The following is a 56,005-nucleotide window of genomic DNA, read 5'->3' as shown; positions in this document are numbered from 1 at the left end:
CTGATGCTGATCAAGGGTTCCTCAATCGGTCGGGCCGCCCCACCGAGAGTTCCGCAAGCCTTCGCGTACGACACCTCGGCACGGCAGCGCTCGGTGTCGCACACGGAGGGTGTACGCGGGCACTGCTTGCCGAAGGTCTCGCTGGCCGCCCACCACGTGGGCTGCCTCCGGGCGCCGGCTCAGACGAGCTGAGCAGTATGTCGACGGTCCGGCGAAGAGCTACTCCCCTTCTGCTCCGATCATCTTACGCGACCCGCGTAAGGCCCCCGCCAGGGACTTTCGACCCGACCGACGGGCCGGTGGGCCGGTGGGCGTGACCGGCGGACGTGACCGGGGCCACAGCGACCCTCCGCGCGCACCCGGACGATCCCCCGCGAACCGGAGCACCCTCACACCGGACATTTCCCCAGAATCGCCAACTTCCGCCCCGGCGCGCCTCCATGACGACACGCCAGAACCCTTGATGTTTACAGGTGATTGACGCGACCCTGTCACCCGGTGCACACCTCGGGGCAACCCGGGAGCGCCAGCATGGCCGCCCCACCGGTCAACGTCCCCCCACATCAAGGGAGTTCACATGCCCGCAGTCTACGCGCGTCGCTTCGCCGCCCTCGGCGCCGTCACCGCCCTCGCCTCCGCCGCGACCCTGCTCTCCGGCTCCCCCGCCCAGGCCGCCCCGCCCACCCCGGTCAGCGCCGCCACCGCCCGCACCTACCTCGGCCAGCTCGCCGTGCGCGCCGAGGGCTCGTCGGACGGCTACAGCCGCGACAAGTTCCCGCACTGGATCACGCAGTCCGGCGCCTGCAACACCCGCGAGGTCGTCCTCAAGCGCGACGGCGAGAACGTCCAGCAGGACGGCAGCTGTGCCGCCGTCTCCGGAACCTGGAAGTCCGCGTACGACAACGCCACCTGGACGCAGGCCTCCGACCTCGACATCGACCACGTCGTCCCGCTCTCCGAGGCCTGGAAGTCCGGCGCCAACACCTGGACCACCGCCCAGCGCCAGAGCTTCGCCAACGACCTCGGCCAGCCGCAGCTCATCGCCGTCACCGACAACGTCAACCAGGCCAAGGGCGACAAGGACCCGGCCGAATGGCTGCCGTCGGTCACCTCGTACCACTGCTTCTACGCCCGGATGTGGGTGGACGTGAAGCAGCACTACGGCCTCAGCGTCGACTCCGCCGAGAAGAGCGCGCTCGCCTCGATCCTGAACGGCTGCTGATCCCGGACCGTCTGTACGACTGCTGATCCCGGACCGGTGAACGACTGCTGATCTCAGGTTCGGCGGAACCACCCCGCCCGCCTCCGTCGTTCCGTACCGTACGGGGCGACGGAGGAGGGTGATCACTGTGGCGCGGCTGCGTCTGGGTCCACTGCTGAGGTATGTCGACGGCGCGAGCGCGACCGTCTGGGTGGAGGCCGACCGGCCCTGCACGGCCGAGGTGCGGTGCGCGGACGGCGCGGGCGGCTCGGCCCGGACGTTCCAGATCGCGGGACATCACTACGCCCTGGTCCCGGTCACGGGCCTGCGTCCGGGCACGGACACGGCGTACGAGGTCACGCTCGACGACGCGCCCGTGTGGCCGCTGCCCGACTCGCGGTTTCCGGCGAGCACGATCCGTACGCCGGCAGGTGACGGCGCGGGCGGCCCGGACGGGGACGCCGTGCGGGTCACCTTCGGCTCCTGCCGCTGGGCCGCGCCGCCCGCCGGGGAGCACGACCCCGTGGGCCCGGACGCCCTGGACACCCTCGCCGCCCGCATCGCCGCCGATCCCGCGGCCCCGCGCCCGGACGTGCTGCTGCTCCTCGGCGACCAGGTGTACGCGGACGAGGTCTCCAAGCCCACCCGCCGCTGGCTCGCCGCCCGCCGCGACCTCTCCGAGCCCCCGGGCGACCAGGTCGCGGACTACGAGGAGTACACGCACCTCTACTACGAGTCCTGGCTCGACCCCGAGGTGCGCTGGCTGCTCTCCAACGTCCCCAGCTGCATGATCTTCGACGACCACGACGTCATCGACGACTGGAACACCAGCGCGTCCTGGCTCGCGGAGATGCGGGCCACGCCCTGGTGGTGCGAGCGCATCCTCAGCGGCCTGATGTCGTACTGGGTGTATCAGCACCTGGGCAATCTGCCGCCGGCGGAGCTGGCGCGGAACGAACTGTTCGCGGAGGTGCGGGCCACGCCCGACGGCACCGACGCGCTGCGCGCCTTCGCCGCGGCGGCCGACGCGGACCCCCGGGCGACGCGCTGGAGCTACCGGCGCGACTTCGGCCGCGTACGCCTGCTGATGGTCGACACCCGCGCCGCCCGCGTCCTGGAGGAGGACAAGCGCGCGATGCTCGACCCGGAGGAGGCGCGCTGGCTGCGCGAGCAGGCCCTGGAGGGCGGCTGCGACCACCTCCTTATCGGTACGTCACTGCCGTGGCTGCTGCCCCACCTCATCCACGACGCCGAGGGCTGGAACGCGGCGCTGTGCCGGGGCGAACGCGGGGCGCGCTGGGCGCGGTTCGGCGAGGATCTGCGGCGCAGGGCCGATCTGGAGCACTGGGCGGCGTTCCCGTCGTCGTTCGACGCCCTTGCCGCGATGATCGCCGAGGCGGGGTCCGGCGAGGACGCGCCCGCGACGGTGTGCGTGCTGTCCGGCGACGTCCATCACGCGTACGTCGCCGAGCCCACGTGGCCGGGTGGCGGCGCCCCCGACGCCCGCGTCCTCCAGCTGACCTGCTCGCCGGTGCACAACTCCATCCCCGCCTCGATAAGGGTCGGCTTCCGCTTCGGCTGGAGCCGGGTGGGCCGGGGCCTCGGGCGACGCTTCGCACGCCACGGCCGGCTGCCGCGCCCGACCCTGTCCTGGCGCCGGACGGGCGGCCCGTGGTTCGGCAACCACCTCATGACCCTGACGCTGCGGGGCCGCACAGCCGACCTCCAACTCGACCGGGCGCAGCGGTCACGCATGGGCGTGACGAACATGGAAACGGTGGATTCCCGCTCCCTGACGGGCTGATTCTCAGCCCGTCCGGCGTTTGAGGACGAGGCCGTTCAGGCCGATAGCGGGGGTCCAGGGGGCGGCAGCCCCCTCCACGCGGCGGAGCCGCAAATTGTCACAGCCGGGAAGGGGCGGGACTGGGGAAAGCCCCGCAGGGCATGATGAAGCGCATCGTCCGCTTCCTGCGCCCCACCCGTACCGGGAGTCACGCTCTTGTCTGCTGCTGCGCCCGCCGACCACTCCATAGCCGTCGTAGGAGCCGGCCCTCGCGGCACGAGCGTCCTGGAACGCCTGTGCGCCTCGGCCACCGAGCTGCTGCCCCCGGGCGTCCGCCTGACGGTCCACATGGTCGACCCGGCGCCACCGGGGCCGGGCCGGGTCTGGCGCACCGCCCAGTCCCCCGAGCTCCTGATGAACACCGTCGCCTCCCAGGTGACCCTGTTCACCGACCCGAGCGTCGACTGCGCGGGCCCGATCCACCCGGGCCCGAGCCTGTACGAGTGGGCCGCGCGCGGCCACATACCCGGGCTCGGCCCGGACGACTACCCGACGCGCGCCGACTACGGCCGCTACCTGGAGTGGTTCTTCGCCGAGACCGTACGGGCCGCCCCGGTGGCCGTCCGCGTCGAGACACACGCCGCCCGCGCCGTCCGCCTCGACGACACGGCCGACGGCACCCAGACCCTCGTACTCGACGACAACTCCCGTGAGGTGTCCGGGCTTTCGGCCGTAGTCCTCGCCCAGGGCCACCTCCCCGCGACCGGCGACCGGCCGCAGCGGGACCTGAGCGCGTACGCCGCCCGCCACGGCCTGCGCCACCTCCCGCCCGCCAACCCCGCCGACGTCGACCTCACCGCCCTCGCCCCGGGCGAACCGGTCCTCCTCCGCGGCCTCGGCCTGAACTTCTTCGACCACATGGCGCTCCTGACGCAGGGGCGCGGCGGACGTTACGTACCGGACGAGCGCGGCGGACTGCGCTACCTCCCCTCCGGCAACGAGCCCCGGCTGTACGCCGGTTCACGCCGAGGCGTCCCGTACCAGGCGCGCGGCGACAACGCGAAGGGCCCCTACGGCCGCCACCACCCGGCCGTCCTCACCCCGGAGGCGATCGCCCGCTTCCGCAAACGCGCGGACAGCGGGGACGCGCCCGACTTCCTGGCGGAGATCTGGCCGCTGGTCGCCAAGGAGGTGGAGACGGTCTACTACACAACGCTCCTAAGGGCCTCCACCGCGACAGAGCGGGCGCACGCCTTCCGCGACCGCTTCCTCGACACCGCCCACGGCAGCCCCCAAGAGGCCCTGGTCCTGGACGAGTTCGGGTTCGGGTTCGGGTTCGGGTTCGGGGTCGGGTCAGCCGCCGACGACCGCTGGTCCTGGGAGCGCCTTGAGCGCCCGTACGAAGGACAGACCTTCCGCTCGCCGCGCGACTTCCGCTCCTGGCTGCTCGGCCACTTGCGCGAGGACGCCGCGCAGGCCGCGCTCGGCAATGTGGCGGGCCCGCTCAAGGCGGCCCTCGACGTGCTCCGTGACCTGCGCAACGAACTGCGGCTCGCCGTCGACCACGGCGGTCTCGCGGGCGCCTCGCGGCGGGCCCATCTGGACGGCTGGTACACGCCGTTCAACGCGTTCCTGTCGATCGGTCCGCCCCGCCGCCGCATCGAGGAGCTGACGGCGCTCGTCGAGGCGGGCGTGGTGGAGGTCCTGGGGCCGCGGCTCGACGTACGCGGCGAGGACGGCGTGTTCGTCGCGCACTCGCCGGACGTGCCGGGCTCCGAGGTGCGGGTGACCACCCTGATCGAGGCACGGCTGCCCGAGCCGGACCTGCGGCACACCGGCGACGCGTTGCTCGCGGGGCTGCTGCGGTCCGGGGCGTGCCGCCCGCACACCGTCGACGGCCACGAGACGGGCGGCCTCGACGTCACCCCCCGCCCCTACCACCTGATCGACCGTCAAGGCCGGGCCCACGCGCGGAGGTTCGCGTTCGGGGTGCCGACGGAGGGGGTGCACTGGGTGACGGCCGCGGGGGCCAGGCCGGGGGTGGACTCGGTGACGCTGTCGGACGCGGACGCGGTGGCGCGGGCGGCGCTGCGGGCGGCGACGGTTTCCGCCATGGTGCCGAGCCCCCGGGGCGCACGGGACGGCCGGATACAGCAGATTCTCACGAAACACTCAGATGTTGAAGTTGCAAGTACTAATTAGGCGGACCTAATGTGGGTCTCCGATCGGTTCCCGTCCCCAACCGACCCAAGACCGAAGGAGTCCCCCACCATGACTGGACGTCTCAACAGCGCCCAGCCCTATGCCCTCGGCCTGTTCCGCATCGTCGTCGGCCTGCTCTTCGCCTGCCACGGCGCCTCCTCGCTGTTCGGCGTCCTCGGCGGCACCGACGGCGGTGGCGGCACCGTCGACGCGGGCACCTGGCCGGGCTGGTACGCGGCCGTCATCCAGCTCGTCGGCGGCACCCTGGTGCTGCTCGGCCTCGGCACCCGCGCCGCGGCGCTCGTGTCGTCCGGCTCGATGGCCTACGCGTACTTCAAGGTCCACCAGCCGGAGTCCCTGTGGCCGATACAGAACGGCGGCGAGGCCTCCGCGATGTTCTGCTGGGCCCTGCTGCTGCTCGTCTTCACCGGCTCCGGCGCGTTCGGCCTCGACCGCTTCATCGCGGCGGCCCGCGGCGAGCGGGAGCCGAAGGCGGCGGCAGACGGGGAGCGCACCCCGATCGCGGCCTGATCCGCACGAGCGCAGCACACGAGCGCACGAGCGGCGCCCCCTTCTCCGTACGTGGTTCCCGGTACGGAGAAGGGGGCGCCTTCGCGTGCGACGGCCTACGAGTCGGCGTCACGCGTGGACGTCACGAGTGGGCGCGCGGCTCGAACGGCACCGTGAAGCACGCCACCCGGTCCCCGGCCCCGCCCTGCTCGCGGTGCAGCACCACCGCGCCCGCCTCGCCGGGCCTGAAGCCCCAGGGGTGGACCGCGGAGGCCTTCCCCGAGCCATCCGGCTGTGCGGTGAAGTCCAGCCACACTTCGTTGTCCGGATTGACGTAGGCCGGATTCTTCGACGGCTGCACGGGGTCCGGGCGGTGCTGGTAGTGGCCGCCCGCCGCGGCCGGGTCGACGCCGCACGACTTGCGGTGCACATGCGCGCCGAACGCGAAGCCCGGCTTGACTCCGCGCACGCGCAGGGTGACGCGGGTGCCGCCCTTGTCGTGACGCTGCGTGACCTCGATGCGGGCGCCGGGCGGCACGAGGTTCCGGTCGTAAGTGAGCGCGGGCGAGGGCGTCTTCGTCGGCGTGAACCGGCCCTCGGCGCGCACGCAGTCGGCGCCCTCGCCCGGTGCGGCGCCGCTCGCGGCGAGCACGGCCGCGGTCACGGCCGCGGTGAGTATTCCTGCCACCATCGTCGAGTTCTCCTTTTCTCGTCGTCCCCGTAGTCCGTCGCCCCACCACCCGGCGCCCGTTGTGTGCGCCTCTGCTTCGTTCGTACGGGACTTCGCGGACGTACGCCGCACCGGGGGCGGCAGCCGGGTGAACGTGACGTGGCGAACATCTGAGCCCCCAGTGGATCTACGGCCGAGTGCGCGGCGTACGCTGTACCGCTGTCACAAGGCCGCCACCCGCCGCTCCCCGCGCATCGCGGCGACGAGTTGCCGACCGGGGGAGCGAAACGGGGAGATTTCGGTGTTGGAGAGTGTGGGGGCGCTGACCGGCAGCCCATGGATCTACGCGGTCGTGGCGCTCTCCGTCTTGTTCGACGTGTTCCTGCCGCTGCTGCCGAGCGGGGTGCTCGTCATCACCGCGGCGACGGCCGCCGCGGCCGCCGGCTCGGGCACGGGGCGGGTCCCGAACGACGTGCCGGACATCCTGCTGCTCATGCTGTGCGCGGCGACGGCGTCCGTGCTCGGTGACCTGGTCGCCTACCGCCTTGCGTGGCGCGGCGGCGAACGCCTGGACCGGGCCATCGCCCGCTCACGCCGCCTGACCAGCGCGCAGGAACGCCTCGGTACGGCGCTCGCCCGTGGCGGGGGCGTGCTCTTCGTCATCGCCCGCTTCGCCCCGGCGGGGCGGTCGATCGTGTCCCTCGGCGCGGGGGCCGCGCACCGGCGAGTGCGGGATTTCCTCCCCTGGTCCGCCCTGGCGGGCGTGGCGTGGGCCGGGTACAGCGTGGGGCTCGGCTACTTCGGCGGGCAGTGGCTGGGCGCCACTTGGCTCGCGACCGGTGTCTCAGTCCTCGCCCTCGTCGCCGCAGGCGCAGCAGCAGCCTTCTTGGTCCGCCGCCCCGCCTGATGGGGCTACGCCCCTCTCCCCCTTGTCGGGCCTCCGGCCCTCGTCCTCAAACGCCGGACGGGCTTTCCCCCACCCACCCGCCCTTCCTGGGCCTCCGCCCCAGACCCCGCTCCGCGACCCACTAGCCCGTCCGGCGATTGAGGACGAGCCGCGAAGCGGCGATCAGCGGGACTGGGGCGCACCCGCGAGGGCTAGCCGGGCGACGGTGCCGCCCGGGTGCCCCGGACCTCCAAGTCGTCAAGGAGCGCAGCCGTGGCCTCGGCGACCGCCGCGACGGCGCGGTCGAAGACCTCGCGGTTGTGGGCGGCCGGGGCGCGGAACCCGGACACCTTGCGCACGTACTGAAGCGCGGCGGCCCGAATCTCGTCGTCGGTGGCCTTCTCGGGGATGACGGGCGGACGAAGGGTCTTGATGCTGCGGCACATACGTACAGCCTCGCGCAGCGCGACACCCCCGTCGAGCCACTCGCCCCTCGAATTCGAACAGGAGTAGCATTACGGCCGTGCCAGCAACCCCCGCGACCCCCGCGCAAGAGTTCCCGAGCGACCTCCTCGCCGGCCAGGAGGAGCTGCACCAGGTCAGATCGGAGCTGCAGACGCTCCTGAAGCGGCTGCCCTGGTCCGTCGAGCCCCTGGACGGCTTCAGCGACAACCACGGCTGGCGCAAGGTGGAGCGCCCGGCCTCCCCGGGCTGGACGCCCGACGAGCAGGCGGAGGTCGAGAAGCTGCGCGACCGGGAGCGGGAGCTGGCGGTCTTCGTGAGCTGCCACCGCTTCTGGGACCAGGTTTCGCCCCCGGACACGGTGGATACCCGGATGAGGCTCAAGCACGTGCACAAGACCCCGCCCGAGCCCCCGGCGACGACCACCTCCGAGGAGCATTGACAGGCGGAGGCGGCGGGCGTTGACTCCGCCTCATCAAGGGCGAACGAGCCCTCGTACGACCCCGCGACGCGAGGCCCGCGCTCCGGAGCCGCCCCCGCTCCACGCACGCGGACCCCGCGCTCTCCTGTCCACCGAAGAATCGGCCCCCGCGTTCCAGCGTGCGGAGGTGCGGCCATGACCGTACTCGTCATCGCCCTGTTGGCGATCCTGATCGCCCTGGGCTTCAACCAGCCCCTGCTGTGGCTCGTCGCCGCGGCGCTCGTCTACTTCCTCGTCCGCCGTCACGACGGCGGCCCGGCACGGCAAGGCCCCGCGGGCGGCGGGGCTTCGGCCAGGGCGGGCGGCCCCGGCGGCGCGGGCGCGGGACCGGGCGGGGCGCCCGGCGGCGGAGGTAGCGGCGGAGGTGGCGGTGGGGGCATCCCCGCCACGTACCGCGACTACCGCATCCGGCGTTCCCGCCAGGAACGCTGGGACCGCAGATACCGCCGTACGCACCCGTCGACGCAGCAGCGCCGCCACTAGCGTCGGGGCCGCCGTCCCACCGACGCCGCAGGTGCCGGCGTCCACGCCTGGAACCGGGCGGCCGACCCGGCACCCCACCAGGTACGACAACTCACCGTTCCGGGTGAAGTCCGGGCCGGAACGCGATTGGCCGGGCGGCCCCTGGGGAGTGTGCGCATGCACTGTGCGCCGAACCAGTCCCAGGAGCCGCCCGCATGCGCCACGAAGCCGCCCCACGCGAAGCCGGGGCGCGAGCCGGGCAAAGCCACGACCCGCGCGACCCGCACCCCGGCCCCGCCCCGCGCCGCCCCCTGGGGCTCTTCGCCGTCCCCCTCCTCACCGTCCTGGCCGCCCTGGCCCCCCTCGCCGTCGGCTGCTCCGCCGCGCCGTCCCGTACGAGCGCGCTGCCGCCGAACGACATCATCAAGACGGCGCAGCAGAAGCTCACCGACACCTGTCTGACCCGGCAGGGCCTGACCCCGCCGCGCCCCGGCGACCGCGGCCGCCCGCCGTCCCCCGCCGAGCAACAGCGGGTCACGCACGCCCTGTTCGGCGCCGGTCACACCGAGCTTTCGCTGACCCTGCCCACCGGCTACTCGGTCCGCGCCCACACCGACGGCTGTCTCGCCTCGGCCCAGCGCACGCTCTACGGCGACCAGCGCCGCTGGTTCCGCGTGTCGACGGTGATCAACAACCTCAAGCCGGAGGCCGCGTTCCGCAAGGAGCCGCTCTCCGAGGTCCGCACCCGGCACCGCGGCGACCTCGCCGAGTGGCGCCGCCTGCGGGCCCGCGCGCTGATCAACGCGAAGGCCCACCTTCAGGCGGGCCCGCCCCGGGCCGCGCGGTAGCGGCGGGAGCGACGGGAGCAGCGGGAGCAGCGGGAGCGACGGCCGCGCGATAGTCCCGTGGCGTCATGCCGGTCGCCTGCCGGAAGTGTCGGCGGAAGCTCGCCGACGACCCGAACCCCACGCGTACGGCGATGTCTTCGATCGTGGCGTCCTGGTCGTGCTCCAGGAGCCGGCGGGCCCGGTCGAGGCGGGCGCGCAGCAGGTACTGGAGCGGGCTGAGGCCGGTGTGCGCGCGGAAGCGACGGTTCAGGGTGCGGACGCTGAGGCGGGCGTGCGCGGCGATGTCGGCGAGCGTGAGCGGCCGGTGCAGGCCTGCCTCCAGCCATTGGACGGTCGGTTCGAGGCCGCCGGTCTCGGCGAGCACCCGGTCGAGTTCGTCCCGCGCGGCACCGGCCTCGTCGTACACGGGCAGGACGAGCCGGCGCGCGGTCGCGGCGGCCGCGGCCGGGCCGTGGTCCTCCTCGACGAGCCGCAGACAGACGTCGAGGCCGCCGAGGAACCCGGCCGACGTGCGGAACGGCCCGTCGGCGACGAGGGTCCCCGCCGGGTCGACGTCCACCCGGGGGTGGCGCGCGGCCAGTTCGGGCACATGGCTCCACACGGTGGTGGCGCGGCGGCCGTCGAGGAGCCCGGCCGCCGCGAGCGTGAACGTGCCGGTGCCCACGGCGGCGACCCGGCAGCCCCGGCCGACGGCGTCCCGAAGGGCCTCGGCCACGCCCGCCGGCGGCTCGTCCAGGAACCCGCCGTGCCCGGCCACCACCACGGTGTCGGCACTCTCCAGCCCCTCCACGCCCCAGTCCGCCGTGACCGTCAGGGCCGCGGGCTCGGCGGTGGTGACGGTGCGCGGGACGGCGCAGACCCGCAGTTCGTACGCGTCCCCGGAGGCACCGCGGGCGACGGCGTCCAGGACCAGGCCGGGGGTGGTGAGCTGGTGGGCCGGGACGCCGTCGAGGACGAGCAGCGCGATGACTGACATGGTCGGAGTATGCAGCGCCGTACGTGACCGTCAGTGCCGCGAGCGCTTCGGCGGGCGGGTCAGCGATGCGCGGCGATCGTCTTGTCGATCCAGCCCTTGTACGCGGCGACGGAGGTGTAGATCCCCGGACCGCCCGCGCACTTCGGGTCGACGGCCGCGTCGCCGTCGCCGGACGTGGTCCCGACGAGCTGCCAGCGCCCGCCGACGCGCTGGATCTGCGGGCCGCCGGAGTCGCCGTTGCACGCCATGGCGCCGGGCACCCTGCTCTGCGTGCACAGCTCGCTGCTGCCCTTGATGTTGAGGCACTTGGACGCCGGGGCCCGGCGGGTGTCGAGCTGCTGCAGCCGCTCGGAGAACTTCCAGTCCTTGGGCTGGGCGCCGTCGACGGTGGTGCCGAAGCCGAGGAGCCGGGTGTGCGCGCCGATCCGCGGGGCGCGGTCGGCCATGCGGATCGGGGCCTTGCCGGTGACGGGGCGGTCGAGGCGGAGCAGGGCGATGTCGTCGTGCGAGCGCTGGTCGCCGCCGATGTCGTAGCGGGGGTTGACGACCTTCTTGACGATGGTGCGTACGGTGCCGCCGGAGTGCATGCGGTCGCTGCCGACGCGCACCGTGCCGTCCGGCGTGGCCTGGAAGTCGTCCTGCGCGCAGTGCGCGGCGGTGACCACCCACTGCGGGTCGATCAGGGCGCCGCCGCAGACGCCCCGCACCTTGGTCCCGTCCTCCTGCTCCAGGGTCATCGGGATCGACACCATGAAGGGGTACGCCCCCTTGGAGTCCTTGCCGCCCACGATGGCCTGGGCGCTGCCGCTCATGCCCGCGGTGCACAGGACGGTGGCGGCGCCGACGGCTCCGGCGCCGACGAGCAGGCGCCTTACGGGACGGAAGGAAGCGGTCCGGCGAGCTCGGACATCAGACTGAGACATGGAGGTGCCCTTCGGGTGGTGCGTGAGGAATGGGGTACGCGCGTTTCGTGCCCTTGGGGCGGCGCGTGCCCTCATCCTCCGCGGCCCCCGCAGGTCGGAAAAAGCGCCCTGATGCCACCCTGGGCTAAATTCTGGCCATGCCAGTGGTCGCGCTGCTCGCGCTCGACGGGGCCCCGGCCCACCAACTCTCCACCCCGGCGATGCTGTTCGGCGCGGCCTCGCGCACGTTCTACCGGCGCCCGCCGTACGAGGTGCGGGTGTGCGCGGGCGGGGGCACGGTCGGGGCGGCGGACGCGGTGGCCGGGACGGCGCATCCCGCGGTCCGAACAGCCGCCCCGGGGGCCATGACCGTGACCGCCGACCACGGTCTCGACGGCCTGCTCGACGCGGCCACCGTCATCGTGACGGGATACGCGTCCTGCCCCGCCCCACCCCCGCCCGACGTGCTCGACGCACTGCGCGCGGCCGCCGCCCGGGGCAGCCGCGTGGCCGCGATCGGCACCGGCACCTTCGCCCTCGCGGCAGCCGGACTCCTCGACGGCCGCCGCGCCACGACGTCCTGGCCCGACGCGGCCGAACTCGCCCGCCGCCACCCCCGCGTCGAGGTCGAACTCGGCGACTGGCCCGTCGCGGACGGCCCCTTCCTCACCTCTTCAGGACTGCTCGGCGGCAAGGACCTCTGCGTACGGATCATCGAGGAGGACCACGACGAACAGACCGCCAGAGAGGCGGACCGCCATCTCTTCCTGACCCTCCCGAACCCCTCGGAGGCACTACGCGCCGACACAGCCCCCCGGCCGACCCCCGATACGGGCCCCGCCCCCGACACAGCCCCTCACCCCGACTTCACCACCGACCCCACCGCGACCTGGCTGGAGGCCAACCTCCACCGCCCGCTGACGCTTTCGGACATCGCGGCCCACGCGGGCACCAGCGTCCGCACCCTCACCCGCCACTTCCGCGCGCACACGGGCCTCACCCCGCTCCAGTACCTCCTGCGCGCCCGCGTACGACGGGCCCAGTGGCTCCTGGAACACACGGACACCCCCGTGGAACAGATCCCCACCACCACGGGCCTGGGCACCCCCGCCAACCTCCGCCACCACTTCCACCGCTTCAACGGCACCACACCCACGATCTACCGCGCGGCGTTCCGCAACCTGGTCGGCATCTTCGCCCCGGAGGACGCCACGCGTGGGGATGTGGACTCTTAGTGGACTCCGGGCATGACAGTGGCCCTCCGGGTACTCCCCCAGAGGGCCACTGACTTGCTGCTCGAACCGGTGGGCGCGGACGGTTTCGAACCGCCGACATTCGCCTTGTAAGGGCGACGCTCTACCCCTGAGCTACGCGCCCGGAATGTGCGGACAGCCTACCTTGCCGGTGGCCCGGCCTCGCAAACGCGTATCGGGGGCGGAGGCGGAGACCCCCGGGGACGTGGGGGGATAGCCCCACCGTGGATCCGGTGGCCGCCCGGATCCCCTGGAGGGCGGGCAGTTCGTACGGTCGTCATGTGCTCGTGGCAGCGGCCGCGGGGAGGGCAGAACAAGGGGAGAACGTCATGACCGTCCGCAGCCGGCGTCCGCGTGCGCGGGGGATGCGTGTCCTGGTCGGGGTGGGGACGATGGGGGTCGTCGTCGGGATGGTCGCGGCGTGCGGGGCCAGTGCCGAGGACGACTCCGACCCGGACCAGCGGTCCTTCGCACTGCCGGGGCGCACGCTCACCGTGGACTCGGACGACTCGGCGCTGGAAGTGGTCGTCTCGGACGACGTGAAGGACCGGAACGTGCGCGTGACGCGGTGGTTCGACGGGCGGACCGTCATGGGCGAGAGCCCCAAGGTCACGTGGAACATGGACAAGGACCGGCTCACGTTCCGCGTGAAGTGCAGCGGCGTCATCAGCAACTGCTCCGCCAAGCACCGCGTCGTCGTGCCGCGCGACGTCGCCCTGACCATCCTCAACAAGGACGGCAAGGTCACGGCCACCGGCCTCCGCGAGCCGCTCAAGGTGCGTACGGCGGACGGGTCCGTGACCGTGCAGGACGCCCGCGGGCCGCTCGACCTGAGCAGCGTCGACGGATCCGTGCGGGCCGTCGACGTCACCTCGAAGCGGATCAGCGCCACCTCCCGCGACGGCTCCGTACGCCTCGAACTCGCCGCCGCGCCCGACCGCGTCGAGGTCCGCAGCAAGGACGGTTCCGTGAACGTCGCGCTGCCGGTCACCAAGAGTGGCGGCGACGGGGGCGCGGCCTCGTACCGCGTGGACAGCGAGACCGTCGACGGCGGCTCGGACATCTCCGTGCCGCGCGACACCCGCAGCCCCCACCACGTCTCCGTGCGGAGCGTCGACGGCAGCGTCACAGTGCGCAGCGCGAACTGACCGGCCCGTGTGTTCGTCCTCAACCGGTGGGAGAATGACACCGGGCAGGGCGAACAGCACGGGAGAGGGATAGTGACGGCGACACCTCCGCGGCCGTACACAAGGGACAGATGGACGTCGTCGGCGGTGTCCGCCGCGGATGCCGTCGGTGCGGTTCATGCCGTCCAAGCCGTCCAAGCCGTCGATGCCGTCGCCTCGCGCCGTGACGCCGTGGCCCGGGGCGGCCCGAGGAGACGGCGTGGGGGCCTTCGCCGCGCCGGGCAGCCCCTCCGCGACGCCCTCGCCCTCGTCCTCCTGCCCCTCCCCGTACTTCCGCTGCTCGCCGCCGCCCTCCCCGCCTCCTTCGCCGGAGGCGGCACGCGGCGCTGGTTCGGCGGGCGCGGCGAGAGCGTGCGGGCCGAGGCGCAGGCCGCGAAGGACGCCGCCGCGGCCGCGTTCTACGAGCTGGACAGCGCGCAGCGCGACCTGCGGATCTCCATCGAGACCATCGCCGCCGTGGACTCCTCCCCGGCCGCGCAGAAGGCCGCGTCCGACTTCGAGGCGTTCGGGCGGCGCATCGACGAGGTGAGTCACCAGTACATCACCGCCGTGGACGCGCACGACCTGGACCGCGACGACCTGGAGACGTCCGCCGCCGCGCGCGCCCGCGCCGAGCTGACCCAGGCCAAGGACGCACTCGGCACCGCCAAGCAGGACCTCGACCGGTTCTCGCAGGGGCTCACACCGCTGCTCGACAAGGCCGAGACCCAACTCGCGCGCCTGGCCCCGGCCGTGGAGCGCGCCCGGCAGACCCTGCTCGCCGCGAGCAACGCGCTCGACGCGGTGCGCGCCGCAGGGCTGAAGGCCGACGACCTCGCCGGGCGGCTCGCCGCGCTCGCGCCCGAGCTGACCAAGCTCAACCAGGGCGCGGGGCGGCACGGCGTCGCCGACACCCTGCAGCGCGCCGACCGGGTCGTACGGGACGCCGAAGCCGTCCGCGCCGAGGCGGACCGGCTGCCGGAGCGGGCCCGCGAGATCGACCGGCGGCTCGTGTCGCTGCGTACGCGCGCGCAGGCCCTGACCACCCGCAGCGGGCAGGTGCAGCCGATCCTCAGCGAGCTGCGGCGCCGCTTCACCGCGGCCTGCTGGCAGGACCTCCAGCAGGTGCCGCAGCAGGCCGAGGAGAACGTGCGGCAGGCCGAGACCAAACTGAAGGAGGCCCAGCGCGCCCGCGAGGACCAGCGCTGGCCGGACGCCACGGCGCTGCTCTCCACGGTGCGGGCACTCCTCAACTCCACCGACGAGGCCGTCTCCGCCGCCGGCGACCGGCTGCGCCGCCTGAACGCCGTCGCGAAGGACCCCCAGGCCGAGATCGAGCGCACCCGCTTCGCCCTCCGCGACGCCCAGCGCCTGGCCATGTCCGGCCGCCAGAAGCCCGAGCCGCAGCACGCCCGCCCCCTCGACGACTCGGTGGCCCGCCTGGACCGCGCCGTCGCCGCGCTGGAGGGCCGCCACCCCGACTACTGGCACTTCCTGACCGAGACGGAGGGCGTGCGCACGACGGTGGCGCGGGTGGTGGCGCGGATCCGCGAGGAGCGGGGCCAGGGCGCCTAGCCTCTTGTTGGCGGTCGGGGCTTCCCGGGCGGATCCTGGAGATACGTCTGTACGTGCGTCGTACGTCACCTACGTCACGTACATATCTGTACGTCGTCTCAGCGGGCCTCCGCGCGCACGAAGGAGGCGGACATGGCCACGCATGTGCTTCACCCCGGCCCCAGGTCCGAGAAGAGCCACAAGAGCCACAAGCGGCACGTCAGGCTCGACGAGCATCTGCCCGTCGACCACCGGCTGAGCCGGGTCTACCGCTTCGGCGCGGGCCTGATGGGCCTGGTCCTGCTCGCCTTCGGCATCCTCGGCCTGATCGACAAGGTCGGCTTCTTCGACACCGGCGGCGACAAGGTCGCGGGCCTGAACACCAACGGCGCCCTGAGCGTCCTGTCGATCTGCGTCGGGCTGCTGCTGTTCGCCGGAATGGTGATCGGCGGCAACTTCGCGTCGACCCTGAACATGGTGCTCGGCATCGCCTTCATCCTCAGCGGCTTCGTCAACCTCGCCCTGCTGGAGTCCAGCTTCAACCCGCTCGCCTTCCGCATCCAGAACGTCCTGTTCAGCTTCGTGGTCGGGGTGATGCTGATGTTCTTCGGGATGTACGGGAGGGTGAGCGCGACGCTGCCGCACGACAACCCGTACTGGAAGGCGCGGCACCCGGACGCCGAGCCCGCGACGGCGCGGGCGGGGAGGCGGCGGGCTCTGCGGAGCGGGGGCAGCGGTAGCGGCTGAGGGCCGCCGGGGCGCGGCCGGGGCGCTGTGCGAGCCTGGGGGCATGGTCGACTTCATGCAGGAGCTGCGGGCCCGGCGCCTCGTGGCCATCGTGCGCGGCACGGACGCGGAGGCTTCGTTCCGTACGGTCATGACGCTCGTCGAGTCCGGTGTACCGCTGGTCGAGGTGTCGCTGAGCGGCGCCGACGCGCTGGGCGTGCTGCGGCGGGCTCGGGCCGAGCTCGGGCCGGACGCGTGGCTGGGCGCGGGCACGGTCCTGACGGTGGAGGACGCGGCGCGGGCGGCCGAGGCGGGCGCGAACCTCGTGGTGACACCGGGGCTCGGCCCAGCCGTCGAGGCGGCACTGGGCAGCGGGCTCCCCGTCCTGGCCGGCGTCCTCACCCCCACAGACGTGATCGCGGCCGACGCGGCGGGAGCGACCGCCCTGAAACTGTTCCCGGCCGCGCCTCTCGGCGGCCCCACCTACCTCAAGGCACTCCTCGGCCCCTTCCCCGACCTCCCCTTCGTACCGGTCGGCGGCGTGGACGCACCGGCCGCGGCGGAGTACTTGGCGCTGGGCGCGGTCGCGGTGGGCGTGGGCTCCCCGTTGATCGGGGACGCGGCGGACGGCGGGGATCTGGGCGGGCTGCGGGGGCGGGCGGGGCGGTTCGTGGAGGTATGCGGGTGAGCGCCCTCGGGAGGGCGGACTCATCTGCGGGGGCTGGTGGTCGGGCCGCCAGTGGCCCGGTGGCGGGGGCTGGTGCCCCGGCGGAGACCGGCGGTCCGGCCGGGGAGGCCGGTGGCCCCGGGGGAGCTGGTGGCTCGGCGGCGGAGGCTGGTGGCTCGGCGGCGAGGGCTGGTGGCTCGGCGGAAACCGGTGGCCCGACGGCGGGCGGTGGCTCTGGCTCAGTCAGGGCCGCTGGCCCGGCAGAGGCCGCTGGCCCGGCAGAGGCCGCTGGCCCGGCAGAGGCCGCTGGCCCGGACGCGACGGTTGGTGACTCGGCTGCGACCGGCGGTCCGACGGCGGGTGGTGGCCCTGGCCGGGCCAGGGCCGGTGACCCGGCAAGGGTCGGTATGCCTGCGGTGGAGGTCAGTGACTTGGCGGCAGCCTGTAGCCCGACGTGGGCTGGCGCCGGCCAGGAGGCCGGCGGTCCGGCGCGCGTGGACGTTCTCACCTTCGGCGAGAGCATGGTCGCCCTGCGCGGTGACGGGCCGCTGAAGCTCGGCGGGACGATGGCCGTGTCCGTCGCGGGCGCCGAGTCGAACGTGGCCATCGGGCTCGCCCGGCTCGGGCACGCCGTCCGCTGGGCGGGGGCCGTCGGGGACGACGAGGCCGGTGAGCTGGTGCTGCGTACGCTGCGGGCGGAGGGCGTGGACGTGTCCGGCGTGAGCCGTGACGCGGGGGCGCCGACCGGGCTGCTGCTGTTCGAGCCGCGGCTGCCCGAGGTGACGCGGGTGCACTACTACCGGGCCGGGTCGGCCGGTTCACGGCTCGGTGTGGACGCCGTCGAGCGGGCGTTCGCGGGCGGGGCGCCGCCGCGCGTGCTGCATCTGACCGGGATCACCCCGGCGCTCGGCGCCTCGGCGCGGGCCGCCTGCGAGCGCGCCCTGCGCCTCGCGCGCGAACTCGACGTACAGATCTGCCTGGACGTCAACTTCCGCTCCCGGCTGTGGAGTCAGGAGGAGGCGGGCGCCGTCCTGCGCGCATGGGTGCCGTACGTCGACGTCCTGGTCGCGTCCGACGACGAGCTGCCACTGTGCCTCCCGGCCGACGGGACCTTCACCGAACTCCCCGATCAGGTCCGGGCATTGCTCGACCTCGGGGTGCGCGAAGTCGTCGTCAAGCTCGGCTCGCGCGGGGCCACCGCGTACACGGAGTCGGGCGAACTCCACTGCCCCGCACGGGCGGTACGTGCCGTGGACGCCGTGGGCGCCGGGGACGCCTTCGCCGCCGGATACCTGTCCGCGCTGCTCGACGGTGCGGGAGTCGCGGAGCGACTGGAGCGGGGCGTGACCACGGGGGCCTTCGCGGTGGCCTCGCGGGGGGACTGGGAAGGGGCGCCCACGCGGGGCGAGTTGGGGATGTTGGGGGCGGGGGACGGGGCTGTGCTGCGGTAGGGGCTGGGCGGGGCGCGTCGCCCGCTGCGGCACCGGCCGACGGCGGTGTACGTCGCGTGTGGCGACGTCAGCCGAAGGCGGCGCCCGCCCGTCGCAGGGCCGACGGACGACAGGGCACTTCCTCCGCCACAGGACCAGCCCGCAGCGATGTCCTCCGGCCGCCACAGAGCCAACCGACCCCAGCACGCCCCCGCCGCTACAAGGCCAGCCGACCCCAGCACGCTTCGCCGTCGCAAGGTCAGCCGACGGTGGTCCACCGACCTCGCGGCGTCAGCCGCAGCAGCCGCCTCCGCAGCAACCGCCGCCGCCACCGCCGCCACCCGCGCTTGCCGGAGCCGCGGACGCACCGCCGACGGCCACCGTCGACAGCAGCTTCACCGTGTCCTCGTGGCCCGCCGGGCAGGTGGCCGGGGCGGCGGACTCCGCCATCGGGCGGCTCAGCTCGAAGGTGGTGCCGCAGGGGCGGCAGCGGTACTCGTATCGGGGCATGGGGACAGGGTACGTGGGCGGGGGCGCCGAGGTCGTTCCCTGGGCGTGGGCATGGGTTGCCGCAGGGAGAGGGCGCTGCCCGGCGCCCCGGCGCCGCGGGGGGGGGCGCCACGCACGCGCACCAGCCACCGCACACCCACGCATCAGCCACCACACACCCACACCCCCGCACGCGCCCCAAGCGCAGGCGGCTACCCCTCCGTCGCCGCAGCCACAAAGTGCCGCAGAATCCTCTCCCCCGCAGCAACCCCCTGCTCGGGCACCACAGTCAGACCCGGCGTCGTCCATCCCGTGTCCGCCAGTTCCCCGTGGGACGGCCGCCAAGAGCGGTCCGCCGCGGTGAGGAGGTCGGCGTCGAGGAGGGAGTCGCCGGCGGCGAGGACTTCGTCGGTGTCCGCGCGACGCGCCACCTCCCGCATGGCCGCGCTCTTGGTGAGCGGCCGCGGCACGGCGTAGATCTTGCGGCCCTGGAGCGAGACCGTCCAGCCCCGCCCCTCGGCCCACTCTCCGAGTTCCTTGACCCAGCCCTCGGGCAGCAGCGAGCGCTCCACGACCAGGTAGGCGAAGAGGTCCTCGGCGACGCGCTCCTTCAGCAGCCAGGAGGGGTCGGCCGTGCGCAGCAGGTGGGCGCGGACCTCGTCGAGGGAGGCGCACTCGGCGGCCAGGCGGCGGTCCACGGCCGCCCGCCACTCCGGGTCCGACACCCCGTCGACCAGCACGTGCCCGCCGTTGGCGCAGATCGCGAACTCCGGTACGGGGCCGGGCAGATGGATGCGGTGGTACTGCTCGCGGGTACGCGTGGTCGTCGGCACGAACACGGCCCGCCCGGCCAGCTCCGCGAGGAGCCCCGCGGCGGCCTCCGTGACGTACGACAGCGGCTTGCCCTCGTACACCTCGACGCAGAGCAGGCGCGGCGCCTCGGCGTCGGGCATGCGCAGGCCGAGCGCGGCGGCGGAGTAGATCAGGGTGCGGTCGAGATCACTGGCGACGAGAAGACGCGAGCCCTCCGGACGCGGGGCGTCGACGTCGGTTCGTGTGGCGGCCGGGGTGCCCGGAACCGGAACCCCGGGACGCTGTGTCGCGCTCACGCGTTGGCCACCGCCTTACCGTCCGCCCCCGTCGCCCCACGCGTGTACTTGGGATGGATCAACCCCACGCAGGTGTACGGAAGTTCGGCGACCTCCTCGACCGGCACCCCGCGCTGCTCCGCGAGCAGGCGGACGTGGTCCAGGTCGGCCCCCGCGCCCGCGCGGGCGAGGATCTTCCAGGGCACGCGCCGCAGCAGCACGCGCGTGGTCTCGCCGACACCGGGCTTGACGAGGTTCACGTCATGGATGCCGTACTCCTCGCTGATCCGCTCGACCGCGGCCCAGCCCTCCCACGTCGGCGCCCGGTCCGCGGCGAGGACCTCCTTCACCTGGGCGGCCACCGCCTCGGCCACCTCGTCGAAGCGGGCGGCGATCGCGGCCACGAAGTCGAGGGAGACGTCGGTGTCCGCGAGCTCGCGGTAGAACTTCGCGCCGTGGAAGTCGTCGGGACCGACCAGGTCGGCGCGCAGCACCGTACGCGAAATCAGGCCCGAGACCGTGGAGTTGAGGCACGCGGACGGGATGAGGAAGTCCTCGCGGGTGCCGTACGTACGCACGCAGGAGCCGGGGTCGGCGAGCACGGCCATCTCGGGGTTGAAGCCCCGCGCCCCGCCGGCCGCACCCGCCGCACCCGCCGCACCTGCCGCCTCCTCGAACTCCTCGATCGCGGCGGCCAGTTCGCGCGTGATGGCGCCCTTGCCGGTCCAGCCGTCGACGAACACGACGTCCGCCGGGTCGTGGTGCGCGGCGAGCCAGCGCAGCGCGTTGGCGTCGATGCCGCGGCCGCGCACGATGGACACGGCGTAGTGCGGCAGGTCCAGGCCGTGGCGGTGCTGGGCCCAGCGGCGCATCAGGACGCCGACGGGCGTGCCCGCGCGGGCCAGCGACACCAGGACCGGGCGCGGCGAGCGCTCGGCGAGGACGGTCTCGGTCACCGTGCCGACGGCCTGCGCGATGCGCGCCGCGGAGGTGTCGAGGGCAGCCCGGAACAGCTCCTGGTACTGCGTGCTCGGCTGGTACTCGACCGGCAGCGACTCGGCGTAGTGCGCGCCACCGCTCTGGATGGCCTCCTCGCGCTCCTCGGTCGGCGCTTCGAGCGTGACGTCCGACAGGTCCTGGAGCAGCCAGCCGACGTCCTCGGGCGCGTAGGAGGAGAAGTCGGGGCCGCGGAGGGGGTCGGGCAGCATGCGGGATTCCTGATCTTGGGGGGCGTACGAAGGGGCGTACGACGGGACGTACGAAGGGACCACGGTCAGCAGCACGTGCCCGGTGTGCGCCGCGAGCTGCGCCAGCAGGCCGTCGGGCGCGTGCAGCGGCGGCGTGTCCGCGGTGGAGTCCACCACCGCGACGACCGCGTCGAAGCCGCCGTCCGCCACGTTGTACGCGTAGCGCGGGCCGGGCCCGTCGGCCGGGTCGTCGTGCGCCGGGAAGACCAGGCGGGTGCGGATGGCGTAGCCCGGGTCGTCGACGGCGAGGACGGGTGAGCGGGTGGTTGTGGAGTAGCGGACCTCGGCACCCGGCCTGCGTCCGCTCAGCCGCTTCTCCAGGGCCACGCCCAGCGCCAGCGGCGCGTACATCAGCTCCTCGAAGCCGAGCACGAGCACGCGGCGCGCGTCGTCCGGCAGCGCGGCCGCGATCCGCTCGGCCAGGCCCGGCAGCGCCGCGTCCAGGCGCGCCCGGTGCGCGGGCGTGAAGCCGTGCCGGCCGCCGTCGGGCACGCCCTCGGGCCAGTCCAGGGCGACACGGGTGACGGGCGCCCGCTCCCCGCGCGGCGCCGCTGTCGGCTCCGCCTCGTGCTCGGCGACCAGCGCCTGCCCCTTCTCAAGCACGCCCTCGGGCAGCCGCACGGTGCCGGAGGCGAGCGCGATCAGGTCGACGCGGGCGCCGATCTCGCGCGCGAAGTCGTCGAGGCGGTCGCGGTCGCTCGGGGCGCGCATGTCGACCAGGGCGACGATGACGTACCGCTCGCGGGGGAAGCGCTCGTGCAGGGCGCGGATGGTGTTCAGGACCGTGTTGCCGGTGGAGAACTCGTCGTCGACGAGGACCAGCGCGCCGTCGCCCGCGAGGAGGCGGGGGTCCTCGGGGAGCAGCAGGTGGGACGTGGCGTGCGAGTGGGACTCCTCGAAGCCGCCCGCGCGGGCGACGCCGGGGACGGGGCGGCGGGTGGAGTGCAGGTAGGGGGCGAGGGCGAGGCCGTCGGCGACGCTGTGGCCGAGGCCGGTGGCGGTCTCCGCGTAGCCGAGGACGACGGCGCGGGCCGCGTCGCGCTCGCCGAGCAGCTCCCGTACACGCACCCCGAGGTCGTATCCGGAGCGCCATATCACCGACGGGTGCTGCGGCACATGCTTGCCGAGGACGTTCGACACGAGCAGATGCGCCCGCTTGGGGTTGCGGCGCAGGGCGAGCCCGAGCAGCTCCTTCAGCGGCCCCGGCCCGGCGGTACCCTCCGCACCGGCGCCCGCGCCCTCGACCAGCTCGACCCCGAGCCGCTCAGCGACCCACGTACCCGACCACACCACGTCTTCCGTCTTCCTTACGTCCGTCACGAGACCGGCCCCGCGCTTCCTCGCGCCGCTCACGCGGGCAGCCCCGCGCTGAGCAGCTCCACGAAGCCGACGTCCTCGCGCGCGACGCCGAAGACCTCGGCGCGGCGCAGGGTCCGCTCGGCCCAGGCGCGGTGCGGCTTCACCTCGTTCATTTTGTTCGTGTACGCGGAGCGCATGACGCCGCCGCCGTCCCGCTCCGGGCGCAGGATGTCCTGCGCGTCGCTGAACTCCTCGTGGCTGACGACCGACAGGGCGTGCACGGGCAGCACGTGCGAGGGGTGGATGCAGGTCTTGCCGAGCAGGCCGTTGGCCCGGTCCAGCTCTATCTCGCGAAGGAGGCCGTCCAGGTCGTGCTCGATGAGGGCCTGGCGCAGCTCCTCGGCGCGCACCTGGAGGAAGGGGCTCTGCCGGAGCTGCGGCTTGAACATGCGTTCCTGGACGCGGAAGTACTCCCAGACGGGACCGGTGACGGTGAAGCCCGTGCCGTCGGCCCGGCCGAGGTGGTTGACCACGTCGGCGATGACGGACGCGACGATCTGGACGTCGTACGCCGTCATGTGCGGCGGTCTGCGCAGGGCGTACGCGGAGCAGAAGTCGGTGACGCCGAGGCGCAGCGCGAGCACCCGGTCGCGGTACTTGTCGACGGTGCGGGCGATGCCGGCGAGCGTCCCCGCGCGGCTCTCCAGGTACAGCAGCTGCGGTGATTCGAGGACCGGCATCGCGAAGAGGCGCCGGCCGGTGGCGGCCTCGGCGGCGGTCAGCGACTCCAGGAAGGGGACGCCGCGCTCCTCGGTGAATTTCGGCAGTACGAATCCGGACAGCAGGCGGATCGCGGGGCCGAGCCTGCGGGCCAGGTCAGGGATCTGCTCGGGGCTGCGTACGCGGATGAAGAGCAGCGGCGGCTCGATGTCCGGGCGGGCGGCGAGATCCGTGAAGTGCCGGATCAGGTTCTCCTCGGCGCCCACGACTTCCGCGTCGTCGATGGAGTCCTCCAGGCAGATGACCATCGAGATCACGCCACGGCCGGACTGCTTGAGGATGTCGTCGGCCAGCTGCGGGCGGGTGGCCGGGCTGTACAGCGTGGCGCCGAGCGCGGCCGCGAGCAGCTGCGGCGGGGAGTCCGCGGTGAAGGCGCACGGCTCCCGATGGAACAGGCGCTGTCGCACCTCTGGGGCTATGTGCCCGAAATGACGCATGAGGTTCCCCTAGGGATTTTCCTGATTTCGCCCGTATCGCCCGTTTCGTCGACGCGATCCGAAGTGATGTGGCCGGTAATAGTACGTAGGAGCGGGTGTCGAGGGTTCCCTCCGGGCATGAAATCCAGGTAACCCGGCCATGTCGCACACGTCTGCCCCACACCGGCACAGGCAGGTGTCATAGGCCGGAAGACGGGCAGTACGCGGACAGGACAAGGACAAGGCGGGCACGTGTCCGAAAGTATTCGCCCGGGGCGCGGAAGCCGCACCCGGGTGGGGACGGGGCGGGCCGGGAGCGGGCGGCAGGCCGGGGACCCGCGTTGTCCGGCCCAGGACCAGGAAGGCAGGATGACCGCATGACGCACGCGATGTTGAAGGGGTCGAACGTCCCGCTGGAAGCCGCCGCCGTCCGCGCCGTGCTGCGCTGGACGCCGCGCCAGGGCGCCCCGGACGTCGACGCGTCGGCGCTGCTGCTCGGCACCGACGGCCGCGTGCGCTCCGACGAGGACTTCGTCTTCTACAACCAGCCGCGGCACCCCTCCGGGAAGGTCTGGCGGCTCGGCAAGAAGCGGGTCGCCGAGGGCCTGACGGACACCGTGCAGACCGATCTCGCGGGCCTGGATCCCGCGGTCGGCCGGGTGCTGCTCGTCGCCTCCGCCGACGACGTGCCGTTCGAGCACGTCCGCGCGCTGCGGATCCTGCTGTACGACGCCTCGCCCGCCGCGGCCGACGCCGAGCCGCTCGCGTACTTCGACATCACCCCGGAGACGGGCGCCGAGACCGCGCTGATCTGCGGGGAGCTGTACCGCCGCGGCACGGGCTGGAAGTTCCGCGCCCTCGGCGAGGGGTACTCCAACGGCCTGGAGGGCCTCGCCGGCGACTTCGGCATCCTCGTGGACGAGTCGGACGCCGTGCCCGAGCCGACGCCCGACGCGTCGCTCCCGCAGACGCAGCGCCTGGGCACGACGGGCCCGGTGGCACCCGCCGCGCAGGCCCCGGCACCGACACCGGCTCCCGCCCCGGCGCACACCCAGCCGCCCGCCCCGTACCCCGCCGCCCCCGCGCCCCAGCCCGCGTACGGCTACCCGCCCGAGCCGCCGCGCTACCCCGCGCCGCAGCCCGCCTACGGCTACCCCCAGCCCGCGCCCACCCAGCCCCCGGTCCCGGCCTACGGCTACCCGCACCCGGTCGCGCCCGTGCCCGACCCGAGCTTCCGGCTGCCTCCGCAGGGGCCGCAGTTCCTGCCCCGCTGAGGCGGCCGCGCGGGGCGGCTCGGCTGAGGCGGCCAAGCGGGGCGGCTCAGCTTCCGCCCACCTTGGTCTTGTAGCCGCGGCCCCACTGCAGCCCCCAGCCGTACAGCCGGTCGAGCTCGGCCTGGAAGCCGTACACGTACCGCACCTCGCGGCGCACGATCAGCTCGTCCTTGACGTTCTCGATCGTGAGGACCGCGCAGGAGCGGGCCTGCGGGGCGCGCTCCTCCAGGTCGATCTCGACGCGCGGGCCGTTGCTGGGGTAGAGCGTCACCTTGGCGTGGGTGCGGTCGAAGGCGGGCGTCTGGTCGTAGATGTAGACGAACACGAGCAGCCGCTTGATCGACTCGCGGTGGTCGAGGTTGACGTAGAGCGTCTCGCCGGAGCCCGAGCCGAACCTGTCGTCCCCGCTGCCCTTCACATAGGGCGGGGAGTTGAGGCTCCCGAAGAAGTGGCCGAGGGGCTGCACGACACCCTTGCTGCCGTCGGTCAGCTCGTACATGCAGCCCAGGTCCAGGTCCACATTGACCATGCTCTGCGTGTGCGCCTGCACCGGCTCCGGCTGGAACATCTTCAGCGGGTGCCGCAGCAGGCTGCCGCTCCCGCGCTTCTTGCCGACGAGGTCGGACGTCCGCATCTGCCACGTCAGCGTGACGCGCAGATTGCCGGTGGCCGCGCCCTGTTTGGACAGCGAGACCGTCGGATGCCGCTTGGTCAGCTCGATGGAGTTGGTCGCGGCGCTGCCCGATGCGAAGTCCATCGAACGCCCCGGCCGCAGACCGTCCCAGAAGGACATGCCACCCCCCAGTAAAAATGCCCCGCCTCTTGTACGTACGTCATCGGGGCGGCCCCCGGGCCACGCCTCAACTACCGCCCCGCACAAGAGCGTTCCTCACCGAAGCGGGCCCCACACGTCCGGATCCCGAAGTCGGCTCACCGTACGTCACCCCGTGTACGCCGATGGCGGCGCCCCCGTGTCGGGGACGCCGCCATCGCGGTGTTTTTCGGCCGGGTGGCCGACGGGCGCCTGGACGCCTGGATGCCTGACGAGAGGGCGCCTAGACGCCTGACGAGACCTCGGTCTTATCGCCCGAGCCCGCGTCGTCGCCCTCCGCGGCCGCCAAGGCCTTGTTGCGGCGGACGGACGACCAGAAGGACGCGCCGATGAGGATCACACCGATGCTGCCGGTGATGAGCTCGTGGATCTCGTACTGGATCGTGATGAGCAGGATCGCGGCGAGGGCGCCGATGGCGTAGTGCGCGCCGTGCTCCAGGTAGACGTAGTCGTCGAGGGTGCCCTGGCGGACCAGGTAGACCGTGAGCGACCGGACGTACATCGCGCCGATGCCGAGGCCGAGCGCCATCAGGACGATGTCGTTGGTGATGGCGAAGGCGCCGATGACACCGTCGAAGGAGAAGGACGCGTCCAGGACCTCGAGGTAGAGGAACATGAAGAACGCGGCCTTGCCCGCGAGCGCGATCGCCGAGACCGGCTTGCCCGTCTTCTTGGCCGCTTCCTCCTCCTCGTGCTCGCGCTCCTCCTCTTCCTCGAGTTTGTTCTCGAAGTAGCCGGAGAGGCCGCCCACCACCAGATAGGTGATGAGACCCGCGACGCCTGAGATCAGGACTGTCTCCGCCTTGTCCGCATGGGTGCCGCCGTGCTGGTGGGCGTGCTTGGCGACGGTCATGGCGGAGACCAGGAGCACGATCAGCGCGATGCAGACCGAGAGCATGTCGATCTTGCCGAGCTTGGCCAGCGGGCGCTCGAGCCAGCCGAGCCACTTGATGTCCCGGTCCTCGAAGATGAAGTCCAGGAAGATCATCAGCAGGAACATGCCACCGAAGGCGGCGATCGACGGGTGCGCGTCGGTGACGAACTGCTGGTACTGGTCCTTGTCGTTGAGCGCGAGCTTGACCGCTTCGATCGGGCCCATTTTCGCGCTGACAGCGACGATCACGACGGGGAAGACGAGACGCATGCCGAAGACAGCGATCAGCACGCCGATGGTGAGGAAGATCTTCTGCCAGAAGGCATTCATCTTCTTCAGGATTCCGGCGTTGACCACCGCGTTGTCGAAGGACAGCGAGATCTCGAGGACGGACAGGATCGCCACGACACCGAAGCCCGTCCACCCCCCGTAGAGCACCGCTGCGACCAAGCCGAGCGCAGTGACTGCGAACGACCAGCCGAAGGTTTTCAGTACCACTGGCTACCCAATCGTGTGTGTACGGGTCTCCCCCGCGCCGTCCCCGGCTTCCGAAGCGTCTGCCGGGGGGTGCCCCCGGAATACCCAGTGGCCGGCGGGTGGGCCGTCAGCCGTTTGGGGATCCCGGGGAGAGTCCTTTAGGAAACATTGACTCCGAAGTCTAGAGCGATGCCCCGCAGGCCGGACGCGTACCCCTGTCCGACGGCGCGGAACTTCCACTCGCCGCCGTACCGATACACCTCGCCGAAGATCATCGCGGTCTCCGTGGAGGCGTCCTCACTGAGGTCGTAGCGGGCGAGCTCCTGGCCGTCGGCCTGGTTCACCACGCGGATGAACGCGTTGCTGACTTGGCCGAATGTCTGTCCCCGGTTGTCCGCCTCATGGATGGAGACGGGGAAGACGATCTTGTCGCAGTGGGCCGGGACCTGGGAGAGGTCGATGATCAGCGACTCGTCGTCGCCCTCGCCCTCGCCGGTCAGGTTGTCGCCGGTGTGTTCGACGGAGCCGTCCGGGCTCGTCAGGTTGTTGTAGAACACGAACCACTCGTCGCCGAGCACCCGGCCGGACTGGCACATCAGGGCACTGGCATCGAGGTCGAACGGGGCTCCGGTGGTGGAGCGAGCGTCCCAGCCGAGGCCGACCATCACCTTGGTGAGATCGGGAGCGGCCTTGGACAGGGAGACATTGCCTCCCTTGGCGAGCGTGACGCCCATGATGCTGGTCCTCCCCGAGGTGCTGGAGCGTTGGGCCGCCGCCGGGCCCCGGCGCGGCGGGCGGGGCACGGCAGCCATGCGGTGCCTAGCGCGTCCGGCGCCGCACTCGCGTGTGCGGCGCCGGACGACCCAGGCGATGGGGTGCTGCGTTACTGCTCGGCTCAGACGTTGACGCCGAAGTCCTGCGCGATGCCGCGCAGACCCGAGGCATACCCCTGGCCGACGGCGCGGAACTTCCACTCCGCGCCGTTGCGGTACAGCTCGCCGAAGACCATGGCCGTCTCCGTGGAGGCGTCCTCCGACAGGTCGTAGCGCGCGATCTCGGCGCCGCCGGCCTGGTTCACGACGCGGATGAACGCGTTGCGGACCTGGCCGAACGACTGCTGGCGGTTCTCGGCGTCGTAGATCGAGACCGGGAAAACGATCTTCTCGATGTCGGCCGGGACCGCGGCGAGGTTGACCTTGATCGCCTCGTCGTCGCCCTCGCCCTCACCGGTGGTGTTGTCACCGGTGTGCTCGACGGAGCCGTCGGGGCTCTTCAGGTTGTTGAAGAACACGAAGTTCTGGTCACTGCTGACCTTGCCCTCGGCGTTCGTCAGGATGGCGCTGGCGTCCAGGTCGAAGTCCTGACCGGTGGTGGTCCGGACGTCCCAGCCCAGGCCGACCAGAACCGCGGTCAGGCCCGGCGCTTCCTTGCTCAGCGATACGTTGCCGCCCTTGCTGAGGCTGACTCCCACGAGTCCTCCCAATTGGTGTCCAGGGGCGGGGAGCCCCAGTCGTGCTTGCCATCGGATCAACGTGTGGATCCTAGTGACCGGTTCCCGGTGGCCACAGGCTCCGCACCCCAAGAAATCACAGGGTGTTGCGTCAGGGTTCCGTCAGGGTGGCGCGGCGACCCGCGTCAGAGGCTTTCGAGGGCCTTGACGTAGTCGTTCAGGTCCCGCGCGTCGGGCAGGCCGTTGACGACGGTCCAGCGCACCACGCCGTCCTTGTCGATGATGAAGGTGCCGCGCACCGCGCAGCCCTTGTCCTCGTCGAAGACGCCGTACGCCCGCGAGGTCTCGCCGTGCGGCCAGAAGTCCGACAGGAGCGGATACTCCAGGCCCTCCTGCTCGGCGAAGACGCGCAGGGTGTGGATGGAGTCGTTCGAGACGGCGAGGAGCTGGGTGTCGTCGTTGACGAACTTCGGCAGCTCGTCGCGCAGGGCGCAGAGCTCGCCCGTGCACACGCCGGTGAACGCGAACGGGTAGAAGAGCACCACCACGTTCTTGTGCCCCCGGAAGTCCGAGAGCCGCACCGTGCGCCCGTGGTTGTCCTTCAGCTCGAATTCCGGCGCCTTGACGCCGACCTCGATCGCCACGAGGACCCACTTCCCTTCGCATAGGCCATTGGAGTGCCCCCAGCGTACGGGCGGCTCCCGTGCCCTCGCGGGGCGCCCCGGGCCGAAGGGCGCGCCACGGCGCACGTGAGGCCCCCGACGGACGAACCGTCGGGGGCCTCACGGGGGACCTGCTGAGGGCCTGCGGCCTGCTAACGCTTCTTGGCGGCGCCCTTCGGCGTGAGCAGCCTCGAGCCGTTCCAGTCCTTGCCCGCGTTGATGCTCTTGGTCTGGGACAGACCCGCGGTGGTGGAGGCCTCACCGATCTCGCTGGGCTCGACGTACCCTTCCCGCCCTGTCTTGGGCGTGAGGAGGAGGATCGAACCGCCCTCCTCCATGTACGCGATGGAGTCCACCAGTGCGTCAGTCAGGTCGCCGTCGTCATCACGGAACCAGAGCACCACAGCATCAGCCACGTCGTCGTATTCCTCGTCGACGAGCTCTGTGCCGGTGGCCTGCTCGATGACCTCGCGGAGCTCCTGGTCGACGTCGTCGTCGTAGCCGATCTCCTGGACCACCATGCCGGGCTGGAAACCCAGCCGTACGGCAAGGTTCGTCTCCGCGTGGTCCGCGGTCGCGCTCACGGGTTGCCTCCTGATCGTGTTCTTGGGAATGCATTGCAGCCCCGCGCGTACGCGGGGCATTGGTCGTAGTCCACACGGGCGGGACGGATCGCGCAAGTACCCGGCCGTCAAGACCGTCGAAACGGTGACGTTCCCGACCGTGTCACCGCAACTGTCGCCCCATCCGCGAGGGCCGGGCGGCTCCACGGAGCCGCTGGGCGGGATGGGCGTATCGTTGCGATTTGGCCGAGCCTACCCCAGGGACGGCGGCCCTCGTCCCGGTTACCTGGAGGTAGAGATGACGTATCCAGCGCCGGGGTAGACGATGGTGAGCGTCGTACGCACGAGCCCAGAGAGTCCAGAGCAGAGCCCGGGCGGAGCCCAGTCAGAGCCCGGCCAGAGCACGAGCAGAGCACCGGCCAGAGCACGAATCCGATCGCGTGCACCGCGCGACCATACAGCGAAGGAACAGCGTGGCTTCCGGATCCGATCGCAACCCGATCATCATTGGCGGCCTTCCCAGCCAGGTCCCGGATTTCGATCCAGAAGAGACCCAGGAATGGCTCGACTCCCTCGACGCCGCCGTCGACGAGCGCGGCCGTGAGCGGGCCCGCTATCTGATGCTCCGCCTGATCGAGCGCGCCCGCGAGAAGCGCGTGGCCGTGCCCGAGATGCGCAGCACGGACTACGTCAACACGATCGCCACCAAGGACGAGCCGTTCTTCCCCGGCAACGAGGAGATCGAGCGCAAGGTCCTGAACGCGACCCGCTGGAACGCCGCGGTGATGGTCTCCCGCGCCCAGCGCCCCGGCATCGGGGTAGGCGGCCACATCGCCACCTTCGCCTCCTCGGCGTCGCTGTACGACGTGGGGTTCAACCACTTCTTCCGCGGCAAGGACGAGGGCGACGGCGGCGACCAGATCTTCTTCCAGGGGCACGCCTCCCCCGGCATCTACGCCCGCGCATTCCTCCTCGACCGGCTGTCCGAGCGGCAGCTCGACGCCTTCCGGCAGGAGAAGTCCAAGGCGCCCGACGGTCTTTCGTCGTATCCCCACCCGCGTCTGATGCCGGACTTCTGGGAGTTCCCGACGGTCTCCATGGGCCTCGGCCCGCTCGGCGCGATCTTCCAGGCCCGGATGAACCGCTACATGGAGGCGCGCGGCATCGCCGAGACCTCCAAGTCGCACGTCTGGGCGTTCCTCGGCGACGGCGAGATGGACGAGCCGGAGTCGCTCGGCCAGCTCTCCATCGCCGCGCGCGAGGGGCTCGACAACCTCACCTTCGTCGTCAACTGCAACCTGCAGCGCCTCGACGGCCCGGTGCGCGGCAACGGCAAGATCATCCAGGAGCTGGAGTCGCAGTTCCGGGGCGCCGGATGGAACGTCATCAAGCTGGTGTGGGACCGCAGTTGGGACCCGCTCCTCGCGCAGGACCGCGACGGCGTGCTCGTCAACAGGATGAACACGACGCCCGACGGGCAGTACCAGACGTACGCCACCGAGACCGGCTCCTACATCCGCGAGCACTTCTTCGGCGACGACCAGCGGCTGCGCGCGATGGTCGAGGGCATGAGCGACGACCAGATCCTGCACCTGGGGCGCGGCGGCCACGACCACCGGAAGATCTTCGCGGCGTTCTCGGCGGCCAAGGCGCACAAGGGGCAGCCGACGGTCATCCTGGCCAAGACGATCAAGGGCTGGACGCTCGGCCCGAACTTCGAGGGCCGCAACGCCACGCACCAGATGAAGAAGCTGACGGTCGACGACCTCAAGGGCTTCCGCGACCGGCTGCACCTGCCGATCACGGACAAGCAGCTGGAGGACGGGCCGCCGCCGTACTACCACCCGGGGCGCGACTCCGAGGAGATCCAGTACATGCACGACCGCCGCCAGGGTCTCGGCGGCTATGTCCCGACCCGCGTCGTGCGCGCCAAGCCGCTGCGGCTGCCCGAGGACAAGACGTACGCGTCCGTGCGGAAGGGCTCCGGTCAGCAGTCCATCGCCACGACCATGGCGTTCGTACGGCTCCTCAAGGACCTCATGCGGGACAAGGAGATCGGCAAGCGGTTCGTGCTGATCGCGCCGGATGAGTACCGCACGTTCGGCATGGACTCGTTCTTCCCGAGCGCGAAGATCTACAACCCGCTCGGCCAGCAGTACGAGGCGGTGGACCGTGATCTGCTGCTCGCCTACAAGGAGTCCCCGACCGGGCAGATGCTGCACGACGGCATCTCGGAGGCCGGCTGCACGGCGTCCCTGATCGCCGCGGGCTCGGCCTACGCCACGCACGGCGAACCGCTGATCCCGGTGTACGTCTTCTACTCGATGTTCGGATTCCAGCGCACCGGCGATCAGTTCTGGCAGATGGCCGACCAGCTCTCGCGCGGTTTCGTCCTGGGCGCGACCGCCGGCCGCACGACCCTGACCGGCGAGGGCCTCCAGCACGCCGACGGGCACTCGCAGTTGCTCGCCTCCACCAACCCGGGCTGTGTCGCCTACGACCCGGCCTTCGGCTTCGAGATCGCCCACATCGTCAAGGACGGTCTGCGCCGGATGTACGGCGAGACGGCGGACGGCAAGGCGGGCGAGGACGTCTTCTACTACCTCACCGTCTACAACGAGCCGATCCAGCACCCGGCGGAGCCGGACGACGTGGACGTCGAGGGCATCCTCAAGGGCATCCACCGCTTCAAGGCCGGTACGCAGGGCGCCATCTCGGCGCAGATCATGGCCTCCGGCGTCGCGGTGCCCTGGGCCGTCGAGGCGCAGCGGATTCTCGCCTCGGAGTGGAACGTCAAGGCGGACGTCTGGTCGGCGACCTCCTGGAACGAGCTGCGCCGCGAGGCCGTCGACGCCGAGCGGCACAATCTGCTGCACCCGGAGGAGGAGCAGCGCGTGCCGTACGTGACGCGGAAGCTCTCCGGGGCCGAGGGGCCGTTCGTGGCCGTCTCGGACTGGATGCGGAGCGTGCCCGACCAGATCTCCCGCTGGGTGCCCGGCACCTACCAGTCGCTGGGCGCGGACGGCTTCGGGTTCGCGGACACGCGTGGTGCCGCGCGCCGGTACTTCCACATCGACGCGCAGTCGATCGTGGTCGCGGTGCTCACCGAGCTGGCCCGCGAGGGCAAGGTCGACCGCTCCGTCCTGAAGCAGGCGATCGACCGCTACCAGCTCCTGGACGTCGCGGCGGCCGACCCGGGCGCGGCCGGGGGCGACGCGTGACAACCGGCGCGGACACTGGCACGGACACTGGCGCCGGCGCATAACACCTCCGTCCGGTGAAGGGCGGCGGGCCCGTGAGGTCCGCCGCCCTTCACGGTTTCCTTACGATGCGGGAATGAGGGATGAGACGGCACAGCCGACAGAGCTCGGGCAGCCGGCGCAGGTCCGTTGGGAACGCCGCACCCAGCGTCCGCTGCTCGCGCTCGCCGTGGCGTTCGCCGTCGCCTACGCGGTGCCGATAGTGCGGCCCGAGGCGGGCGCGTCGGTGACGCGGGCCTGTACCGGCGTTGAGTGGTTCGTCTGGGGCGCGTTCGCCGCGGACTATGTGGTGCGGCTTGCTCTGGCCGAGCACCGTGCGCGCTTTGTGCGCACGCACTGGCTCGACCTGTGTGCCGTGGTGCTGCCGATGATCCAGCCGCTGCGGCTGCTGCGGCTGGTGTCGACGCTGCTGCTCGTGGGGCGGCGGGCCCGGATGGCGTCGCAGATCAAGCTGACGACGTATGTGGTGGGCGCCGTGGTGGGCCTGTTGATGTTCGGTTCGCTGGCGGTGCTCTCGGTGGAGCGGGAGTCGCCGGACGGCAACATCAAGACCCTCGGCGACGCCGTGTGGTGGTCGTTCACCACGATGACGACCGTGGGCTACGGCGACCACGCGCCGACGACCGGGCTCGGCCGGGTCCTCGCGGTCGGCCTGATGCTGTCGGGCATCGCGCTGCTCGGTGTCGTCACCGCCAACATCGCGGCGTGGTTCATCGCCCGCTTCGAGAAGGACGACGCCGAGGAGCGCCGCCAGACCGCCGCGATCGAGGCCCTCACCGCGGAGATCACGGCCCTGCGCGCCCAGGTGAGCGCGCTGTCCGGGGCGGCCGTGACCGCCGCCGTGCCGCGCCAGGCGTCCGGTCAGGACGCCGTCGGCGGCGCCCCCGTCAACGCTCCCAGATCTTGAACGCCCGCACCCGGTACGGCGACTCGGGCGCCCAAGTGCCGTTGCCCGGATAGGTGTTGAACTCCGCTGTCTCGTCGCACTCGGCCGACTGATACGTCGTGACGGGCCGGCCGGTGCGGTTGGCGAGGGCCTGCGCGCTGCCCCCCTCCGGCAGCGCGACGCAGCTCTCGATGTCCGTACCGGCCAGCTCGAACTTGTGGCGCTGGCCCTTGAAGTCCGCCTTCTCCCAGAGGCAGAGCTCGCCGGGGCCGCAGCCCCGGAGCCGTGGTGGTCCGGCGGCTCCGGCGTGCGTGGGTGTCAGGACCGCGGCGGCCAGGGCGGCCGTCGTCAGGGCCAGGACGGCCGCGGTGCCCGGCATGGCGGAACGCATGGTCGTACGCATGTGCATCAACCCCCGTGTCGCAAAAGCTCACTTGTCGCCACTCTCCGCCGCGGGACACGGGGCGGGAAGGGGTTTTCGTACGGCTCACCCTGATAGGCGAAAGCCCCCCGAGCGGACCCGGAGGGCTTTCCCTCAGACGGCTTCATTCGGCGGCGGGTTTTCCCCTAGGGGCCCCGCCCCGCCGCGTGGGAGCGGCTAAATGTGCGCCGCTCCCGCCCCCGCCTCCGCGTTCGCCCCGCGCTTGGTGAGCGTCGCGACGACCGCCGCGATCACGCCGACGACGCCCGCGACGGTGAAGGCCACGCCCATGCCCGACATGAAGGTGTCGTGCACGACGTCCGTGATCTTGGCGAGGACGCCCTGGTCGACACCGGGGGCCTTGGCCATCTGCTCGGGCACGGCCCCGGTCGCGGCGGCCTTGTCGAGGCCGGGCGGCGGGGTGCCGGGCAGGCCCGCGTCCTGCCAGTTGCCCTTGAGGTCGGAGTCGACGGTGTGGGACATCACCGCGCCGAGGACCGCCGTACCGAGGCTGCCGCCGACCTGCATGCCCGCCTGCTGGAGGCCGCCCGCGACACCGGAGAGCTCCAACGGGGCGTTGCCCACGATGACTTCGGTGGCACCGACCATGACGGGGGCGAGGCCGAGGCCGAGCAGCGCGAACCAGACCGACATCGGCAGCGTGCCGGTCCCCGTCGTCATGGTGGTCATGCCGAACATCGCGACCGCCGTGCAGACCATGCCGCCCACCAGCGGGATCCGCGGCCCGAACCGGGTGATCAGGGCACCCGCAAGCGGCGAGGAGACGATCATCATGGCCGTCAGCGGAAGCAGGTGCAGACCGCTGTCGACCGGGCTCATGCCGTGCACGTTCTGCAGATAGAAGGTGACGAAGAACAGACCGCCCATGAAGGCGAAGGCCATCAGGACCATCAGGGCGGTGCCCGCGGACAGCGGCACCGAGCGGAAGAGCCCGAGCGGGATCAGCGGCTCCGCGACCCGCTTCTCCCAGAGGGCGAACAGCACGAAGCACACGACGGACGCGGCCAGGAACCCCCAGGTCTTGCCGCTGTCCCAGCCCCACGGGTCGCCCGCCTTGATGAGCGCCCAGATCAGCGCGAACATCGCGGCCGAAAGCAGCACGATGCCGGGGATGTCGAAGGAGCGCGGCGCCTTCTCGGCACGGTGGTCCAGGAGGATCAGAAGGCCGAGGACCAGCGCGAGCGCGCCGACCGGCACGTTGATGAAGAACACCGACTGCCAGCTGACGTGCTCGACCAGGACGCCGCCGATGATCGGGCCGCCCGCGGTGGAGGCGCCGATGACCATGCCCCAGATGCCGATGGCCATGTTCAGCTTCTCGGCCGGGAACGTGGCCCGCAGCAGACCGAGCGCAGCCGGCATCAGCAGGGCGCCGAACAGCCCCTGGAGCACGCGGAAGGCGATGACCAGGGAGACGCTGCCGGACAGGCCGATGGCCCCGGAGGCGAGGGCGAAGCCGACGACGCCGATGAGGAAGGTCTGCCGGTGGCCGAAGCGGTCACCGAGCTTGCCCGCCGTGATGAGGGCGACGGCGAGCGCCAGGAGATAGCCGTTGGTGATCCATTGGACGTCCGCGAGGGAGGCGCCCAGGTCCTTGGTGATGGCGGGGTTGGCGACGGCGACGATCGTGCCGTCCAGGGCCACCATCATCACGCCGATCGCGACGGAGAACAGCGTGAGCCATGGATGACCGCGAAGTCCCTTGACCGGGGCCGGAGTCGGAGGGGGCTCCGGCGCCTTGTCCGCCTTGCCGACGGTGGTCTGACTTGTCATGCGCCGAGGCTAGAGTCAGCGACTGACAGTTGACAAAGCCTTTCAGAAGTCGGCCGCTGTCATTTAGCTCACAGCCGCGCCGCCGCGGGTATGGTGAGCTGGCAAAACGGGTGGGAAACCGGGAGAAACAGCGAGAAACGGGGTGCAGGGCGTGACCGGTCCGGGCTTGCGCGAACGCAAGAAGCAGCGCACGCGTGACGCGTTGCTGCGGGCGGCGCTCGAACTGTTCACGACCAAGGGGTACGAGGAGACGACGGTCGACGAGATCGTCGAGGCCGTCGACGTCTCGCAGCGCACCTTCTTCCGGCACTTCGCGGGCAAGCAGGAGGCCGCCTTCGCCATGCAGGAGATGGTGGAGGAGCGGTTCGTGCGGGCGCTGCGCGAACGCCCGGCCCACGAGGGCCCGTTCGCGGCGCTGCGCGGGGCCGTGCTCGGCTCCTGGGACGCGGTGGGCGAGTCCATCGAGGCGGTCGTCCCCGTCGAACTCCACATGCGCACCTACCAGATGATCGAGTCGACCCCCTCCCTGCTCGCCGTCCATCTGCGCCGCTCCATCGAGCGCGAGGAGCAGGTCGCGGGCATCATCGCCGAGCGCGAGGGCGTCGACCTCGCCACCGACCCGCGCCCGCGCGTGGCGGTCGCCGCGTTCGGCGGGGTCATGCGGGTCACCGGGCGGCAGTGGGGCGCGGGCAAGGACATCAGCGTCGATTCGATAAGGGCGATCACGGAGTCGTACCTGGATCATCTGGGCCCGACGCTCGCGGACGACTGGCGCGAGCGCTGACGGCACTCCGGCCGCCTTTTCTGTACGCCGACAACTCCCCGGCCGCACTTCTACGTTGAGTGACTGACACCTCTACGCCAAGTAACGACGGCGCACTCCACGTAACCGCACTCCGTACGCGCGCCACACGCACGCCCCGTCCACGCAGCGTGACGAACGCGCCCGAGAAGTGTCCGGTTCACCACAATTACCCCTCTGGAAACGTGATCTGCCTCACCCCTGGCACGGGAGGCAGCACGCTTCTCCTAGGGTGTCCCGCAGTGACTTCCTTCGACTCCTCCCCTCAACTCGGCGTCTGGCGCGCTTTGCTCGCCCTCACCGTGGTCTTCGTCATGCTCGCGACCACCGGCTGGACCGCGGTGCGCCAGCACAGAGGCGCCGCCTCGCCGCTCGAAGCCGCGGTCTCCGCCTGGGAGCGGGGCCGCATCGACGGCCGTGACCTGCCCGAAGCCGGCGCACCCGCCGCCCGGCTCGCGCACTTCTTCGCCTCCCTCACGGCCCACCAGCGCGACCGGCTCGCCGCCCGCTACCCCCTGGCCGTCGGCAACATGAACGGCGCCCCCGTACGACTGCGCTACGAGGCGAACCGCATCGCCCTGCGCGAAGCGCGCGCGATCGAACGGGAACGCATGCACGACGACCGCCTCTCCCCCGTCGGGAAGCAGGAGGCGGAACGCCGCATGAAGCGGTTCGGTGTGATGATGCGCGCCGACCGCCAGGTGCTCGCCTTCGACCCGATGGGCTCGGGACGCATGGCCGAGGTCTTCGGAGACCTCGACCGCGCCGGACGCGTGTCGGTCGTGGTGCCCGGAGTCGACACGAACGTCCTCACCTTCGAACGCACCCAGCGCAAGTACGCGGCCCCCGTCGGCATGGCGAAGTCGCTGTACCGCGCGGAGCGTGCCGCGAACCCCCGCGCGCGTACCGCCGTGATCGCCTGGGCCGACTACACCGCGCCCGTCGGCCTCGGCGTGGACGCGGCCACCTCCATGCGCGCCGACGACGGGGCGGTGCGCCTCGACTCGATGGTGACCGCGCTGCCCGGCGAGGCCGCGGTGGCGCTGTACTGCCACAGCTACGGCTCCGTGGTGTGCGGGGTCGCGGCCCGCCGGCTGCCGCCGCGGGTCACCGACATCGCCGTCGCGGGCAGCCCCGGCATGCGCGCCGACAACGCCTCCGGCCTCGGCTCGCACGCGCGGATCTGGGCCACACGGGACAGCGACGACTGGATCCAGGATGTGCCGCACATGGAAGTCGGCGGGCTCGGCCACGGCGCCGACCCCGTCTCCGCGGGCTTCGGCGCGCGCGTGGTGTCCGCCGACCGCGCCCGGGGCCACACCGGTTACTTCGAACCGGGCACGGACAGCCTCAGCAACTTCGCCGAGATCGGCGTCGGCGCGTACGACTCGGTGCGCTGCGCCGAGGGGGACGCGGCCTGCCGCGAAGGTATTTCCGGTACGACGACGGCCTGACGCGCGTAGAAATCGATGAAACAGCGGCCCGCCGCAGGAGAGACGGAGAAGCGCGTGCCGCATACGATGAGCCGCATGGGTGATGTACTGGCCGGATTTCACGCCGCCTGGGAGTTCGAGTCCGACTCCGTGCTCATCCGCTTCGAACGGGGGATCCGTACGCCGAAGCTGTTCCAGGCTCTCGGCGAGCGCCGCATCCCCCATGAGGCGATCGCGGCGGTGACGCTCACACCGGGCAAGCGCGGGACGACCGTTCTGCACGCCGTCCCGAGGCCGGGGGCCGACCCGCTCATGGACGCGGCCGCGGGACAGCTCAAGGACGGCTCGGATCCGTACCGCCTGGTGCTGCCGGCGGAGCGCGAGACGCTCGCCGAGTACTACGCCGACGAGCTGCGCGCCGCGCTCCCCTCGGCCGACCCGGGCCCGGCGGACCGCCATCTGGTGGCCGCGCCCGAGGCGCCGCTGCAGTTCAAGGCGTACGACGGGAAGGTGTCCTTCGACGGCAAGTCGGTGGCCTTCCGGTGGTTCTGGACGGGGGCCTCGTCGGCCAAGTGGAAGGCCGGTGACCAGAGTTTCCTGGTCACCGACCTGAGCGGGGTCGAGTGGCGCTCGCCGGAGGTCTTCGAGGGCCATCTGCGGCTGCTGCGCCGTGAGTCACCGGTCGCGCAGCCCGCGCAGGCGGACCAGGACCCGGCGGCCGTCGTGTTCGGCCTCGGCTACGGCCCGGTGCACGAGTCACTGCCCTTCGCCGCTTCTGTCCTTGCGGCGGTACGGGCTTCTGGGCCCGCGCCCGCTGTGATTCCCGCCGCGGCGCCGACCGTACGGCGCGATCCCGCCGACATCGCCGATCGGATCCGGCACCTGGGTGAGTTGCACCAGGCGGGCCTGCTGACGGACGACGAGTTCACGGCCAAGAAGGCGGAGCTGCTCGCTGAGCTCTGACTCAGCCTGCGGCCGCAGGACGGTCGGAGTAGATGTCGATCTTGTGGTCGAGGACGGCCAGCGTGTCCTGGAGTTCCGCGATCCGGGCCCGGACGTCGTTGCGGGTCTGTTCGAGCAGGTCCCGGCGGCGCGCGAAGGTGTGGTCGCCCTCGCGGACCAGCTCGGCGTAGCGCACCATGTCCGCGACCGGCATGCCGGTCAGGCGCAGCTTGCCGACGAGGGTCAGCCAGTCCAGGTCCCGGTTGCGGTAGCGGCGCTGGCCGGTGTGGGAGCGGTCGACGTGCGGCATCAGGCCGATCCGCTCGTACCAGCGCAGGGTGTGCGCGGTCAGGCCGGTCACGGCGACGACCTCGCTGATCGTGTAGTGGTCCTGGCCCTCGGGGCGCGGGTGCGGGGGCGGGGGCGCGGCGCAGACCTCGGGCGCGGCCGGGTCCGCCCGGTCTCGGGTGGGTGCGGGGGTGGTCTCCATCACCGTCATGGTCCCCACGCTAGAACCTTGGAGTGCACTCCAAGCAAGGGAAATCCGCAGGACGGCGCCCGGGTGCGGTGGCTACCGTGCCGCCATGAGTCTTGTACGCCGCGCCGAACCCGCCGACGCCGAGGAAGTCATACGCCTCCGCCAGGTCATGATCGACTCCGTGTTCACGCTGGACGGGACGCTTCCCACCACGTCCGTCACCGACTGGCACGCCGAGTCCGTCCCCACCGTGCGCGAGCACCTCGCCGACGCCGACGGCACCTTCACCGCGTTCGTCGTCGACCACCCCGAGCGGCCCGGCGGCCTCGCCGCGCTCGCCGCGGGCACCCTGGAGTACCGCATCGGGCGCGCGGGCAATCCGCACGGCGTCGCGGGCTACGTCTTCAGCGTCGCCACCGACCCGGACATGCGCCGCCGGGGCTTCTCGCGGGCCTGTGTGGAGGCGCTGATCGACTGGTTCCGCGAGCGGGGCGCCGGGCAGGTGGACCTCACCGCGTCGTCCGAGGCCGAGCCGCTGTACGCCGCGCTCGGCTTCGTCCGCAAGCCCGACCCCTACATGCAGCTGAAACTGTAGGACGCTTAGTCTCGTACGCATGCAGAGCCTGGCACTGATCGAGAACTGGCCCGTCCCGACCGCGGCCGCCGCCGTCGTCCGCGCGGACGGCACGGTGGCCGGGAGCCGCGGGCCCACCGGGCACCGCTTCGCGCTCGCCTCGGTCACCAAGCCCCTCGCGGCGTACGCGGCGCTCGTCGCGTACGAGGAGGGGGCGATCGAGCTGGACGAGCCCGCGGGGCCCGAGGGGTCGACCGTGCGGCATCTGCTCGCGCACACCAGTGGGCTCGCGTTCGACGAGCATCAGGTGATGGCGGCGCCGGGGACGCGACGGCTGTACTCCAACGCCGGGTTCGAGGTGCTTGGCGACCACATCGCCAAGGCGACCGAGATTCCCTTCGCGGACTATTTGCGGCAGGCCGTGCTCGAACCGCTGGGGATGAACTCGACGTTCCTCGACGGCGGGGCATCGCCCGCGAAGGACGGGGTTTCGACCGTGGACGATCTCGTGCGGTTCGCCGCCGAGGTGCAGCAGCCGCGGCTCCTTGACGCGCGGACCGTCGCGGCCGCGATGTCCGTGACGTACCCCGGGCTCAAGGGAGTGCTTCCTGGGTACGGACATCAGAACCCCAACGACTGGGGGCTCGGGTTCGAGATCCGGGACGGCAAGTCGCCGCACTGGACGGGGAGTTCGTCCTCGCCGCGGACCTTCGGGCACTTCGGGCAGGCGGGAACGTTTCTGTGGGTCGACCCGGACGCGGGGGCGGCGTGCGTGGCCCTGACGGACCGGGCGTTCGGACCGTGGGCCACGGAGGTCTGGCCCACGTTCACCGACGCGGTGCTCGCCGAGCTGTAGCCCGGCCGGGCCCTACCCCATCTCCCACACCAGCACTTCCGCCCTCCCCCCGTACGACACCACGTCCAACCCCCGCTCCCCCGTGAGCCGGGCCGAGTCACCGGGGCCCAACTCCTCGTCCGCCAGGGCCACTTCGCCGTCGACCACGTGGACGTAGACCGCGGGGGCGTCGGGGAGAGCCGTGCGTTCGCCGGGGGCCAGGCGGCGTACGTGGAGGAGGGCGGCCGCGGCGGGGACGGCGTAGGGGGTGGAGTCGGCGATGCCGCGGACGATGTCGTACGACGGGGTGCCGCCGGGCTCCAGCGGGGCCAGCCACATCTGGAGGAAGGCCAGGGGCTCGGGGCCCGCGTTGCGCTCGATGTGCCGGACGCCGGCGCCCGCGCTGAGGTGCTGGACGTCGCCGGGGCGGATCACCGACTCGTGGCCCGCGGAGTCGCGGTGGGTGAGCTCGCCGGTGACGACCCAGGTGACGATCTCCGTGTGGCTGTGCGGGTGTTCGTCGAAGCCGGCGCCCGGCCCGAGATGCTCCTCGTTGCAGGCGAGCAGCGCGCCGAAGCGGAGGTTGTGGGGCTCGTAGTAGGGCCCGAAGGAGAAGGCGTGGAAGGAGTCGATCCCCGCCATGGGGTCGCCCCCGGGATACCGCTCGCCGGAGCGCCGTACATCAATCACGTGCCCACGGTAGCCCCGGCACCGCACGCCGCCTTCCCGATAAGGCAGTCTTGTCCCCGTGCCCGAACCCTCAGCGAACGAAGCCCACCAGGGCGCCGGCCCCGACGCCCGGCGCGGCGCCCGCGCCCACGCGCACGCCGCGACCCTGAAGCGCCTGGAGAAGTCGTCCGGCAGTCTCGCTGCGCAGGCGATCGCGCGCATGGACGAGACGCTGTCCTGGTACCGGGCCATGCCACCGGAGAACCGCTCCTGGATCGGTCTGGTCGCGCAGGCCGGCATCGCCGCGTTCACCGAGTGGTTCCGGCACCCCGACGCCCCCCAGGCGATCTCGACGGACGTGTTCGGCACCGCGCCGCGCGAGCTGACCCGGGCGATCACGCTGCGCCAGACCGTGGAGATGGTGCGGACCACCATCGAGGTGATGGAGTCCGCGATCGACGAGGTGGCGGCGCCCGGCGACGAGGGCGTGCTGCGCGAGGCCCTGCTCGTCTACGCCCGCGAGATCGCCTTCGCCACCGCGCAGGTGTACGCACAGGCCGCCGAGGCACGCGGTGCCTGGGACGCGCGCCTGGAGTCGCTCGTGGTGAACGCGGTGCTCTCCGGGGAGGCCGATGAGGGCGCCGTCTCCCGTGCCGCGGCCCTTGGCTGGAACTCGCCGGACCATGTGTGCGTGGTGCTCGGCACCGCGCCGGACGGGGACAGCGAGCTCACCGTGGAGGCCATCCGCCGGGCCGCCCGGCACGCGAAGCTCCAGGTCCTCACCGGTGTGCTCGGTACCCGCCTGGTCGTCATCGCGGGCGGCAACGACAACCCGCTGGCCGTGGCCAAGGCGTTGATCGGCCCGTACGCGGCCGGTCCCGTCGTGGCCGGACCCATCGTGCCCGACCTGCTCGCCGCCACCCGCTCCGCGCAGGCCGCCGCCGCGGGACTGAAGGCCTGCAGTGCCTGGCAGGACGCGCCGCGTCCCGTCCTCGCGGACGATCTGCTGCCGGAGCGCGCGATGGCGGGCGATCCGGCGGCGCGCGAACAACTGGTGGAGGAGATCTACAGACCGCTCGAAGAGGCCGGTTCCGCGCTCCTGGAGACCCTCAGCGTCTACCTGGAACAGGCGAGCAGCCTGGAGGGCGCCGCACGGATGCTGTTCGTGCACCCCAACACCGTGCGCTACCGGCTTCGACGTGTGACTGACGTCACCGGCTGGTCCCCCTCGGACGTACGCTCGGCGTTCACGCTGCGCATCGCGCTGATCCTGGGACGTCTCGCAGACGGTGATCCCCAGGTCTGAGGCTTTGTCGGGGCCCTACAATTCCCCCAGCGGTTCTTCGTCCCTGTCCCCACGGGCGGTTCGTACTGTCCACAAGAGAGAGTGTGAGTGTGCTCGTACTCGTCGCTCCCGGCCAAGGCGCTCAGACGCCCGGCTTCCTCACCCCCTGGCTCGACCTCCCCGGTACTGCCGACCGCCTCGCCGCCTGGTCGGACGCCATCGGTCTCGACCTCGCCCACTACGGAACGCAGGCGGACGAGGACGCGATCCGTGACACCGCCGTGGCGCAGCCGCTGCTCGTCGCGGCCGGGCTGCTCTCCGCGCAGGCACTGGGTGACATCACCCCGGGCGCCGTCGCGGGCCACAGCGTGGGTGAGATCACCGCCGCCGCGTACGCGGGAGTGCTGTCCGAGGACGACGCGCTGCGTTTCGTACGCAAGCGGGGCCTGGCCATGGCCGACGCCGCGGCCGTGACGGAGACCGGCATGGCGGCGCTGCTCGGCGGCGACCCCGACGTCACCGTCGCGCACCTGGAGAAGCTCGGCCTGACCCCGGCGAACGTGAACGGCGCGGGCCAGATCGTGGCCGCCGGCACCCTGGAGCAGCTGGCCGCGCTCGCCGAGGACAAGCCGGAGGGCGTCCGCAAGGTCGTGGCCCTGAAGGTCGCGGGCGCGTTCCACACGCACCACATGGCACCCGCGGTCACCGTGCTCGAGGAGGCCGCCAAGGACCTCGTCGTCGCGGACCCGCGCCTTACGTACCTCTCGAACGGCGACGGCAAGGTCGTCACGGAGGGCTCCGACGTCGTGGCCCGCCTGGTCGGCCAGGTCGCCAACCCGGTGCGCTGGGACCTGTGCATGGACACGTTCCGGGAGCTCGGGGCCACGGCTCTGATCGAGGTGTGCCCCGGCGGCACGCTGACCGGTATCGCCAAGCGCGCCCTCAAGGGCGTGCGGACCCTGGCCGTGAAGACGCCCGACGACCTCGACGCCGCCCGCGTGCTCATCGCCGAGACCGCCGAGAGCGCAGCGGCGGACGCCGCGGCCGCGACGGACGCCTGAGAAGGAGCTGGAGAGCATGGCGAAGATCAAGCCGAGTCAGGGCGCCGCGTACGCGCGCATCATGGGCGTCGGCGGCTACCGCCCGACCCGCGTGGTGCCCAACGAGGTGATCCTCGAGAAGATCGACTCGTCCGACGAGTGGATCCGCTCCCGCTCCGGCATCTCGACCCGCCACTGGGCCTCCCCCGAGGAGACCGTGTCGGCGATGTCCGTCGAGGCGGCCGGCAAGGCGATCGCCGACTCGGGCATCCGCGCCGAGCAGATCGGCGCCGTGATCGTGTCCACGGTGTCGCACTTCAAGCAGACCCCGGCCATCGCCACGGAGATCGCGGACAAGCTCGGCACGGGCCGTCCCGCCGCGTTCGACATCTCCGCGGGCTGCGCGGGCTTCGGCTACGGCCTGACCCTCGCCAAGGGCATGGTCATCGACGGCTCCGCCGAGTACGCGCTGGTCATCGGCGTGGAGCGGCTCAGTGACCTGACCGACTTCGAGGACCGCTCGACGGCGTTCCTGTTCGGTGACGGCGCGGGCGCCGTCGTCGTCGGCCCCGCCAAGGAGCCGGCCATCGGCCCCACGGTGTGGGGTTCCGAGGGCGACAAGTCCGAAACGATCAAGCAGACCGACTCGTGGGAGGCCTACCGCAACGGCCGCCCCGAGAAGTTCCCTGCGCTGACGCAGGAAGGCCAGGCGGTGTTCCGCTGGGCCGTGTTCGAGATGGCGAAGGTCGCCCAGCAGGCGCTGGACGCGGCCGGAATCACCGCGGACGAACTGGACGTCTTCATTCCGCACCAGGCCAACATGCGGATCATCGACTCGATGGTGAAGACTTTGAAGCTGCCGGAGCACGTCACGGTCGCCCGTGACGTGGAGACCACCGGCAACACGTCGGCCGCCTCGATCCCGCTCGCGATGGAGCGGCTCCTGGCGACCGGTGAGGCGAAGAGCGGCGACACCGCGCTCGTCATCGGCTTCGGGGCGGGTCTCGTGTACGCCGCCACGGTCGTTACCCTCCCCTAGGCACCCGCAGCGGATCTTCGGATCCACGCGGATGCCGTCACACCCTCTGGATACATACGAAGGAGCGCCCCATGGCCGCCACTGAGAAGGAGATCGTCGACGGTCTCGCCGAGATCGTCAACGAGATCGCCGGCATCCCGGTCGAGGACGTCCAGCTGGACAAGTCCTTCACCGACGACCTGGACGTCGACTCGCTGTCCATGGTCGAGGTCGTCGTCGCCGCCGAAGAGCGCTTCGACGTCAAGATCCCGGACGACGACGTCAAGGACCTGAAGACCGTCGGCGACGCGACGAAGTACATCCTCGAGCACCAGGCCTGACAACAGGTCCGGGCCTGACGACCGCAGGCCCGTGCCGGCCGGGGCTCATGCCAGCCGCCACCCGGCGGTGGCGCCGCCGCATCCGCATCTGAACCAAATCGTGGAGAGAGAAATCCAGTGAACTCGACCAATCGCACCGTGGTCGTCACCGGTATCGGCGCAACCACACCGCTGGGTGGCGACGCGGCATCGACCTGGGAGGGTCTGCTCGCAGGCCGTTCCGGGATCAGCCTCATCGAGGAGGACTGGGCAGCCGAGCTGCCCGTCCGCATCGCCGGCCGCATCGCCGTCGAACCGACGGAGACCATCCCGCGCCCGCAGGCCCGCAAGCTCGACCGCTCGGCGCAGTTCGCGCTGGTCGCGGCCCAGGAGGCCTGGCAGGACGCGGGCTTCACCGGCAGGGCCGGCGAAGAAGCGGCCGTGGACCCCGACCGTCTGGGCGCGGTCGTCGCCTCCGGCATCGGCGGCGTCACGACCCTCCTCGACCAGTACGACGTACTGAAGGAGAAGGGCGTACGCCGCGTCTCCCCGCACACGGTCCCGATGCTGATGCCCAACTCGCCCGCGGCGAACGTCGGCATCGCCCTCGGCGCCCGCGCCGGGGTGCACACGCCGGTCTCGGCGTGCGCGTCGGGCGCGGAGGCCATCGGCTACGCGATCGAGATGATCCGCACCGGCCGCGCCGACATCGTGGTCGCCGGCGGCACGGAGGCGGCCATCCACCCGCTGCCGATCGTCGCGTTCGGCAACATGATGGCGATGTCGAAGAACAACGACGACCCGCAGGGCGCCTCGCGGCCCTACGACCGCGACCGCAACGGCTTCGTGCTCGGCGAGGGCGCGGGCGTGGTGGTCCTGGAGTCCGAGGAGCACGCCAAGGCCCGCGGCGCCAAGATCTACGCGGAGGCGATCGGCCAGGGCATCTCGGCCGACGCGCACCACATCACGCAGCCCGAGCCGTCCGGCAACGGCATCGCGAAGGCGCTGCAGAACCTGATCGACAACACCGGCCTGAAGCCCGCCGAGATCGCGCACATCAACGCGCACGCGACCTCGACGCCGCAGGGCGACATCGGTGAGATCAAGGCGCTGCGCCAGGCGTTCGGCGACGACGTCGACCACATGGCGATCGCCTCGACGAAGTCGATGACCGGTCATCTGCTCGGTGGCGCGGGTGGCGTGGAGACCGTCGCGACGGTCCTCGCGCTGAAGAACCGCATCGCCCCGCCGACGATCAACATCGACAATCTCGACCCCGAGGTCGACGCGGACATCATCCGCGGCGAGGCCCGCCCGCTGCCCGAGGGCACGATCGCGGCCCTCAACGACTCGTTCGGCTTCGGCGGCCACAACGTGGTGCTCGCCTTCCGCACGGTCTGAACACACCGCTGACGGTAGTTACGTCGAAGGCCCACCCGGCAGGTCCGGGTGGGCCTTCGACGTAACTACTCTCAGACGACTTGGTGCAGCCAGCGCACAGGCGCGCCCTCGCCCGCGTACCGGAACGGCTCCAGCTCGTCGTCCCAGGGCTTGCCGAGGAGCTTGGCGATCTCGGCCTCCAGGTCGCTCTCGCCGCGCTGGGAGCGGGCGAGGGCGGCGCGGAGCCGGTCCTCCGGGATCAGGATGTCGCCGTGGACGCCGGTGACGGCGTGGAAGATGCCGAGCTGGGGCGTGGCGCTGTACCGCTCGCCCTCGACGGCACCGGACGGCTCGGCCGTGACCTCGAAGCGCAGCAGATCCCAGCCGCGCAGCGCGGAGGCGAGTTTGGAGGCGGTGCCGGCCGAGCCCTGCCAGGAGAACTCGGATCTCCAGGTGCCGGGCGCCGCGGGCTGTCGGATCCAGTCGAGGCTGACGCGTGCGCCGAGCACGCCCGCGACCGCCCACTCGACGTGCGGGCACAGCGCGCGCGGTGCGGAGTGCACGTACAGAACTCCACGTGTCGTCACCGGGACCTCCAGTGTGGGACGAGGTACGCCTTCCCCAGCGGCCTCGCGCCCGTGCCGAGCGATACTCCCCGAATTCCATGAAAACGGGAAAAGTCAAGAAAAGGGGACAGATGTGACGTGATGTAATTTAGCGGAACCGAGAAGAGCGGGTGCCACTGGGTGGCGAGGCTACCGTGCGGCGAGGCAAGGAGTGTGACGTACCGTCGGTCCGCATGCCGGGAAACTCCGAGGTTTCACTCGCTGGGAGGCGCGGAAACCCCCGGCTGGGTGCCTGCGGGCAGCCGGGCGGCCGCAGACGGGACAAATCCGTACTCGGCAGCACGCAACCCACGGGGCCCGTACGACGTCACGTTGGACGACAGAGGGGACGAGGATGCGCAACTCAAGGCACCGCGCACGGGCCGCCGTCGCCCTCGCGACGGCGGCTCTCACCGGCCTGGCCACGCTCACGGCGTGCGACGCGTCCGGCGGCGACTCCCCGGCGCCGAACGGACCGAAGGCCCAGGACAGAGCGGCGCCCAAGCCGGCCCCCGTCTGGGACACGAGCCCGCGTTCCCTCGCCGCCGTCGGCGACTCCATCACGCGCGGCTTCGACGCCTGCTCGGTGCTCTCCGACTGCCCCGAGGCGTCCTGGGCCACCGGCAGCGACGACGGTGTGCGCAGCCTCGCGCAGCGGCTGCTCGGCAAGCAGCGGGCGACGACGCACAGTTGGAACTACGCGAAGACCGGCGCCCGGATGTCCGACCTGCCGGAGCAGATGTCACGGGCCGCGGCGCGCGGGCCCGAGCTGGTGACGGTGATGGCCGGCGCCAATGACGCCTGCCGCTCGTCGGCCGACGAGATGACGTCCGTCTCCGAGTTCCGCGCCGACTTCGAGGACGCGCTGCGGGTCCTCCGGCGCTCCCAGCCCAAGGCGCAGGTGTACGTGGCGAGCGTGCCGGACCTGAAGCGGCTCTGGTCCACGGGGCGCACCAACCAGTTGGGCAAGCAGGTGTGGAAGCTGGGCATCTGCAAGTCGATGCTGGCCGACGCGGACAGCATGGACCGGGCCGCCACCGACCGGCGCCAGTCGGTGCAGGACCGCGTGGTGGCGTACAACAAGGTGCTCAAGGACGTCTGCGCGAAGGATCAGCGCTGCCGGTACGACGGCGGGGCCGTCTTCGGCTTCCACTTCGACGGGGACCAGTTGAGCCACTGGGACTGGTTCCACCCCAGCAAGGACGGGCAGTCGCGCCTCGCCGAGATGGCCCACCGGGGGATCACGGCCGACCGGCCGGGCAGGTAGCCACCACCTCCACCTCGATCAGGGCCTCGGGCCTGAAGAGCCGGGGCACCGACACCGTCGTGCTCGTGGGCGGTGTGCCGGTGAGGTAGGTGCGGCGGACGGCGGCGTAGCCGGGCAGGTCGTCCATGTCCGTCAGGAACGTGCGGATGTTGATGATGTCGGCGAGGGTCGCGCCGTGTGCTTCGAGGAGCGCGGTCAGGGTGGCGAAGACGCCGTGGCTCTGCGCGGTGATGTCCGCGCCGTCGGCGATCTGCCCGGACAGGTACAACAGGGCGCCTCCGTCGGCGAGTTGGACGCGGGCGACCTGGGAGTAGGGGCCCAGGGGCTGCGGTGCGCCGGCGGGGTTGTCGAGGGTGGTGCGCATGGGGGCGGTGCTCCGGTTCCTTGTGGGGTGACGTACAGGGGTGACGTACAGGGGTGGCGGCTAGGCGGTGCGGTTGCGGGTGGTGCGGATGTGAGGGACGGCTCGGGCGATGTCCTCGTGGGCGGTGGCCGGGTCCGCCGCCGCGGCCTCGTAGTGGGCGCGGACCGCCTCCATCGCGGGCAGTCGCGCCGCGTCCGTGGCCAGCGCCACGTCCTTCACCGCGAGGTCGTTGCCGAAGTGCACGTCGTCGGCGAAGGCGCGGGCGACGGCGCCCGCGAGCGGGCCGCGGGCCAGGGCGCCGCGCGCCACCTGTTCGTCCAGGCCGAGCGCGTCGGCCAGGGCCATCGCCTCCGCGACCAGCGCGACCCCGCCGAGCACGGCGGTGTTCACGACGACCTTGAGTGCGGCGCCGGAGCCGAGCGGGCCGGTGCGGGTCACGGTGCCGAGGGAGGCGAGCAGGGGCTCGACGACGGCGGCGTCCCCGCCCGCGAGGATGCCGAGCTCCCCCGCTGCGGCCTTGTCCGTGCTGCCCATGACGGGCGCGTCGACGAGCGTGACGCCGTCCGGCATCCGCTCCCCCAACTCCCGTACCGCGTCCGGGCCGACGGTCGACATCTCCACCCAGGTGACGCCCGCCCGCAGGCCCGGCACGATCGCGTCGGCGACGCGGCCGAGCGCCTCGGGGCCCGCCAGCATCGTGAGGACCACGTCGGCCTCGCGCACCGCGTCCGCGGGCGTGGCGGCGAGCCGCGCGCCCGCCGCGACGAGGGGTTCGGCCTTGGCGGCGGTGCGGTTCCACACGGTCAGCGGGTGCCCGGCGGCCAGCAGCCGGTGGGCCATCGGGGCACCCATGTGCCCGAGCCCGAGAAACGCGACCCGCTGGTGGGGGCGGTGTCCCGTGGTGTGTGCGTCGCGCTGTTCCTTGTTCCGGTGCATGCGTACGACGCTAGGCCCGGCCAGGTGATGCGACAAGCGAATGTCTAGCATGTCAGCCATGCGGGATCCACATGAGTCACGTGATGAGCCGAGTGACGAGTCGAGTGATGTGTCCACGGTCTGGCTGCGCGCGTTCACGGAGGTGGCCCGGCACGGCTCCTTCACCGTGGCCGCGCGCCGCCTGGGCTGGACGCAGTCCGCCGTGTCCCGTCAGATCGCCTCCCTGGAGGCCGCGCTCGGCGGCGCGCCCCTCTTCGACCGGCTGCCACGCGGCGTACGCCTCACCGCGCACGGCCGGGCCGCGCTGCCGTACACGGAGGCGGCACTCGACCAACTCACGCGGATGCGGCGGGAGTTGACGGACCTGGACGGCGCGGCGGGCGGGCTGCTGCGGTTCGGGGCGTTCGCGACGGCGGACGCGGCCCTTGTGCCGCGGGCGATCGCCGCCTTCCGCGCCCGCCACCCCGGGGTCGCCCTCGCGCGCGAGGAGGGCTTCACACGGCCGCTGCTCGGCCGCCTCTTGGAGGGCGATCTCGATCTCGCGGTGGTGTCGACGACGGGCGGCCCGCTGCCCGAGGACGGCTGCGAACTGCACCATCTCCTCGATGAGAAGCTGTACGTGGCGGTGCCCGCGGACCACCCCCTGGCGGACGAGCCCCGCGTCGGCATGCGCCAACTCGCCGACGAGGACTGGGTGTCCGGCAGCCCCGAGCCCGCCGGCACCCTCCTCGACGCGGCGCTGCGCCACGGCTTCCGGCCCCGGATCGCGCATGTGGTGGGCGAGTGGACCGCCAAGCAGGGGTACGTGGCCGCGGGCCTCGGCGTGACCCTGGTCCCGGCGCTCGCGGCGCAGGGGGTGCGGCCGGACATCGCCCTGGTGCCGGTGACGGACGAGGGCGCGCGGGCGGTGTACGCGGCGACCGCGCGAGGGCGGGCGCGGGTGCCGAGCGCGGAGCCGTTCATCGCCGCGCTGCGGGAGTCGGCGCGGCTGGTGGACCGGCATCCGAAGCACCGCCCCCCGTAGCGCTCGCCTCCCCTGTCCCGCGATACTTCCGCCATCTCACCTGCAACGGAAGGACTCTCGTGGCTCCCTCTCTCACCCCCGCGATACTCGGGCGGCGGCTCGGCGTGGTCGGTGTCGCGCTGCTGCTCGGTGTCTCCGCGTCGCCCGCCACGGCCGACTCCGCCGCCGAATCCGGTTCCGGCTCCGGTTCTTCGGGGGCGCCCACCGTCGAGGAGCAGCGGCTCGACCGGGCCGTGCCGCAAGAAATCCTGCGGCGCAGCGGGTTCGACGGCGTGGCGCCCGGTTTCGCGCGGGATCTCGGCCGGGTCCGCTCGTACAAGGAGGCCGAGCGTCTCGTCGTACGCCAGGGGCAGTCGTTGTGGCGGCGGGCGGTGGAGCGGGCGCAGGGGCGCGGGCCGCAGAAAAAAGAAGGGCGCGAAGCGCTTCCTTGGAAGGGTGGTGGCGGGCGACGGGCGGGCGACTTGAGCCGCGATGACGACCGGCCGTTGTACTGGGCGCGGCTCGGGATGACGCGGGCGCTGCGGGCCTGGGAGCCGCGCGGGTTCGAGCTCGGGGACGAGCGGCGGCAGCGGCTGCTCGGCTCTCTGGAGACCACGTCCCGCGGGCAGGACACGATCCGCTACCCCAAGGGTCAGCGGATCAAGCGGGTCCTCGTCACCGGCTTCGACCCCTTCACGCTGGACCGCGACACCCGCATCAGCAACCCGTCCGGTGCCACCGCGCTCGCCCTCGACGGCACCGTCGTACGCACCGCCGCCGGGCCCGTGCGCATCGAGACCGCCATGTTCCCGGTGCGCTGGACGGACTTCGCCGAGGGTGAGGTGGAGCGGACGCTGCGGCGGCAGTTGCCGCGCGTCGACCTGTTCACGACCGTGAGCCAGGGCCGGGTCGGGAAGTTCGACATCGAGCGGACCAACGGGGCCTGGCGCGGCGGGTTCGGGGACAACGAGAACCTGTCGAGCACCGGCGTCGTCCCGGTCGCCGACCCGGCCTCGCAGCCGCAGTGGACGACGACCACGCTGCCGTACAAGGACATCGTCGCCGCCGACACCGGGCGCTTTCCCGTGTACGACAACACGGCCGTGACCGAGATCCCGGCGGGCGGGACCACGCCGGTGCAGCGGCCGGACGGGCCGACGCCGGGGTCGGCGGCCCGCGCGGGCGGCGGCGGTGACTATCTGTCCAACGAGATCGCCTACCGGGCGACGCTGCTGCGCGACCGCCTCGGGCTGCGCGGTCTGCCGGGCGGCCATGTGCACACGCCGGTGCTGCAGTTCGGCGCCGGGAACACCGACCCGGCGACGGGGAAGGTCACCGACGAGGAGTTCGTGCGCAACCGGGTCGACATCATCGCGCAGGTGCGGAAGATCGTGGTGACGGGCGTGGAGGCCGCCGAGGCTAACGGGCGGTAGGCGCGCCGTCCGGCCGGGGAGCCCCGCCCGCGGCGTTCGCGCCGCCGTCGGGGTCTCCGGCGTCCTCGTCGTCGTCATCGGTGGCCTCGGTGTCCTCGCCCATGAGGTCACGCGCCATCAGCGTCGCCCCCGCCACCGCGCCCGGCATCAGGAACACCGCGACGAACGGCACCAGGAAGGCCACCGCGAGCGGGGCACCGAAGCCCCACGCCAGGGACTTGCGGGCCCTGAGCAGGACCAGGCGGTCGCGCAGCCGCACGCCGCGGCGCTGCAGCGCGACCGCCGTCAGCTCCTCGACGAGGAAGAAGCCCGTGACGAAGAAGCCGAGCACGGGGATCACGGTCTGGCCGACGACCGGGATGAAGCCGAGGCCGAAGAGCAGCACGCCCCACAGCGCGGCCCGCACGACGATGCGCAGGCTGTCGCGTACGGAGATCAGCAGTTCGCGCCAGAGCGGCAGGCCCGACTCGGGGGCGAAGCCCGCCACGGAGAGGTCGACCTGCTCGGACAGCGACTCGTAGAAGGGTTCGCCGATCACGAGCGTCACCGCGGTGAAGGTCACCACGGACAGGAGCAGGGCGAGGGCGAAGAGCAGCACCGTCAGGAAGCCGCGGAGCAGGCCCGGCCACGGGTCGGACCAGTCGTCGGCGAACGGCGTCGCCCAGGAGACCAGGTCGGTGCCCCACAGCGCGAGCGAGACGAGTGCCGCCGCGTACAGGACGAGGGTGATGAGTCCCGGAAGCAGCCCCCATCCGAACTGCTTGCCGTGCTGGGAGACCCAGCGCTGTCCCTTCACCAGATAGCCGAAGCCCCGTCCCAGTTCACGCATGCGGCACACCTTATCCGGCCGGGGGCGGCGCCTTGTCCGGCCGGGGCGGGGGCCCGGGACCGGTGCGGGCGGGGTGGCTGTTTCGTGAATACCCCCTTGTTGCGCGCGATTTCACCCTGTAGACCTCCCCTACTGATCTCTCGACTGATCTCTCGGGTCGGTGAACGGCCCACGCTTCGGAGGTACGTATGGGGATATCCCGCCCATCAAGACCCGTGCTCCTGACCGCATCGGCCGCCGCGGGCACGCTCCTGTTCACCGTGCTCACCCCCGGCGGCGCGAGCGCCGATCCCGCGCCGCGCCCGGTGATCCGCGACGAGGCCCCGCTGGACTCGCCCGACCGGGCCGCGCGGGCCCCGGAGAGCGCCGCGGACCGCGCCCTCGACGCCGGTTCGGGCGCCGCCCGCGCCGGCAAGGGCCGCGGCTACCCGCGCGAGCAGCACCTGGACGCGGTCCCGAAGAACCCGGCCGACAAGTCCATCAAGCTGGGCCTGACCCCGTACCACGCCATCGCGCCCCGCCTGAACAAGGTCCAGGGTGTCGGCGACCGGGTCAGCGTGGAGATAGCCGGGCGGTCGGCCGGAGGCCACGACCTGTATCTGGTGACGGTCACCGCGCCCGAGTCGGCGCGCGAGGCCGCCCGGCAGGAGAGGATGCGCGAGCGCATCGAGAACGCGCCCAAGGCCGCCGCCGAGGACAAGGCCCTCAAGTCCGCCTACAAGACGCCGGTGTTCATCAACAACAACATCCACGGCAACGAGTGGGAGGGCACCGACGCGGCCCTGCAGCTCATCGAGAAGCTGGCGAAGGCGAAGGACGCGAAGACGCGGAAGCTGCTCGCCCACAACCGCCTCTACTTCAACGTCACGATGAACCCCGACGGGCGCATCGCGGGCACCCGCCAGAACGCCAACGGCTTCGACCTGAACCGGGACTTCATCACCGCCTCGCAGCCCGAAGCACGCGCGGTGCGGCGGATCGCCATCGACAAGCAGCCCGCGATGATGATCGACCTGCACGGCTATGTGAACGGCACGCTGATCGAGCCGACCACGCCGCCGCACGGCGAGAACTACGAGTACGACCTGTTCCTGAAGAACAGCTACGCCAACGCCCTCGGCATGGAGAAGGCCGTCAACGGCCTCGGCTACACCGAGGCGAAGGACGGCGTGCAGCCCGCGATCATCCCCTTCCGCGACCAGGAGGAGGGCTGGGACGACTGGCCGCCGATCTTCACCCCGCAGTACATGCCGTTCCACGGCGCGGTCGCGGCGCACACCATCGAGTTCCCGATGCAGGTCAACAACGAGGAGTACGACTCCCAGCCGGTCGCCGAGCTGCGCCGCCGCTCCGCCATCAACACGGACATCGCGGGCGCGGCCATGTCGGCGACCCTGGACTACGCGGCGAAGCACCGGCGTTCGCTGATCGCCGACCAGATCGAGGTGTTCCGGCGCGGGGCCGCGGGCGCGAAGCAGGTGGAGATCTCCGAGCAGACCGTGCCGGGCGTCCCCGGCATCGGCCCGGAGGACGTCTACACCGCCAAGTTCCCGCGTGCGTACGTGATTCCGGCGGGCAAGCGGCAGCGCTCCGCCGCCGCGTCCGCCCGTCTCGTCGACCATCTCCTCGCCAACGACGTCCGGGTGCGGCGCGCCACGCGGGACTTCCGTCTGGGCGGTACCTCGTACGAGAAGGGGTCGTACGTCGTCGACATGCGTCAGCCCAAGCGGGGCATCGCGAATGTGATCCTCGCGGACGGGCGGGACATCAGCGACAAGGTGTCGGCGATGTACGACATCTCGGGCTGGAGCCTCGGGCGGCTGTGGGGCGCTTCCGTCGCCGCCGCGAAGAACGGGAGCCCGGCCGGGGTTCCGTCGCGGGCCGTGTCCGCCGCCGCGCGGGTCGGGTATGTGGCGCCGCGCGGGGATCTGCGGCTGCGGCTCGACGATCCGCGGGAGATCGCCGCTCTCAACTCCCTTGTACGGGATGGGGTTTCCGTGCGCCGTGCCGCCGACGGCGGCAGCGTGATCGTGCCCGGCTCTGCGCGGCGGGCCGCTTGGGACGCGGCGAAGAAGTACGACGTGGCGTTCTCCGCCACCAAGGCGCGGGGCAAGGACGTCGTGCGGCGCACGCGGGTCGCCGCGGCCGTGACGCCCGGCGAGCTGTTCGCGCTGCGGGAGATGAACTTCGACGTGGTGCCGGTGTCGACCGGTGTCCTCAACGACGGGTTCGACTGGCGCGAGGGGGATGTGTTGTTCGTGTCCTCGGGGCTCGACTACGCAGGCCTGAAGGCTCCGGCGAAGAAGCGGCTCGACGCGTTTCTCGCCGGGGGCGGGGGGCTTGTCGGGCGGGGCTCGGGAGGCGCTGCGCTGAACTCGGCGGCGGGGCTGCTTTCCGTGACCGCCGTCGAGGGCAACGGGGATGCCAACGGGGTGGTGCGGGTGCGCAACGCCGGTGGGCCCGTGGCCGGTTCGGGGTCCGGGTACGGCTTCGTCTACGCCCCGATGTGGTTCACCGGCCTCGGCGACGGCGTCCGCGTCGAGCAGGCCTACGCCAACGGCAAGCCGCTGGTCTCCGGCCACTGGCGCGCCGACGCCTCCGGCGCGGGTGGTCCTGCGGACGCCGCCGGTGAGGCGTCCGTGGTGAGCGGGTCCGCGGGCGGGGCCCGCGTGGTCCTCTTCGGCACCGAGCCGTTGTTCCGGGACCACCCGAAGGGAGTGTTCGGGCAGGTGGGGCGGGCGTTGTTCGGGGTGCGGTAGAGGCTGCATAGCTGAACAGTGGTGGGGGAGCGCTCAATGCGC

The 56,005-nt window shown here is 72.0% G+C and carries 54 protein-coding genes and 1 tRNA gene (1 of these 55 running past the window's edge); 31 read left to right on the top strand and 24 right to left on the bottom strand.

The window, feature by feature from the left end; genetic code table 11:
* Positions 1 to 14: the beginning of a TMEM165/GDT1 family protein gene (locus IEY91_RS15375; RefSeq protein WP_164325474.1), read on the bottom strand. The gene continues 565 nt to the left of window position 1, outside the view; only the first 14 of its 579 coding nucleotides appear in the window; the start codon lies at positions 12 to 14; the stop codon falls past the left edge of the window.
* Between the two features lie 563 nt (positions 15 to 577).
* Between IEY91_RS15375 and IEY91_RS15370 the strand changes: the two genes are divergently transcribed.
* The 4 genes from IEY91_RS15370 (at position 578) to IEY91_RS15355 (ending at position 5,717) form a co-directional block, all read left to right on the top strand.
* On the top strand, positions 578 to 1,222 hold the full coding sequence (locus IEY91_RS15370; protein WP_164325472.1) for an HNH endonuclease family protein: 645 nt from the start codon (positions 578 to 580) through the stop codon (positions 1,220 to 1,222).
* Positions 1,223 to 1,349: 127 nt separating this feature from the next.
* Positions 1,350 to 3,005, top strand: coding sequence for an alkaline phosphatase D family protein (locus tag IEY91_RS15365; RefSeq protein ID WP_189174344.1), 1,656 nt, complete (start codon positions 1,350 to 1,352; stop codon positions 3,003 to 3,005).
* 195 nt (positions 3,006 to 3,200) lie between these two features.
* A complete protein-coding gene (locus tag IEY91_RS15360; protein WP_189174343.1) occupies positions 3,201 to 5,186 on the top strand; it encodes an FAD/NAD(P)-binding protein in 1,986 nt (661 codons plus the stop codon).
* Between the two features lie 69 nt (positions 5,187 to 5,255).
* Positions 5,256 to 5,717 carry a DoxX family protein gene (locus IEY91_RS15355; RefSeq protein WP_164325466.1) on the top strand — a complete coding sequence of 154 codons (462 nt, stop codon included), beginning with the start codon at positions 5,256 to 5,258 and terminating at the stop codon, positions 5,715 to 5,717.
* Positions 5,718 to 5,838: 121 nt separating this feature from the next.
* Here the strand turns inward: IEY91_RS15355 and IEY91_RS15350 are convergent, their stop codons facing one another.
* A complete protein-coding gene (locus tag IEY91_RS15350; protein ID WP_189174342.1) occupies positions 5,839 to 6,387 on the bottom strand; it encodes a superoxide dismutase family protein in 549 nt (182 codons plus the stop codon).
* A 280-nt stretch (positions 6,388 to 6,667) separates the two neighbouring features.
* On the opposite strand from IEY91_RS15350, the gene IEY91_RS15345 reads away from it, so the two are divergent.
* Positions 6,668 to 7,273, top strand: coding sequence for a DedA family protein (locus tag IEY91_RS15345; protein ID WP_164325462.1), 606 nt, complete (start codon positions 6,668 to 6,670; stop codon positions 7,271 to 7,273).
* A 191-nt stretch (positions 7,274 to 7,464) separates the two neighbouring features.
* On the opposite strand, the gene IEY91_RS15340 is transcribed toward IEY91_RS15345, so the two are convergent.
* Positions 7,465 to 7,698, bottom strand: a complete 234-nt coding sequence (locus IEY91_RS15340; RefSeq protein WP_164325459.1) for a DUF2277 domain-containing protein — start codon at positions 7,696 to 7,698, stop codon at positions 7,465 to 7,467.
* A 77-nt stretch (positions 7,699 to 7,775) separates the two neighbouring features.
* Here IEY91_RS15340 and IEY91_RS15335 point away from each other — a divergent pair, with 77 nt between their 5' ends.
* The 3 genes from IEY91_RS15335 (at position 7,776) to IEY91_RS15325 (ending at position 9,505) form a co-directional block, all read left to right on the top strand.
* Positions 7,776 to 8,156, top strand: coding sequence for a DUF8825 domain-containing protein (locus IEY91_RS15335; protein ID WP_164325457.1), 381 nt, complete (start codon positions 7,776 to 7,778; stop codon positions 8,154 to 8,156).
* 174 nt (positions 8,157 to 8,330) lie between these two features.
* The gene (locus IEY91_RS15330) at positions 8,331 to 8,678 is read left to right on the top strand and encodes a hypothetical protein (RefSeq protein ID WP_189174341.1); all 348 of its coding nucleotides are present in this window, start codon (positions 8,331 to 8,333) and stop codon (positions 8,676 to 8,678) included.
* A gap of 194 nt (positions 8,679 to 8,872) precedes the next feature.
* Positions 8,873 to 9,505 (top strand): hypothetical protein, encoded by a 633-nt coding sequence (locus tag IEY91_RS15325; RefSeq protein WP_229696971.1) that lies wholly within the window; start codon positions 8,873 to 8,875, stop codon positions 9,503 to 9,505.
* Here the strand turns inward: IEY91_RS15325 and IEY91_RS15320 are convergent.
* Together IEY91_RS15320 and IEY91_RS15315 are read right to left on the bottom strand one after the other, a co-directional pair.
* Positions 9,456 to 10,481, bottom strand: a complete 1,026-nt coding sequence (locus IEY91_RS15320) for a GlxA family transcriptional regulator (protein ID WP_189174340.1) — start codon at positions 10,479 to 10,481, stop codon at positions 9,456 to 9,458. The two genes, IEY91_RS15325 and IEY91_RS15320, sit on opposite strands and share 50 nt — an antisense overlap.
* Positions 10,482 to 10,540: 59 nt before the next feature.
* On the bottom strand, positions 10,541 to 11,404 hold the full coding sequence (locus IEY91_RS15315) for a S1 family peptidase (RefSeq protein ID WP_189174339.1): 864 nt from the start codon (positions 11,402 to 11,404) through the stop codon (positions 10,541 to 10,543).
* 137 nt (positions 11,405 to 11,541) lie between these two features.
* Here IEY91_RS15315 and IEY91_RS15310 point away from each other — a divergent pair, with 137 nt between their 5' ends.
* Complete coding sequence (locus IEY91_RS15310) at positions 11,542 to 12,618, top strand: GlxA family transcriptional regulator (protein ID WP_189174338.1); 1,077 nt, start codon at positions 11,542 to 11,544, stop codon at positions 12,616 to 12,618.
* Positions 12,619 to 12,688: 70 nt separating this feature from the next.
* On the opposite strand, the gene IEY91_RS15305 is transcribed toward IEY91_RS15310, so the two are convergent.
* Positions 12,689 to 12,760, bottom strand: a tRNA-Val gene (locus tag IEY91_RS15305).
* A gap of 205 nt (positions 12,761 to 12,965) precedes the next feature.
* Between IEY91_RS15305 and IEY91_RS15300 the strand changes: the two genes are divergently transcribed.
* The 5 genes from IEY91_RS15300 (at position 12,966) to IEY91_RS15280 (ending at position 18,200) form a co-directional block, all read left to right on the top strand.
* Positions 12,966 to 13,784 (top strand): DUF4097 family beta strand repeat-containing protein, encoded by an 819-nt coding sequence (locus IEY91_RS15300; protein WP_229696970.1) that lies wholly within the window; start codon positions 12,966 to 12,968, stop codon positions 13,782 to 13,784.
* A 210-nt stretch (positions 13,785 to 13,994) separates the two neighbouring features.
* The gene (locus IEY91_RS15295) at positions 13,995 to 15,377 is read left to right on the top strand and encodes a coiled-coil domain-containing protein (protein ID WP_189174491.1); all 1,383 of its coding nucleotides are present in this window, start codon (positions 13,995 to 13,997) and stop codon (positions 15,375 to 15,377) included.
* Positions 15,378 to 15,509: 132 nt separating this feature from the next.
* A complete protein-coding gene (locus IEY91_RS15290; RefSeq protein ID WP_189174337.1) occupies positions 15,510 to 16,103 on the top strand; it encodes a DUF4383 domain-containing protein in 594 nt (197 codons plus the stop codon).
* 43 nt (positions 16,104 to 16,146) lie between these two features.
* Complete coding sequence (locus IEY91_RS15285; protein ID WP_189174336.1) at positions 16,147 to 16,770, top strand: bifunctional 4-hydroxy-2-oxoglutarate aldolase/2-dehydro-3-deoxy-phosphogluconate aldolase; 624 nt, start codon at positions 16,147 to 16,149, stop codon at positions 16,768 to 16,770.
* A 473-nt stretch (positions 16,771 to 17,243) separates the two neighbouring features.
* On the top strand, positions 17,244 to 18,200 hold the full coding sequence (locus IEY91_RS15280) for a sugar kinase (RefSeq protein WP_189174335.1): 957 nt from the start codon (positions 17,244 to 17,246) through the stop codon (positions 18,198 to 18,200).
* A 270-nt stretch (positions 18,201 to 18,470) separates the two neighbouring features.
* On the opposite strand, the gene IEY91_RS15275 is transcribed toward IEY91_RS15280, so the two are convergent.
* From IEY91_RS15275 to IEY91_RS15260, 4 genes are all read right to left on the bottom strand, one after another.
* Complete coding sequence (locus IEY91_RS15275; protein WP_189174334.1) at positions 18,471 to 18,689, bottom strand: FmdB family zinc ribbon protein; 219 nt, start codon at positions 18,687 to 18,689, stop codon at positions 18,471 to 18,473.
* A gap of 191 nt (positions 18,690 to 18,880) precedes the next feature.
* Positions 18,881 to 19,621 (bottom strand): HAD family hydrolase, encoded by a 741-nt coding sequence (locus tag IEY91_RS15270; protein ID WP_229696997.1) that lies wholly within the window; start codon positions 19,619 to 19,621, stop codon positions 18,881 to 18,883.
* Between the two features lie 152 nt (positions 19,622 to 19,773).
* Positions 19,774 to 22,323: a phosphoribosyltransferase gene (locus IEY91_RS15265; protein WP_189174333.1), complete on the bottom strand. Its 2,550-nt coding sequence runs from the start codon at positions 22,321 to 22,323 to the stop codon at positions 19,774 to 19,776.
* 29 nt (positions 22,324 to 22,352) lie between these two features.
* Complete coding sequence (locus IEY91_RS15260) at positions 22,353 to 23,519, bottom strand: HpcH/HpaI aldolase/citrate lyase family protein (protein ID WP_189174332.1); 1,167 nt, start codon at positions 23,517 to 23,519, stop codon at positions 22,353 to 22,355.
* Positions 23,520 to 23,875: 356 nt separating this feature from the next.
* On the opposite strand from IEY91_RS15260, the gene IEY91_RS15255 reads away from it, so the two are divergent.
* On the top strand, positions 23,876 to 24,772 hold the full coding sequence (locus tag IEY91_RS15255) for a TerD family protein (protein WP_189174331.1): 897 nt from the start codon (positions 23,876 to 23,878) through the stop codon (positions 24,770 to 24,772).
* Positions 24,773 to 24,818: 46 nt separating this feature from the next.
* Here IEY91_RS15255 and IEY91_RS15250 read toward each other — a convergent pair whose 3' ends face one another.
* The 6 genes from IEY91_RS15250 to IEY91_RS15225 all read right to left on the bottom strand — a co-directional run bounded on the left by IEY91_RS15250 (position 24,819) and on the right by IEY91_RS15225 (position 29,651).
* On the bottom strand, positions 24,819 to 25,565 hold the full coding sequence (locus tag IEY91_RS15250) for a TerD family protein (RefSeq protein WP_189174330.1): 747 nt from the start codon (positions 25,563 to 25,565) through the stop codon (positions 24,819 to 24,821).
* Positions 25,566 to 25,827: 262 nt separating this feature from the next.
* A complete protein-coding gene (locus tag IEY91_RS15245) occupies positions 25,828 to 26,976 on the bottom strand; it encodes a DUF475 domain-containing protein (protein ID WP_189174329.1) in 1,149 nt (382 codons plus the stop codon).
* A 137-nt stretch (positions 26,977 to 27,113) separates the two neighbouring features.
* Positions 27,114 to 27,689, bottom strand: coding sequence for a TerD family protein (locus IEY91_RS15240; RefSeq protein ID WP_164325432.1), 576 nt, complete (start codon positions 27,687 to 27,689; stop codon positions 27,114 to 27,116).
* A gap of 161 nt (positions 27,690 to 27,850) precedes the next feature.
* Positions 27,851 to 28,426, bottom strand: coding sequence for a TerD family protein (locus tag IEY91_RS15235; protein WP_164325430.1), 576 nt, complete (start codon positions 28,424 to 28,426; stop codon positions 27,851 to 27,853).
* A 164-nt stretch (positions 28,427 to 28,590) separates the two neighbouring features.
* Positions 28,591 to 29,049 carry a peroxiredoxin gene (locus IEY91_RS15230; protein ID WP_164325428.1) on the bottom strand — a complete coding sequence of 153 codons (459 nt, stop codon included), beginning with the start codon at positions 29,047 to 29,049 and terminating at the stop codon, positions 28,591 to 28,593.
* 170 nt (positions 29,050 to 29,219) lie between these two features.
* The gene (locus IEY91_RS15225; protein WP_164325426.1) at positions 29,220 to 29,651 is read right to left on the bottom strand and encodes a DUF3052 domain-containing protein; all 432 of its coding nucleotides are present in this window, start codon (positions 29,649 to 29,651) and stop codon (positions 29,220 to 29,222) included.
* 452 nt (positions 29,652 to 30,103) lie between these two features.
* On the opposite strand from IEY91_RS15225, the gene aceE reads away from it, so the two are divergent.
* Positions 30,104 to 32,851, top strand: a complete 2,748-nt coding sequence (gene aceE / locus IEY91_RS15220) for a pyruvate dehydrogenase (acetyl-transferring), homodimeric type (RefSeq protein ID WP_164325424.1) — start codon at positions 30,104 to 30,106, stop codon at positions 32,849 to 32,851.
* A gap of 115 nt (positions 32,852 to 32,966) precedes the next feature.
* Complete coding sequence (locus IEY91_RS15215; protein WP_189174328.1) at positions 32,967 to 33,797, top strand: potassium channel family protein; 831 nt, start codon at positions 32,967 to 32,969, stop codon at positions 33,795 to 33,797.
* On the opposite strand, the gene IEY91_RS15210 is transcribed toward IEY91_RS15215, so the two are convergent.
* Together IEY91_RS15210 and IEY91_RS15205 are read right to left on the bottom strand one after the other, a co-directional pair.
* Positions 33,778 to 34,179, bottom strand: coding sequence for a peptidase inhibitor family I36 protein (locus IEY91_RS15210; protein ID WP_164325420.1), 402 nt, complete (start codon positions 34,177 to 34,179; stop codon positions 33,778 to 33,780). The genes IEY91_RS15215 and IEY91_RS15210 overlap by 20 nt on opposite strands.
* A 195-nt stretch (positions 34,180 to 34,374) precedes the next feature.
* Positions 34,375 to 35,868 carry an MFS transporter gene (locus tag IEY91_RS15205; RefSeq protein ID WP_373287956.1) on the bottom strand — a complete coding sequence of 498 codons (1,494 nt, stop codon included), beginning with the start codon at positions 35,866 to 35,868 and terminating at the stop codon, positions 34,375 to 34,377.
* 274 nt (positions 35,869 to 36,142) lie between these two features.
* On the opposite strand from IEY91_RS15205, the gene IEY91_RS15200 reads away from it, so the two are divergent.
* The 3 genes from IEY91_RS15200 to IEY91_RS15190 all read left to right on the top strand — a co-directional run bounded on the left by IEY91_RS15200 (position 36,143) and on the right by IEY91_RS15190 (position 39,189).
* A complete protein-coding gene (locus IEY91_RS15200; protein WP_164325417.1) occupies positions 36,143 to 36,775 on the top strand; it encodes a TetR/AcrR family transcriptional regulator in 633 nt (210 codons plus the stop codon).
* Positions 36,776 to 37,035: 260 nt separating this feature from the next.
* A complete protein-coding gene (locus tag IEY91_RS15195; RefSeq protein ID WP_164325415.1) occupies positions 37,036 to 38,247 on the top strand; it encodes an alpha/beta hydrolase in 1,212 nt (403 codons plus the stop codon).
* 75 nt (positions 38,248 to 38,322) lie between these two features.
* Positions 38,323 to 39,189, top strand: coding sequence for a DUF4429 domain-containing protein (locus IEY91_RS15190; RefSeq protein ID WP_229696969.1), 867 nt, complete (start codon positions 38,323 to 38,325; stop codon positions 39,187 to 39,189).
* A gap of 1 nt (position 39,190) precedes the next feature.
* On the opposite strand, the gene IEY91_RS15185 is transcribed toward IEY91_RS15190, so the two are convergent.
* Positions 39,191 to 39,667 (bottom strand): MerR family transcriptional regulator, encoded by a 477-nt coding sequence (locus IEY91_RS15185; protein ID WP_189174327.1) that lies wholly within the window; start codon positions 39,665 to 39,667, stop codon positions 39,191 to 39,193.
* Positions 39,668 to 39,752: 85 nt separating this feature from the next.
* Between IEY91_RS15185 and IEY91_RS15180 the strand changes: the two genes are divergently transcribed.
* Together IEY91_RS15180 and IEY91_RS15175 are read left to right on the top strand one after the other, a co-directional pair.
* Positions 39,753 to 40,241, top strand: a complete 489-nt coding sequence (locus IEY91_RS15180) for a GNAT family N-acetyltransferase (protein WP_189174326.1) — start codon at positions 39,753 to 39,755, stop codon at positions 40,239 to 40,241.
* Positions 40,242 to 40,260: 19 nt separating this feature from the next.
* On the top strand, positions 40,261 to 41,076 hold the full coding sequence (locus IEY91_RS15175) for a serine hydrolase domain-containing protein (protein ID WP_189174325.1): 816 nt from the start codon (positions 40,261 to 40,263) through the stop codon (positions 41,074 to 41,076).
* 12 nt (positions 41,077 to 41,088) lie between these two features.
* Here the strand turns inward: IEY91_RS15175 and IEY91_RS15170 are convergent, their stop codons facing one another.
* Entirely contained in the window at positions 41,089 to 41,745 is a 657-nt protein-coding gene (locus tag IEY91_RS15170; RefSeq protein ID WP_164325407.1) for a pirin family protein, read from the bottom strand.
* Between the two features lie 58 nt (positions 41,746 to 41,803).
* Between IEY91_RS15170 and IEY91_RS15165 the strand changes: the two genes are divergently transcribed.
* From IEY91_RS15165 to fabF, 5 genes are all read left to right on the top strand, one after another.
* Entirely contained in the window at positions 41,804 to 43,030 is a 1,227-nt protein-coding gene (locus tag IEY91_RS15165) for a PucR family transcriptional regulator (RefSeq protein ID WP_164325405.1), read from the top strand.
* Positions 43,031 to 43,119: 89 nt separating this feature from the next.
* Entirely contained in the window at positions 43,120 to 44,070 is a 951-nt protein-coding gene (locus tag IEY91_RS15160) for an ACP S-malonyltransferase (RefSeq protein ID WP_189174489.1), read from the top strand.
* A gap of 16 nt (positions 44,071 to 44,086) precedes the next feature.
* Complete coding sequence (locus tag IEY91_RS15155) at positions 44,087 to 45,088, top strand: ketoacyl-ACP synthase III (protein ID WP_164325403.1); 1,002 nt, start codon at positions 44,087 to 44,089, stop codon at positions 45,086 to 45,088.
* A gap of 71 nt (positions 45,089 to 45,159) precedes the next feature.
* Complete coding sequence (locus tag IEY91_RS15150; RefSeq protein ID WP_164325401.1) at positions 45,160 to 45,408, top strand: acyl carrier protein; 249 nt, start codon at positions 45,160 to 45,162, stop codon at positions 45,406 to 45,408.
* A gap of 117 nt (positions 45,409 to 45,525) precedes the next feature.
* On the top strand, positions 45,526 to 46,788 hold the full coding sequence (gene fabF, locus IEY91_RS15145) for a beta-ketoacyl-ACP synthase II (RefSeq protein ID WP_164325399.1): 1,263 nt from the start codon (positions 45,526 to 45,528) through the stop codon (positions 46,786 to 46,788).
* Between the two features lie 71 nt (positions 46,789 to 46,859).
* On the opposite strand, the gene IEY91_RS15140 is transcribed toward fabF, so the two are convergent.
* Positions 46,860 to 47,354, bottom strand: coding sequence for a DUF3145 domain-containing protein (locus IEY91_RS15140; protein WP_164325397.1), 495 nt, complete (start codon positions 47,352 to 47,354; stop codon positions 46,860 to 46,862).
* A 373-nt stretch (positions 47,355 to 47,727) separates the two neighbouring features.
* On the opposite strand from IEY91_RS15140, the gene IEY91_RS15135 reads away from it, so the two are divergent.
* A complete protein-coding gene (locus tag IEY91_RS15135) occupies positions 47,728 to 48,639 on the top strand; it encodes an SGNH/GDSL hydrolase family protein (protein ID WP_189174324.1) in 912 nt (303 codons plus the stop codon).
* On the opposite strand, the gene IEY91_RS15130 is transcribed toward IEY91_RS15135, so the two are convergent.
* Both IEY91_RS15130 and IEY91_RS15125 read right to left on the bottom strand, forming a co-directional pair.
* Positions 48,614 to 49,003: a RidA family protein gene (locus tag IEY91_RS15130; protein ID WP_189174323.1), complete on the bottom strand. Its 390-nt coding sequence runs from the start codon at positions 49,001 to 49,003 to the stop codon at positions 48,614 to 48,616. The two genes, IEY91_RS15135 and IEY91_RS15130, sit on opposite strands and share 26 nt — an antisense overlap.
* Before the next feature lie 60 nt (positions 49,004 to 49,063).
* Complete coding sequence (locus IEY91_RS15125) at positions 49,064 to 49,939, bottom strand: NAD(P)-dependent oxidoreductase (protein WP_189174322.1); 876 nt, start codon at positions 49,937 to 49,939, stop codon at positions 49,064 to 49,066.
* 49 nt (positions 49,940 to 49,988) lie between these two features.
* On the opposite strand from IEY91_RS15125, the gene IEY91_RS15120 reads away from it, so the two are divergent.
* Both IEY91_RS15120 and IEY91_RS15115 read left to right on the top strand, forming a co-directional pair.
* Positions 49,989 to 50,963, top strand: a complete 975-nt coding sequence (locus IEY91_RS15120) for a LysR family transcriptional regulator (protein ID WP_189174321.1) — start codon at positions 49,989 to 49,991, stop codon at positions 50,961 to 50,963.
* Positions 50,964 to 51,022: 59 nt separating this feature from the next.
* Complete coding sequence (locus tag IEY91_RS15115; RefSeq protein WP_229696968.1) at positions 51,023 to 52,375, top strand: pyroglutamyl-peptidase I; 1,353 nt, start codon at positions 51,023 to 51,025, stop codon at positions 52,373 to 52,375.
* On the opposite strand, the gene IEY91_RS15110 is transcribed toward IEY91_RS15115, so the two are convergent.
* Positions 52,362 to 53,204 (bottom strand): EI24 domain-containing protein, encoded by an 843-nt coding sequence (locus tag IEY91_RS15110; RefSeq protein ID WP_189174320.1) that lies wholly within the window; start codon positions 53,202 to 53,204, stop codon positions 52,362 to 52,364. The two genes, IEY91_RS15115 and IEY91_RS15110, sit on opposite strands and share 14 nt — an antisense overlap.
* A gap of 188 nt (positions 53,205 to 53,392) precedes the next feature.
* Here IEY91_RS15110 and IEY91_RS15105 point away from each other — a divergent pair, with 188 nt between their 5' ends.
* A complete protein-coding gene (locus IEY91_RS15105; RefSeq protein ID WP_189174319.1) occupies positions 53,393 to 55,963 on the top strand; it encodes a M14 family zinc carboxypeptidase in 2,571 nt (856 codons plus the stop codon).
* Positions 55,964 to 56,005 lie beyond the last annotated feature (42 nt).

The organism is Streptomyces lasiicapitis, assembly GCF_014646335.1.
GTDB lineage: Bacteria > Actinomycetota > Actinomycetes > Streptomycetales > Streptomycetaceae > Streptomyces > Streptomyces lasiicapitis.
The sequence above is the reverse complement of the archived record's forward strand: the minus strand, read 5'-3'. Positions and strand labels throughout refer to the sequence as shown.

Excerpts from the sequence above, each read along its gene's own strand:
- IEY91_RS15260 (WP_189174332.1), bottom strand. The coding sequence starts at position 23,519 with ATGCGTCATTTCGGGCACATAGCCCCAGAGGTGCGACAGCGCCTGTTC.
- IEY91_RS15120 (WP_189174321.1), top strand. The coding sequence starts at position 49,989 with ATGTCAGCCATGCGGGATCCACATGAGTCACGTGATGAGCCGAGTGAC.
- IEY91_RS15370 (WP_164325472.1), top strand. The coding sequence starts at position 578 with ATGCCCGCAGTCTACGCGCGTCGCTTCGCCGCCCTCGGCGCCGTCACC.
- IEY91_RS15105 (WP_189174319.1), top strand. The coding sequence starts at position 53,393 with ATGGGGATATCCCGCCCATCAAGACCCGTGCTCCTGACCGCATCGGCC.
- IEY91_RS15110 (WP_189174320.1), bottom strand. The coding sequence starts at position 53,204 with ATGCGTGAACTGGGACGGGGCTTCGGCTATCTGGTGAAGGGACAGCGC.
- IEY91_RS15205 (WP_373287956.1), bottom strand. The coding sequence starts at position 35,868 with ATGATGGTGGCCCTGGACGGCACGATCGTCGCCGTCGCCAACCCCGCC.
- IEY91_RS15150 (WP_164325401.1), top strand. The coding sequence starts at position 45,160 with ATGGCCGCCACTGAGAAGGAGATCGTCGACGGTCTCGCCGAGATCGTC.
- IEY91_RS15285 (WP_189174336.1), top strand. The coding sequence starts at position 16,147 with ATGGTCGACTTCATGCAGGAGCTGCGGGCCCGGCGCCTCGTGGCCATC.
- IEY91_RS15255 (WP_189174331.1), top strand. The coding sequence starts at position 23,876 with ATGACGCACGCGATGTTGAAGGGGTCGAACGTCCCGCTGGAAGCCGCC.
- IEY91_RS15325 (WP_229696971.1), top strand. The coding sequence starts at position 8,873 with ATGCGCCACGAAGCCGCCCCACGCGAAGCCGGGGCGCGAGCCGGGCAA.
- IEY91_RS15350 (WP_189174342.1), bottom strand. The coding sequence starts at position 6,387 with ATGGTGGCAGGAATACTCACCGCGGCCGTGACCGCGGCCGTGCTCGCC.
- IEY91_RS15250 (WP_189174330.1), bottom strand. The coding sequence starts at position 25,565 with ATGTCCTTCTGGGACGGTCTGCGGCCGGGGCGTTCGATGGACTTCGCA.
- IEY91_RS15290 (WP_189174337.1), top strand. The coding sequence starts at position 15,510 with ATGGCCACGCATGTGCTTCACCCCGGCCCCAGGTCCGAGAAGAGCCAC.
- IEY91_RS15330 (WP_189174341.1), top strand. The coding sequence starts at position 8,331 with ATGACCGTACTCGTCATCGCCCTGTTGGCGATCCTGATCGCCCTGGGC.
- IEY91_RS15300 (WP_229696970.1), top strand. The coding sequence starts at position 12,966 with ATGACCGTCCGCAGCCGGCGTCCGCGTGCGCGGGGGATGCGTGTCCTG.
- IEY91_RS15310 (WP_189174338.1), top strand. The coding sequence starts at position 11,542 with ATGCCAGTGGTCGCGCTGCTCGCGCTCGACGGGGCCCCGGCCCACCAA.
- IEY91_RS15130 (WP_189174323.1), bottom strand. The coding sequence starts at position 49,003 with ATGCGCACCACCCTCGACAACCCCGCCGGCGCACCGCAGCCCCTGGGC.
- IEY91_RS15135 (WP_189174324.1), top strand. The coding sequence starts at position 47,728 with ATGCGCAACTCAAGGCACCGCGCACGGGCCGCCGTCGCCCTCGCGACG.
- IEY91_RS15190 (WP_229696969.1), top strand. The coding sequence starts at position 38,323 with ATGGGTGATGTACTGGCCGGATTTCACGCCGCCTGGGAGTTCGAGTCC.
- IEY91_RS15185 (WP_189174327.1), bottom strand. The coding sequence starts at position 39,667 with ATGACGGTGATGGAGACCACCCCCGCACCCACCCGAGACCGGGCGGAC.
- IEY91_RS15340 (WP_164325459.1), bottom strand. The coding sequence starts at position 7,698 with ATGTGCCGCAGCATCAAGACCCTTCGTCCGCCCGTCATCCCCGAGAAG.
- IEY91_RS15175 (WP_189174325.1), top strand. The coding sequence starts at position 40,261 with ATGCAGAGCCTGGCACTGATCGAGAACTGGCCCGTCCCGACCGCGGCC.
- IEY91_RS15180 (WP_189174326.1), top strand. The coding sequence starts at position 39,753 with ATGAGTCTTGTACGCCGCGCCGAACCCGCCGACGCCGAGGAAGTCATA.
- IEY91_RS15275 (WP_189174334.1), bottom strand. The coding sequence starts at position 18,689 with ATGCCCCGATACGAGTACCGCTGCCGCCCCTGCGGCACCACCTTCGAG.
- IEY91_RS15125 (WP_189174322.1), bottom strand. The coding sequence starts at position 49,939 with ATGCACCGGAACAAGGAACAGCGCGACGCACACACCACGGGACACCGC.
- IEY91_RS15270 (WP_229696997.1), bottom strand. The coding sequence starts at position 19,621 with ATGCCCGACGCCGAGGCGCCGCGCCTGCTCTGCGTCGAGGTGTACGAG.
- IEY91_RS15215 (WP_189174328.1), top strand. The coding sequence starts at position 32,967 with ATGAGGGATGAGACGGCACAGCCGACAGAGCTCGGGCAGCCGGCGCAG.
- IEY91_RS15320 (WP_189174340.1), bottom strand. The coding sequence starts at position 10,481 with ATGTCAGTCATCGCGCTGCTCGTCCTCGACGGCGTCCCGGCCCACCAG.
- IEY91_RS15210 (WP_164325420.1), bottom strand. The coding sequence starts at position 34,179 with ATGCGTACGACCATGCGTTCCGCCATGCCGGGCACCGCGGCCGTCCTG.
- IEY91_RS15355 (WP_164325466.1), top strand. The coding sequence starts at position 5,256 with ATGACTGGACGTCTCAACAGCGCCCAGCCCTATGCCCTCGGCCTGTTC.
- IEY91_RS15240 (WP_164325432.1), bottom strand. The coding sequence starts at position 27,689 with ATGGGCGTCACGCTCGCCAAGGGAGGCAATGTCTCCCTGTCCAAGGCC.
- IEY91_RS15315 (WP_189174339.1), bottom strand. The coding sequence starts at position 11,404 with ATGTCTCAGTCTGATGTCCGAGCTCGCCGGACCGCTTCCTTCCGTCCC.
- IEY91_RS15155 (WP_164325403.1), top strand. The coding sequence starts at position 44,087 with ATGGCGAAGATCAAGCCGAGTCAGGGCGCCGCGTACGCGCGCATCATG.